The 57,671-nt window shown below is 36.8% G+C and carries 59 protein-coding genes and 1 riboswitch (2 of these 60 cut by a window edge); of the genes, 24 read left to right on the top strand and 35 right to left on the bottom strand.

Annotated elements, in window-relative coordinates; translation table 11 throughout:
- From rpoC to AC3FI7_RS13300, 14 genes are all read left to right on the top strand, one after another.
- Positions 1-4,213, top strand: partial view of a DNA-directed RNA polymerase subunit beta' gene (rpoC, locus tag AC3FI7_RS13365; protein WP_142723732.1) — the 3' portion only. 53 nt of this gene lie to the left of the window's left edge; only the last 4,213 of its 4,266 coding nucleotides appear in the window; its start codon lies off the left edge, out of view; its stop codon occupies positions 4,211-4,213.
- Between the two features lie 87 nt (positions 4,214-4,300).
- The gene (locus AC3FI7_RS13360; protein ID WP_002976436.1) at positions 4,301-4,606 is read left to right on the top strand and encodes a DUF3467 domain-containing protein; all 306 of its coding nucleotides are present in this window, start codon (positions 4,301-4,303) and stop codon (positions 4,604-4,606) included.
- Positions 4,607-4,861: 255 nt separating this feature from the next.
- Positions 4,862-7,699 carry a T9SS type A sorting domain-containing protein gene (locus AC3FI7_RS13355; RefSeq protein WP_491460307.1) on the top strand — a complete coding sequence of 946 codons (2,838 nt, stop codon included), beginning with the start codon at positions 4,862-4,864 and terminating at the stop codon, positions 7,697-7,699.
- Between the two features lie 3 nt (positions 7,700-7,702).
- Complete coding sequence (locus AC3FI7_RS13350) at positions 7,703-8,173, top strand: hypothetical protein (RefSeq protein WP_491460306.1); 471 nt, start codon at positions 7,703-7,705, stop codon at positions 8,171-8,173.
- A gap of 15 nt (positions 8,174-8,188) precedes the next feature.
- Entirely contained in the window at positions 8,189-8,740 is a 552-nt protein-coding gene (locus tag AC3FI7_RS13345) for a hypothetical protein (RefSeq protein WP_491460305.1), read from the top strand.
- Positions 8,741-8,777: 37 nt separating this feature from the next.
- Positions 8,778-10,961, top strand: coding sequence for a TonB-dependent receptor (locus AC3FI7_RS13340; RefSeq protein ID WP_491460304.1), 2,184 nt, complete (start codon positions 8,778-8,780; stop codon positions 10,959-10,961).
- Positions 10,962-11,165: 204 nt separating this feature from the next.
- A complete protein-coding gene (locus tag AC3FI7_RS13335; protein ID WP_142723737.1) occupies positions 11,166-11,816 on the top strand; it encodes a Crp/Fnr family transcriptional regulator in 651 nt (216 codons plus the stop codon).
- A gap of 125 nt (positions 11,817-11,941) precedes the next feature.
- Positions 11,942-12,784, top strand: coding sequence for a DUF5777 family beta-barrel protein (locus AC3FI7_RS13330; protein WP_142723738.1), 843 nt, complete (start codon positions 11,942-11,944; stop codon positions 12,782-12,784).
- A 1-nt stretch (position 12,785) separates the two neighbouring features.
- The gene (locus tag AC3FI7_RS13325) at positions 12,786-13,133 is read left to right on the top strand and encodes a hypothetical protein (protein WP_228451216.1); all 348 of its coding nucleotides are present in this window, start codon (positions 12,786-12,788) and stop codon (positions 13,131-13,133) included.
- Between the two features lie 11 nt (positions 13,134-13,144).
- Positions 13,145-13,690 carry a YceI family protein gene (locus AC3FI7_RS13320; RefSeq protein ID WP_142723740.1) on the top strand — a complete coding sequence of 182 codons (546 nt, stop codon included), beginning with the start codon at positions 13,145-13,147 and terminating at the stop codon, positions 13,688-13,690.
- Complete coding sequence (locus tag AC3FI7_RS13315; protein ID WP_343659887.1) at positions 13,687-14,211, top strand: ankyrin repeat domain-containing protein; 525 nt, start codon at positions 13,687-13,689, stop codon at positions 14,209-14,211. Before AC3FI7_RS13320 ends, AC3FI7_RS13315 begins: the two co-directional genes overlap by 4 nt.
- Position 14,212: 1 nt before the next feature.
- Positions 14,213-14,959: a DOMON domain-containing protein gene (locus tag AC3FI7_RS13310; RefSeq protein ID WP_142723742.1), complete on the top strand. Its 747-nt coding sequence runs from the start codon at positions 14,213-14,215 to the stop codon at positions 14,957-14,959.
- 176 nt (positions 14,960-15,135) lie between these two features.
- Positions 15,136-15,984 (top strand): GNAT family N-acetyltransferase, encoded by an 849-nt coding sequence (locus AC3FI7_RS13305; RefSeq protein WP_491460303.1) that lies wholly within the window; start codon positions 15,136-15,138, stop codon positions 15,982-15,984.
- Between the two features lie 104 nt (positions 15,985-16,088).
- A complete protein-coding gene (locus AC3FI7_RS13300; RefSeq protein ID WP_491460302.1) occupies positions 16,089-17,372 on the top strand; it encodes an alkaline phosphatase family protein in 1,284 nt (427 codons plus the stop codon).
- Between the two features lie 106 nt (positions 17,373-17,478).
- Here AC3FI7_RS13300 and AC3FI7_RS13295 read toward each other — a convergent pair whose 3' ends face one another.
- Positions 17,479-18,357, bottom strand: a complete 879-nt coding sequence (locus tag AC3FI7_RS13295) for an NAD(P)H-binding protein (protein ID WP_491460301.1) — start codon at positions 18,355-18,357, stop codon at positions 17,479-17,481.
- A gap of 83 nt (positions 18,358-18,440) precedes the next feature.
- Here AC3FI7_RS13295 and AC3FI7_RS13290 point away from each other — a divergent pair, with 83 nt between their 5' ends.
- Positions 18,441-18,869 carry a winged helix-turn-helix transcriptional regulator gene (locus AC3FI7_RS13290; protein ID WP_142723746.1) on the top strand — a complete coding sequence of 143 codons (429 nt, stop codon included), beginning with the start codon at positions 18,441-18,443 and terminating at the stop codon, positions 18,867-18,869.
- Positions 18,870-18,920: 51 nt separating this feature from the next.
- Here the strand turns inward: AC3FI7_RS13290 and AC3FI7_RS13285 are convergent, their stop codons facing one another.
- A complete protein-coding gene (locus AC3FI7_RS13285; RefSeq protein WP_142723747.1) occupies positions 18,921-19,976 on the bottom strand; it encodes an NAD(P)-dependent alcohol dehydrogenase in 1,056 nt (351 codons plus the stop codon).
- 26 nt (positions 19,977-20,002) lie between these two features.
- Positions 20,003-20,407 (bottom strand): cupin domain-containing protein, encoded by a 405-nt coding sequence (locus AC3FI7_RS13280; RefSeq protein WP_142723748.1) that lies wholly within the window; start codon positions 20,405-20,407, stop codon positions 20,003-20,005.
- A gap of 131 nt (positions 20,408-20,538) precedes the next feature.
- Between AC3FI7_RS13280 and AC3FI7_RS13275 the strand changes: the two genes are divergently transcribed.
- From AC3FI7_RS13275 to AC3FI7_RS13265, 3 genes are all read left to right on the top strand, one after another.
- Complete coding sequence (locus tag AC3FI7_RS13275) at positions 20,539-21,441, top strand: helix-turn-helix domain-containing protein (RefSeq protein ID WP_142723749.1); 903 nt, start codon at positions 20,539-20,541, stop codon at positions 21,439-21,441.
- Positions 21,442-21,643: 202 nt separating this feature from the next.
- Positions 21,644-22,987, top strand: a complete 1,344-nt coding sequence (locus tag AC3FI7_RS13270; protein WP_491460300.1) for a carboxylesterase family protein — start codon at positions 21,644-21,646, stop codon at positions 22,985-22,987.
- 97 nt (positions 22,988-23,084) lie between these two features.
- On the top strand, positions 23,085-23,252 hold the full coding sequence (locus AC3FI7_RS13265; protein WP_172617027.1) for a hypothetical protein: 168 nt from the start codon (positions 23,085-23,087) through the stop codon (positions 23,250-23,252).
- 54 nt (positions 23,253-23,306) lie between these two features.
- Here AC3FI7_RS13265 and AC3FI7_RS13260 read toward each other — a convergent pair whose 3' ends face one another.
- The 6 genes from AC3FI7_RS13260 to lpxK all read right to left on the bottom strand — a co-directional run bounded on the left by AC3FI7_RS13260 (position 23,307) and on the right by lpxK (position 29,086).
- The gene (locus AC3FI7_RS13260; RefSeq protein ID WP_491460299.1) at positions 23,307-24,779 is read right to left on the bottom strand and encodes an alpha-amylase; all 1,473 of its coding nucleotides are present in this window, start codon (positions 24,777-24,779) and stop codon (positions 23,307-23,309) included.
- A gap of 50 nt (positions 24,780-24,829) precedes the next feature.
- Complete coding sequence (gene dinB, locus AC3FI7_RS13255) at positions 24,830-25,921, bottom strand: DNA polymerase IV (RefSeq protein WP_142723752.1); 1,092 nt, start codon at positions 25,919-25,921, stop codon at positions 24,830-24,832.
- Positions 25,922-26,081: 160 nt separating this feature from the next.
- Positions 26,082-26,537, bottom strand: a complete 456-nt coding sequence (locus AC3FI7_RS13250) for a GNAT family N-acetyltransferase (protein WP_491462096.1) — start codon at positions 26,535-26,537, stop codon at positions 26,082-26,084.
- Between the two features lie 82 nt (positions 26,538-26,619).
- On the bottom strand, positions 26,620-27,135 hold the full coding sequence (locus AC3FI7_RS13245) for a TlpA family protein disulfide reductase (RefSeq protein WP_142723754.1): 516 nt from the start codon (positions 27,133-27,135) through the stop codon (positions 26,620-26,622).
- Between the two features lie 126 nt (positions 27,136-27,261).
- Positions 27,262-28,077 carry a purine-nucleoside phosphorylase gene (locus tag AC3FI7_RS13240; RefSeq protein ID WP_142723755.1) on the bottom strand — a complete coding sequence of 272 codons (816 nt, stop codon included), beginning with the start codon at positions 28,075-28,077 and terminating at the stop codon, positions 27,262-27,264.
- Positions 28,061-29,086, bottom strand: coding sequence for a tetraacyldisaccharide 4'-kinase (gene lpxK, locus AC3FI7_RS13235; protein ID WP_142723756.1), 1,026 nt, complete (start codon positions 29,084-29,086; stop codon positions 28,061-28,063). Before lpxK ends, AC3FI7_RS13240 begins: the two co-directional genes overlap by 17 nt.
- 109 nt (positions 29,087-29,195) lie before the next feature.
- Here lpxK and truA point away from each other — a divergent pair, with 109 nt between their 5' ends.
- The 4 genes from truA to AC3FI7_RS13215 all read left to right on the top strand — a co-directional run bounded on the left by truA (position 29,196) and on the right by AC3FI7_RS13215 (position 33,697).
- A complete protein-coding gene (gene truA, locus AC3FI7_RS13230; protein WP_142723757.1) occupies positions 29,196-29,930 on the top strand; it encodes a tRNA pseudouridine(38-40) synthase TruA in 735 nt (244 codons plus the stop codon).
- A 434-nt stretch (positions 29,931-30,364) separates the two neighbouring features.
- On the top strand, positions 30,365-30,952 hold the full coding sequence (locus AC3FI7_RS13225; RefSeq protein WP_291899952.1) for a Crp/Fnr family transcriptional regulator: 588 nt from the start codon (positions 30,365-30,367) through the stop codon (positions 30,950-30,952).
- Positions 30,953-31,037: 85 nt separating this feature from the next.
- Complete coding sequence (locus AC3FI7_RS13220; protein ID WP_142723759.1) at positions 31,038-31,808, top strand: alpha/beta hydrolase; 771 nt, start codon at positions 31,038-31,040, stop codon at positions 31,806-31,808.
- A gap of 131 nt (positions 31,809-31,939) precedes the next feature.
- Complete coding sequence (locus tag AC3FI7_RS13215) at positions 31,940-33,697, top strand: ABC transporter ATP-binding protein (protein WP_142723760.1); 1,758 nt, start codon at positions 31,940-31,942, stop codon at positions 33,695-33,697.
- A 118-nt stretch (positions 33,698-33,815) separates the two neighbouring features.
- Here the strand turns inward: AC3FI7_RS13215 and AC3FI7_RS13210 are convergent, their stop codons facing one another.
- From AC3FI7_RS13210 to AC3FI7_RS13190, 5 genes are all read right to left on the bottom strand, one after another.
- Entirely contained in the window at positions 33,816-34,430 is a 615-nt protein-coding gene (locus tag AC3FI7_RS13210; protein ID WP_142723761.1) for a class I SAM-dependent methyltransferase, read from the bottom strand.
- Complete coding sequence (locus AC3FI7_RS13205) at positions 34,427-35,020, bottom strand: hypothetical protein (protein ID WP_142723762.1); 594 nt, start codon at positions 35,018-35,020, stop codon at positions 34,427-34,429. The genes AC3FI7_RS13210 and AC3FI7_RS13205 overlap by 4 nt, the downstream gene beginning before the upstream one ends.
- Positions 35,010-35,480, bottom strand: coding sequence for an RNA polymerase sigma factor (locus AC3FI7_RS13200; protein ID WP_491460298.1), 471 nt, complete (start codon positions 35,478-35,480; stop codon positions 35,010-35,012). The genes AC3FI7_RS13205 and AC3FI7_RS13200 overlap by 11 nt, the downstream gene beginning before the upstream one ends.
- On the bottom strand, positions 35,480-36,331 hold the full coding sequence (locus AC3FI7_RS13195) for an alpha/beta fold hydrolase (RefSeq protein WP_343659865.1): 852 nt from the start codon (positions 36,329-36,331) through the stop codon (positions 35,480-35,482). Before AC3FI7_RS13195 ends, AC3FI7_RS13200 begins: the two co-directional genes overlap by 1 nt.
- Positions 36,332-36,490: 159 nt before the next feature.
- A complete protein-coding gene (locus tag AC3FI7_RS13190; RefSeq protein WP_491460297.1) occupies positions 36,491-37,165 on the bottom strand; it encodes a DUF4919 domain-containing protein in 675 nt (224 codons plus the stop codon).
- A gap of 219 nt (positions 37,166-37,384) precedes the next feature.
- On the opposite strand from AC3FI7_RS13190, the gene AC3FI7_RS13185 reads away from it, so the two are divergent.
- A complete protein-coding gene (locus AC3FI7_RS13185; protein ID WP_047435309.1) occupies positions 37,385-37,600 on the top strand; it encodes a hypothetical protein in 216 nt (71 codons plus the stop codon).
- Positions 37,601-37,656: 56 nt separating this feature from the next.
- On the opposite strand, the gene AC3FI7_RS13180 is transcribed toward AC3FI7_RS13185, so the two are convergent.
- Positions 37,657-38,949, bottom strand: coding sequence for an MFS transporter (locus tag AC3FI7_RS13180; protein ID WP_142723766.1), 1,293 nt, complete (start codon positions 38,947-38,949; stop codon positions 37,657-37,659).
- A gap of 107 nt (positions 38,950-39,056) precedes the next feature.
- The gene (locus AC3FI7_RS13175) at positions 39,057-39,809 is read right to left on the bottom strand and encodes a DUF3575 domain-containing protein (RefSeq protein ID WP_142723767.1); all 753 of its coding nucleotides are present in this window, start codon (positions 39,807-39,809) and stop codon (positions 39,057-39,059) included.
- 168 nt (positions 39,810-39,977) lie between these two features.
- Here AC3FI7_RS13175 and AC3FI7_RS13170 point away from each other — a divergent pair, with 168 nt between their 5' ends.
- Positions 39,978-42,059, top strand: a complete 2,082-nt coding sequence (locus tag AC3FI7_RS13170) for a TonB-dependent receptor domain-containing protein (protein ID WP_491460296.1) — start codon at positions 39,978-39,980, stop codon at positions 42,057-42,059.
- 61 nt (positions 42,060-42,120) lie between these two features.
- On the opposite strand, the gene AC3FI7_RS13165 is transcribed toward AC3FI7_RS13170, so the two are convergent.
- From AC3FI7_RS13165 to AC3FI7_RS13075, 19 genes are all read right to left on the bottom strand, one after another.
- Positions 42,121-43,119: a T9SS type A sorting domain-containing protein gene (locus AC3FI7_RS13165; protein ID WP_142723769.1), complete on the bottom strand. Its 999-nt coding sequence runs from the start codon at positions 43,117-43,119 to the stop codon at positions 42,121-42,123.
- Positions 43,120-43,254: 135 nt separating this feature from the next.
- Positions 43,255-43,902 (bottom strand): 3,4-dihydroxy-2-butanone-4-phosphate synthase, encoded by a 648-nt coding sequence (gene ribB, locus AC3FI7_RS13160; protein WP_343659860.1) that lies wholly within the window; start codon positions 43,900-43,902, stop codon positions 43,255-43,257.
- A gap of 92 nt (positions 43,903-43,994) precedes the next feature.
- A riboswitch (FMN riboswitch) is annotated at positions 43,995-44,120 on the bottom strand.
- Positions 44,121-44,416: 296 nt separating this feature from the next.
- Positions 44,417-44,773, bottom strand: a complete 357-nt coding sequence (locus tag AC3FI7_RS13155) for a hypothetical protein (RefSeq protein ID WP_491460295.1) — start codon at positions 44,771-44,773, stop codon at positions 44,417-44,419.
- 6 nt (positions 44,774-44,779) lie between these two features.
- Positions 44,780-45,133 carry a DUF2200 domain-containing protein gene (locus tag AC3FI7_RS13150; protein WP_491460294.1) on the bottom strand — a complete coding sequence of 118 codons (354 nt, stop codon included), beginning with the start codon at positions 45,131-45,133 and terminating at the stop codon, positions 44,780-44,782.
- 53 nt (positions 45,134-45,186) lie between these two features.
- The gene (locus AC3FI7_RS13145) at positions 45,187-45,942 is read right to left on the bottom strand and encodes an SMI1/KNR4 family protein (RefSeq protein WP_491460293.1); all 756 of its coding nucleotides are present in this window, start codon (positions 45,940-45,942) and stop codon (positions 45,187-45,189) included.
- A gap of 5 nt (positions 45,943-45,947) precedes the next feature.
- Complete coding sequence (locus tag AC3FI7_RS13140; RefSeq protein ID WP_343659853.1) at positions 45,948-46,724, bottom strand: alpha/beta fold hydrolase; 777 nt, start codon at positions 46,722-46,724, stop codon at positions 45,948-45,950.
- A gap of 184 nt (positions 46,725-46,908) precedes the next feature.
- Positions 46,909-47,742 carry a hypothetical protein gene (locus AC3FI7_RS13135; protein ID WP_491460292.1) on the bottom strand — a complete coding sequence of 278 codons (834 nt, stop codon included), beginning with the start codon at positions 47,740-47,742 and terminating at the stop codon, positions 46,909-46,911.
- 558 nt (positions 47,743-48,300) lie between these two features.
- Entirely contained in the window at positions 48,301-49,452 is a 1,152-nt protein-coding gene (locus tag AC3FI7_RS13130) for an alpha/beta hydrolase-fold protein (protein ID WP_491460291.1), read from the bottom strand.
- A gap of 73 nt (positions 49,453-49,525) precedes the next feature.
- Positions 49,526-50,029, bottom strand: coding sequence for a DinB family protein (locus AC3FI7_RS13125; protein WP_142723776.1), 504 nt, complete (start codon positions 50,027-50,029; stop codon positions 49,526-49,528).
- Positions 50,030-50,061: 32 nt separating this feature from the next.
- Positions 50,062-50,445, bottom strand: a complete 384-nt coding sequence (locus AC3FI7_RS13120; protein ID WP_491460290.1) for a 5-carboxymethyl-2-hydroxymuconate Delta-isomerase — start codon at positions 50,443-50,445, stop codon at positions 50,062-50,064.
- Between the two features lie 130 nt (positions 50,446-50,575).
- Positions 50,576-52,186 carry a serine hydrolase gene (locus AC3FI7_RS13115; protein ID WP_491460289.1) on the bottom strand — a complete coding sequence of 537 codons (1,611 nt, stop codon included), beginning with the start codon at positions 52,184-52,186 and terminating at the stop codon, positions 50,576-50,578.
- 516 nt (positions 52,187-52,702) lie between these two features.
- On the bottom strand, positions 52,703-53,209 hold the full coding sequence (locus AC3FI7_RS13110; protein WP_491460288.1) for a hypothetical protein: 507 nt from the start codon (positions 53,207-53,209) through the stop codon (positions 52,703-52,705).
- Positions 53,193-53,738 carry a hypothetical protein gene (locus tag AC3FI7_RS13105; protein ID WP_491460287.1) on the bottom strand — a complete coding sequence of 182 codons (546 nt, stop codon included), beginning with the start codon at positions 53,736-53,738 and terminating at the stop codon, positions 53,193-53,195. Before AC3FI7_RS13105 ends, AC3FI7_RS13110 begins: the two co-directional genes overlap by 17 nt.
- A 2-nt stretch (positions 53,739-53,740) precedes the next feature.
- A complete protein-coding gene (locus AC3FI7_RS13100; RefSeq protein ID WP_491460286.1) occupies positions 53,741-54,532 on the bottom strand; it encodes a hypothetical protein in 792 nt (263 codons plus the stop codon).
- Between the two features lie 21 nt (positions 54,533-54,553).
- Positions 54,554-54,928, bottom strand: coding sequence for a VOC family protein (locus tag AC3FI7_RS13095; RefSeq protein WP_491460285.1), 375 nt, complete (start codon positions 54,926-54,928; stop codon positions 54,554-54,556).
- A gap of 18 nt (positions 54,929-54,946) precedes the next feature.
- On the bottom strand, positions 54,947-55,486 hold the full coding sequence (locus tag AC3FI7_RS13090; protein ID WP_491460284.1) for a dihydrofolate reductase family protein: 540 nt from the start codon (positions 55,484-55,486) through the stop codon (positions 54,947-54,949).
- A gap of 94 nt (positions 55,487-55,580) precedes the next feature.
- Positions 55,581-56,336 carry a phosphodiester glycosidase family protein gene (locus AC3FI7_RS13085; RefSeq protein ID WP_491460283.1) on the bottom strand — a complete coding sequence of 252 codons (756 nt, stop codon included), beginning with the start codon at positions 56,334-56,336 and terminating at the stop codon, positions 55,581-55,583.
- 420 nt (positions 56,337-56,756) lie between these two features.
- Entirely contained in the window at positions 56,757-57,299 is a 543-nt protein-coding gene (locus AC3FI7_RS13080) for a hypothetical protein (RefSeq protein WP_491460282.1), read from the bottom strand.
- Positions 57,300-57,410: 111 nt separating this feature from the next.
- Positions 57,411-57,671, bottom strand: the 3' portion of a protein-coding gene (locus AC3FI7_RS13075) for a hypothetical protein (RefSeq protein ID WP_491460281.1). Its footprint extends 231 nt past the window's final position; 261 of the gene's 492 nt are visible here — the last part of the coding sequence; its start codon lies beyond the right edge, outside the window; the stop codon is at positions 57,411-57,413.

Raw genomic sequence — 57,671 nt, 5'->3', positions numbered from 1 at the left:
ATCACCGGAGTCTATTTTGCAAGACTCAAGAGGGGAGGTTTTAAAGCCGGAAACTATTAACTACAGAACTCACAAGCCTGAAAGAGACGGGTTATTCTGTGAGAAAATATTTGGTCCTGTAAAGGATTACGAATGTGCTTGTGGTAAATACAAGAGAATTCGTTACAAAGGGATCGTTTGTGACCGTTGTGGAGTAGAAGTTACTGAGAAAAAAGTAAGAAGAGAGAGAATCGGGCACATCAACCTTGTAGTTCCAATTGCACACATCTGGTATTTCCGTTCATTACCAAACAAAATCGGATACCTTTTAGGGATTCCTTCTAAGAAATTAGATATGATCATCTACTACGAAAGATATGTAGTGATCCAGCAGGGTATTGCTAAGAAATTAGACGGTTCTGATTTTGAAAATATGGAATTCCTTACAGAAGAAGAGTACCTTGATATCATGGAAACTCTTCCTGTAGAAAACCAGTATCTTGATGATTCTGATCCAAACAAATTCATCGCCAGAATGGGGGCTGAAGCTGTTGAAGATCTGTTAAAAAGAATTGATCTTGATGCATTGTCTTTCGACCTGAGACACAAAGCTCACAACGAAGGTTCAAAACAAAGAAGAACTGAAGCTCTTAAGAGATTGAACGTTGTAGAAGCATTGAGAGGCGCTAATACAAGAATGATCAACAGACCGGAGTGGATGATTATGCGTGTACTTCCTGTTATTCCACCAGAACTAAGACCATTGGTTCCATTGGATGGAGGGCGTTTCGCAACTTCTGACCTGAACGACCTTTACAGAAGAGTTATCATCAGAAATAACCGTTTGAAGAGATTATTGGAGATCAAAGCTCCTGAAGTAATCTTGAGAAACGAGAAGCGTATGCTTCAGGAATCAGTAGATTCATTGTTCGATAACACAAGAAAATCTTCTGCCGTAAAATCTGAATCAAACAGACCATTGAAATCACTTTCTGATTCATTGAAAGGTAAGCAAGGTCGTTTCCGTCAGAACCTACTAGGGAAAAGGGTTGACTACTCAGCACGTTCGGTAATTGTTGTAGGTCCAAACTTACAGCTTCACGAGTGTGGTATTCCTAAAGATATGGCAGCTGAGCTTTACAAACCATTTATCATTAGAAAACTTATTGAAAGAGGTATTGTAAAAACAGTAAAATCTGCTAAGAGAATTATCGACAGAAAAGAACCGGTAGTTTATGATATCCTTGAAAACGTGATGAAAGGTCACCCGGTACTATTGAACAGGGCACCTACTCTTCACAGGCTGGGTATTCAGGCTTTCCAACCTAAGATGATCGAAGGTAAGGCAATCCAGCTACACCCGTTAGTAACTACGGCCTTCAACGCCGATTTCGATGGTGACCAGATGGCGGTACACTTACCGTTAGGACCAGAAGCGATCCTTGAAGCACAGTTATTGATGTTAGGTTCTCAAAACATCCTGAACCCTGCAAACGGTTCTCCAATTACAGTACCGTCTCAGGACATGGTTCTTGGTCTTTATTTCATGACTAAAGAATTAAGTTCTACTGAGACTATGAAAGTAAAAGGAGAAGGACTTGCATTCTATTCTCCTGAAGAAGCGGAAATTGCTTACGCTGAAGGTAGAGTATCTTTAAATGCTAAGGTAAGATGTAGACTGCCAATTAAAGAAGACGGACAAATCGTAACAAGACTGATCGAAACTTCTGTAGGTAGAATCCTATTCAACCAGATTGTACCTAAACAGGTAGGATATATCAATGAACTTCTTACCAAGAAATCATTGAGAAACGTAATCGGTAAGATCCTTGCTGATACAGATTTCCCTACAACGGTGAAGTTCCTGGATGCAATGAAAGACTTAGGATATTCAAACGCATTCAAAGGAGGTCTTTCTTTCTCACTTGGGGATATCGTTGTTCCTGTTGAGAAAAAGCAGATGATTGCACAATCAATTGAAGCTGTAGACGAAATTAGAGCTAACTATAACATGGGTCTGATTACCGATACAGAACGTTATAATCAGGTAATCGATGTTTGGACAAATACCAACGCCGGATTAACTGAAATGATCATGAGCAGAATGAAAACTGACCAAGGTGGTTTCAACTCTGTATATATGATGCTTGACTCTGGAGCGAGGGGTTCTAAAGAACAGATCCGTCAGTTATCAGGGATGAGAGGTTTGATGGCAAAACCGCAGAAAGCCGGTTCTACCGGAGCGGAGATCATCGAAAACCCGATCCTTGCCAACTTTAAGGAAGGTCTTTCGATTCTAGAGTACTTTATCTCTACCCACGGTGCTCGTAAAGGTCTTGCGGATACCGCTCTTAAGACAGCCGATGCCGGTTACTTAACGAGAAGACTGGTAGACGTTGCACAGGACGTTATCGTTACAGAAGATGACTGTGGAACACTAAGAGGTACAGAAGTTACTGCACTTAAGAAAAATGACGAGATTGTTGAAAGAATCTCTGAAAGAATCTTAGGTAGAGTATCTCTTCATAATATCTATGATCCAGAAACAGATGAGCTTATTGCAAGTGCTGATCAGGTGATCATTGAAGAATTAGCGAAGAAAATCGAAGAAGCAGGTCTGGAAGCTGTGGAAGTTCGTTCTCCGTTAACTTGTGAGGCTAAGAAAGGTATCTGTGCAAAATGTTACGGTAGAAACTTAGCAACAGGTAAAGTAATTCATATGGGTGAAGCGGTAGGTGTAATTGCAGCACAGTCGATTGGGGAACCAGGTACTCAGCTTACGTTGAGAACTTTCCACCAGGGAGGTACTGCAGGAAACGTATCAGAAAACCCATCTATCGTTGCAAGAAGAGATGGTATCGTTGAAATGGATGAAGTAAGAACAATTACTTCTGAAGATGAAAACGGTAATACTGCTGAAGTTGTGGTTTCACGTTCAACAGAATTCAGATTAGTTGCTGACAATGAGTCAAGAACTCCATTGATGGTGGCTAACGTACCTTACGGATCTATATTATCTGTAAAACCAGGTGATAAAGTGAAGAAAGGAGATGTGATCTGTAGATGGGATCCATATAACGCGGTTATCATTGCTGAAACTTCAGGTAAGGTAGAATACGAGGATATTATCCAGGGTATTTCATTCCAGCTTGAAATTGACGAACAGACAGGATTTGAAGAGAAAGTAATCTCTGAATCCAGAAATAAGAAAGCCGTACCTACCTTAAAAGTGGTAGACTCTAAAGGAGTTGAGCAAAAAGCATACAACTTACCGGTAGGAGCCCACTTGATGGTTAATGATGGTGAGAAAATTAAGGCGGGTAAAGTCTTGATCAAAATCCCAAGAAAATCTGCAAAAGCAGGGGATATCACCGGAGGTCTTCCGAGAGTTACCGAATTATTCGAAGCGAGAAACCCTTCAAACCCAGCGGTGGTTACTGAAATCGACGGGGTAGTTTCTTACGGAAAAATCAAGAGAGGTAACCGTGAACTTATTGTTGAGGCTAAAACGGGAGAAAGAAAAATTTACTTAGTAAAACTTTCCAACCAGATTCTTGTTCAGGAGAATGACTTCGTAAGAGCAGGTTCTCCGCTTTCTGACGGTTCTATCACACCGGAAGATATCTTAAGAATTAAAGGTCCAACAGCCGTTCAGGAATATCTGGTAAATGAGATTCAGGAAGTTTACCGTCTACAAGGAGTGAAAATCGACGATAAACACTTCGAAATTATCGTAAGACAGATGATGACGAAAGTATCTATCGTAGATGGAGGTGATACTCAGTTCCTTGAAGGAGCTCTTGAGCACAAGTATGATTTCTTGGAAGAAAACAACAGAGTATTCGGTCTTAAAGTAGTAGTAGATGCTGGTGATTCTAAAGAATTCAAACCAGGTCAGATGATTACGGCAAGAGAATTAAGAGATGAAAACTCTAAGTTGAAGCGTGAAGATTTAGCATTGGTAGAAGTAAGAGAAGCTCTTCCTGCTACAGCTACTCCTGTACTGCAAGGTATTACAAGAGCGGCACTTCAGACGAAGTCATTCATGTCGGCAGCATCATTCCAGGAAACAACTAAAGTTCTTAACGAAGCAGCAGTTGCTGGTAAGATAGACGATCTTAACGGTCTTAAAGAAAATGTAATTGTAGGACACAGAATTCCTGCAGGTACAGGTCTTAAAGAGTATCAGAACGTTATTGTAGGTTCGAAGAAAGAATTCGAAGACCTTAACTAAAATTAATGATTTGAAATTTGGGATTTGAAATTATTTTTATATTTTCACAATCTCAAATTTCGAATTTTAAAAACATAATTTATAACAATGGACAACAATCAAAATCCACAAGACGGAAACATCAACATCGAATTAAACGAAATGGTAGCTGCTGGTATCTATGCTAATCTGGCTTTAGTAAACCACTCTCCATCTGAATTTGTAGTAGACTTTATTCAGTTGATGCCAGGTGTTCAGCAGGCGAAAGTAAGATCAAGAGTAATTCTTGCTCCTCTTCACGCTAAGAGAGTATTAAATGCTCTTCAACAGAACATCGCTAACTACGAGCAGCAGTTCGGAGAAATCAAAGAAGTTGAGCCTTTCGTATTAGGAGGGAACAACGTACAAGCGTAAGATTTCTTTTACAATAAAATAAAAAATGCCCTGGTTCTGCCGGGGCATTTTTTTATTCACAAACAATTCACTCATTCGTTCCTTTTTTTATTTTTTTTCATATTTCACAATTTTATTTTGAAAATATGTCAATTAAATATGAATAATTTAATTTGTGATATTTTTGTTAATTCTCATTATAAATTATTGATAATTGATCTAAATTAATTAAAAAATATCATATTGCTTGATTAAATTTGTAAAAAATTGAATGGAATGAAACTTTACCCTATTGCGGCAGTCTTACTCTGTATGAATGTGTATGCACAAAAGCAGAATACACTTAAGGACAGTCAGAAACACCTGCAGGAGCTGTATGCTAAATATGAGAAAGATCTTAAAAAAGCTCATAAAAATGCAAAAGCGGCAGGAATACCTCCTAATTTATACAATGAGGAGGATTATAAGAGAACAATGGATCCTGTTACAGGGAGAACCAATTTCGAAGGGCTTGTAAAAGTAAATCAGGATATCGTAACAGGTAAATATAAGGCTAAGACCCAGATGTCTTTTATTTCCAGCCATAATGCTTCTTCTGCGGCCAGCAAAATAATCAATGAACCCTGGATTGAAAGGGGACCTTACAGTGTAGGAGGAAGAACAAGAGCAATCATGTACGATCCGAATGACCCTACGGGCAAGAGAGTTTTTGCGGGGAGTGTTTCAGGAGGACTTTGGGTAAACCAGGATCCTTCTGTATCAACTAATGAGTGGCAGCCATTAAGTACATTCTGGGCAAATACTTCCGTTTCAAGTATTACTTATGATCCAAACAACCCACAAGTTTTCTATGTAGGAACAGGAGAAGCTCCAACTGCTGATGCAGTAGGATCGGGAATATGGAAATCAACGGATGCTGGTGTAACATGGACCCAGATTTTCACCATTCCGGTTACTTATTCTTCATCCGGAGTAAGAAACGGTAACTTTTATATTAATGATATCAAAGTAAGAAATAATAATGGAGTTTCTGAAGTCTATGCAGGAGTAAGCGGTTCGTACGTTGGGATTTCCTTTAATGACGGATGGCAGGGGCTAAGCCAGGCTGGGCTGTATAAATCTACAGACGGAGGTACAACATTTACGAAAAATAACAGCTTGCTTGCTCTGAATACCACTACAGGTACTACCAGTACCACCGGATATTCCATTCAGCAGATAGAAATAGGAGCAGATAATGCAGTATGGGTTTCAACCAGATCTTCAAGATTTTCAAATATAGATTCTGGAGGCAGAATTTTCAAATCCACAGATGGAAATACCTTCAACCAGGTCTATAATGTTGGAAGCAGTGGTTCGAGAGTTAACTTTACTCTTTCCAGAACAGATGCCAATAAAATATATGCATTCATGCAGGGGGCATCTTCTTCAGAGCCGATCAGAATTGCAAAATCTACGGATGGCGGAACAACATGGCAGGCAACAAATGATGCTGCACCTGTTTTAGCACTTCCTACAGCAACGGATACCAGTATTCCTGCGAATGATTTTACAAGAGGACAGTCATTTTATGACCTGATTATTGCAACAGATCCTTTAGATGACAATACCCTGTATATTGGTGGTATCGATCTGTATAAATCTGTCAATGGCGGAGCGAACTGGACGCAGATCTCAAAGTGGTCCAATAACAATAATATGGCGGCTTTACAGGTCTCTCAGGTACACGCTGATCAACACGAAATCGTTTTCAATCCTTATAATAATTATGCGACAGGACAAATGATGTTTGGAAATGACGGAGGAATTTATTATGCTGCCAACAAAGCAAATATCGGTGCTGTTGGTGGTCTTTCTGCAAGAAATACCCGATATAATGTAACGCAGTTTTATTCTGCTATGCTGAATCCGACAAAAACGCCAGCTGATGAAGAATTATTGGCAGGTGCACAGGATAATGGCTCATGGTGGCTGTATGGAGCACCACAGGCTAATAATTTTCTGACTTCCCAATCTGCTACAGGGGGTGACGGAATGTATACTGAATATGATGATCAGGATAATTATGAAATTGCAAGTTATGTATACAATAGCCATTATTTATTAACGAACAATACGTATTATCTGATAAGCAGTGCCAACAGAAATGCCGGACATTTTGTAAACGAAATTGCTTTGGACAGAAACAACGATGTCTTCTATTCTTACCGTTCAGGACTTACGCTTTTCAGAACTAGTGGGTTATCTGCAACGGCAACATCTTTTACCAATAATGTGGTTACTGTAGGAACTGCACAATCCGGAGAGCAGATTTCATGGATGAAAGTATCCCCCTATACTACAGCATCTACAACACTTTTTGTAGGAACCAATCTTGGGAGAATCTTTAAAGTAACAAATGCCAATACCACAGCATATACGGCCACTTTGCTAACATCACCAGTAACAGGAACTGTTTCTGACATAGAATTTGGAGCCAGCGAAAATGAAATTATTGTAACCTTCTCGAATTATAACCTTACCAGTGTTTTCTATTCTACAGATGGCGGAACAACATGGCAGAACAAAGAAGGAAATCTTCCTGACATGCCGGTAAGAACGGTACTCAGAAATCCGGACAATTCAAATGAAGTGCTGGTAGGAACAGAAATGGGAGTTTGGGGAACCACCAATTTCCTTGCGACAACACCTGAATGGGCATCAGTAACAGGGAATATAGGAAATGTAAGAATTACCAATTTAGATTACAGACCTGCTACCAAAACAGTATTGGTTTCCACTTACGGCAGAGGTGCATGGACAACTCAGAATACAGTAACTCCTTTGTCAACAACGGAAACCAAATCCAAAAAGAATATGAATATTATATATCCGAATCCTTCAAAAGGGATTTCCCATTTGAGATTTGATACTGCCAAATACAGCAGTGTGGATATAAGCATTGTGGATGGCTCAGGAAGATTGGTATACAGTAAGAAAAATGTGAAGTCTGATGAAGAGTTCGGCCAAAAACTTGTACCTGGAAATTATATTTTGAAAGCCGAGTCTAAAGGTGAAATCGTATATAGTGGTAACTTCCTGGTATTAGGACGTACAGGTGGTGATGATGATTAGAAAATGAATAATCAATCGTATTTAATATTATTTTGGATGCTGGCTTCCTGCGGGATGCCGGTATCCTCTTTATATCAGGATAAGACAGTATCCGTTATCTCTGCTGAAAAAAAAGAATGGATAGGAGGAAGAGCCGGAGTAAAGGGAGTCATATATACTGTTAAACTGAAGAAAAAAAATAAAAGCAGCAGCATCACGGTTAAATCCTTAAAAGCAGAAGGAAATACAATTCCGTTTGTACAAAATAATATAGACAGTATAATAATAATAAGTGGCAATCTTCCCCATGAAAATGATGATATAAAGACTGCTGATCAAATGCCGGCAGGAGCTCCCATAGATAATCCTGTTCCTCAAAAATTAAATCCAAAAGATAATTGGATAGAGTATACTGTAAAAGGATCACAGATATTGCATAGAATAGGTTTTCAAAAATTTGTATCTGTAGAGTCATCTGAAGAGCCTGCGCCATAAAATCTATTTCATTCTTTGAACAAAAAACTACTTTTTATCTTTCTCTGTATTCCGGTTATCATATTATTCAGCAATGTGATGTATTCTGTTATTTCCCACGTAAAGAGCGCGCTTTATGAAAAGACCCAATGCAGTATTGCCCACAGTAGTTTCAGAAAATCAGAAACGGTCTGTTTTACGGAAAAAGATCTCACGGAAGCAGAATGGAAAGAAGATAAAGAATTTACGCTTCATGGTTTTTCCTATGATATCATTAAAGTAAGCACTGTCAATGGGAAGAAATATTTTTTCTGCTATATTGATAAAAAAGATATTATCATCAATTCTTTATTAGACTTTTCGAAAAAATTCACTTTTAAAAAAACATGTTTAAAACTGCAGATTGATCTTCCCAGACACAATAAAGGTCTGTTTAAGACACCAGGCTCCACCGCTATTCTTGAAAAAAAAGAATTCCGTTTTTTTTCAAATCAGTTTTTAGAAACAATTTCTTTACACTATAACCAACTGGAAAACACGCATTATTTAACCATTATTATTCCTCCACCGGAGACTGCCTTATGCTAAAGTGAAAATATAATATTAATGGTAATCAATTTAAATAATGAAAAAATATATATGCATAGCAGCTTTGTTAGGCTGTACTGTTGCAAATGCTCAGCAGACACAGGAAGGATCAATTGATGAGGTCAATATCCTTGGACGAAAAAAAATTAAACAGGAACGTGCAGAATTCAAAAGACATGCACAGTCAGTAGAAACTCTTTCAGAAGAAGATCTTAACAGAAATAATCCTGCAGCTATAGATCAGACTTTATCCACAATGCCAGGGCTTCAGGTAGATAAACGGACTAATTTCGGAGGACAGAGACTCGTACTGAGAGGGTACGGAAATGATCAGAAATTTAATAATTGGGGTGTAAAAGCATACTGGAATAATATGCCTTTAACAAATGCTGAAGGGATCACCGTTCTGGATGATGTTGATTTTGCTTATGTAACCAATGTTGAGGTAGTCAAAGGTCCGGCAGCAACAATGTATGGAGGTGGAGTAGGCGGAGCAGTACGTTTCTACACGCGTCCGGATTTTACAAAAGGAGCATCGGTGTCAGAAAATGCAATGTTTGGTGCTTTCAAAACTTTTCAGTCAAGGACACAACTGAACGTTGCGGATGAAAACTATTCAATAAGCGCTGCATACGGACATCTTGAAACAGAGGGATACCGTCCAAACGGAGGAGGTTTAAAAAACTTTTTCAATGTAAACGGTACGGTGAAATTAAGCAAAAAAGACCAGCTGAGCTTCTTTGCCAGTCAGGCTTACTCCTATGAACATACTTCAGGACAGATTTCTTACGCTGATTATTATGCGGGTATCGACAACGGAAATGCAGCCTATATCAGTAAAAATGCCGGCACAAAAATAAAATCGACAAGAGTAGGACTCAGTAATTCGGTAAATCTTACTTCAAACTTTAGAAACTATACGACCTTATTTTACTATAATGCAAATACAGAAAGCGTTTCAGCAGGGGCATACGGAGTTACAAGTTCTCCAAATGTAGGGCTGCGCTCTACTTTTACTTTAAAGAATGAATTTAAAGATTTTGAAAACCGCTTAGATTTCGGAGCAGAGATACAGAATTCTGTTTCCACAACTTCCAGCTATCGCTTCGATGGGTCTAATCCATCACAACCATTACTGACCACAGGAATGTCCGGGGCATCTTATTTCAAGTATAATAATAACCAATCTACCTATTTTGTTATTGATTATCTTACATATAAACCCTGGGGACTTACGTTGCTGGCAGGAATAAGCGGTAACAGAACCAACTATGACAGGAAAGACCTTTTTGCATTGCCAGGGTTAATTGCCGGACGTAAAGATCAATCTTTCAACAAGAAATATGATATGGCATATACTCCACACTTTGCTTTACAGAAGGAATGGAAACACCAGATCTTTAACCTAAGCTATAGTGAAGGTTATAATTCTCCTACCGCAGTTTCTTCATTTATAACAGCGACCAATACGGTGAATGATGACTTAAAGCCGGAACGTGCAAGAATGTTGGATTTTAGTGTGCATGGTCTTTTACTCAATACCAGGCTGGATTACCGTATTTCAGTATTCAGAATCGACTATTCTGATAAACTTACACAGTTACTTTTACCGGGTAATACCAGTGGACAAACATATTGGGGCAATACCGGAAGCCAGAAAAATAGTGGACTTGAGTTTAGTGTAGGGTATCAATACAGAGCAGAAGATTCTTTTATTGAAAGAATCGTTCCCTTTATAAATCTTTCTTATTACGATACAAAATATAAAGATTTTTCAATCTATGATCCTAAATATCAAGACCCTGTTACAGGAAAGACTGTAGGAAAACTAATGGTATACGACCATAAAACAGTAGTAGGAGTTCCGAGGAATAAATACGCTGTAGGTTTGGATATTTTTACCAAACCAGGATTTTATCTTGTGAATACCTATAACTATCTCGGAAATGTTTATTCTGATTTTAACAATGCGAATTTGGTAAAGGGCTTTGGATTGCTTAATTCAAAATTAGGATTTAAAAAGTCATTCAATAAACTGGATCTGGATCTATATGTAATGGGCAATAATCTTACCAGCCAGACCAATTATACTTTTTTATTCTTAGGAAATAATATCAATGATTCAGATAAAGGAAGTAATTATACCGTTCCTACAGATCTCAATTCGGGTCCTGGAAAAGCTTATTTCTTTTACGGCCTCAATGTAAAATACAGATTCTAGAATATATTTTATATTCATAAACAGCTTTTATACAGCTCAATAAAAATGCCACAGTTCTTTACTGTGGTTTTTTTATATTGAATCATAAAATCATCCATAAAATACATATTGAATTGGTCTAATTGTTAATTTTCTTTAATAAAATAAAAAAATATACTATCGATATAGCAATTTTATATCTTTGTTTTAGAAAAAGTAGAGCATATGATTGATAGGTCTTTTGTCGTAAATAAATTTGGCTTCTTAGGTGCCGATTTTTTAGCTGAAATGGAAAAGCATGCTGTTATGATTGACATAAAAGCAAAAACGGAAATTATAAGGGAAGGACAGAAAAATAAGTTTGTGCCTTTTCTTATAAAAGGCTCCATCAGAGTTTTCACGCTTAATGATGGGAGAGAGCTTATCTATTATTATATTAAACCAAAAGACAGCTGTCTGATGACATTTTCTTCCATTCTTACGGATTATGTCAGCCGGGTATATGCTGTTGCGGAAGAAGATTCCAAAGCAATCCTGATTCCTGTATCAGTAATACATGAATGGCTGGTCAAATTTCCGGAAATCAATAAAGTTTTTTACCATGAATATGACCGCAGGTTCTCTGAGGTCATGAATATGGTCAATGATGCAGTTTTCCACAGACTTGACAAAAGGGTTCTGAATTATATTAAACAGCAGATTTTATCCACAGGAAACAATCCTATTAAAATAACACACCGTGAAATTGCAAACAGTTTAGGCACTTCCAGGGAAGTCGTGAGCCGTGTGATGAAAAAAATTGAAAATGAAGGGGATATTTTACAAACGAAGGCCGGGATAAAAGTGCTTGTAAATGAAAATGTTAGATCAGACTAATTAAAATTGTTCGAAAAGATTATATCTGTTATTGATAAAAACAATTCAGTCGGTGACTTTTATCACCTGATTTTGAATTGAGAACTCAATAAGTTTGTCATACCGTAATTTAATTCAAATTGTATATGACAAAAACTCTCTTATTTTTGTTGGTATTTTCTTCAGGTCTTACCTTTGCGCAGGAAGATCTGCTGAAAGATATTGACACCGTAAAGACCAATACAGAAACTTCACAACCCGCCTTCAAAGCTCTTCAGATTGCCACCGGACAGTCCACAAAACTGGCAGCTAAAAAAGAATGGTATATTGTGGTTGCCCATAGATTTGGAGATATAAGTGCAGGATTCAAAGACTTTTTTGGTCTGGATCATGCCTCAACCAAGCTGGGTGTTATCTACGGGATTTCAGATGCTGTTTCAGTCAGCCTGTCCAGAGAAACGAATATGAAAACGTTTGAAGGAGCAGTAAAATACAGGCTGGTAAGACAAAATGAAAATTTCCCGGTTGATATTGTGGGGTATAATGTAATGGCAGCCAATACGGAGCTGAAGAAAGATACTTATCCACTCCTGAAATTCAGCGACAGGCTTTCCTATCTTACCCAAGCATTGATTTCAAGAAGATTCAATGATAAGCTTTCCTTACAGCTTACCCCATCCTTTGTTCATAAAAACCTTTACGAACCTAATATTGAAAACAAAAATCAGTTTTTGGCAGGTTTGGGAGGACGCTATAAAGTTTCAAAAAGAGTTTCTGTAAATGCAGAATACTTTGTGAATTTCGATGATCACAGTTTTTATAAAAACCCATTATCATTAGGGGTAGATATAGAAACCGGAGGACATGTGTTCCAGCTTTTACTGACAAATTCCCAGATTAATTCTGACATCGGATATCTTACCAATGCCACAGGGGCATGGGGAAAGGGACATATTTTCTTTGGGTTTAATCTTTATAGAGTTTTTTAATATGAAAAAGCTAACATCCTTATTGATATTGTCGTCAGCAGTTATAATGACGGCTTGCGACAGCAGAACATATGAAGAAATTTCTGTTAATACACCTATTACAGCAACTGTAAAATATACAGCAGATGTAAAACCCATTGTGGATAACAGCTGTATAGGCTGTCATTCCGCAGGGAGTTTTAAACCTTTGGTTACCTATGACCAGGTAAAAAACAATATAGACGGAATTCTGGACCGCATCCAAAGGCCGAATGGAGATCCCGGTAAAATGCCGCAGGGAGGATCGTTATCTGCAGCCCAGATCAACATTTTTATCAAGTGGAAAGCGGACGGATTAAATGAAAATTAAAAAAAATTGATATGAAAAAATTAGCATTATTAAGCATATTACTGCTTTCTGCAGGGTATGTTTCAGCACAAAAATACAGTTCTAAAACAGGAAAGGTAACTTTTGAGGCTTCAGTACCCCTGTTTGATGATATTTTCGCTCAGGATGACAATAATATTGTGATTCTGAATGCAGATAATGGTGAAATGGCATCAGTCTCAACTGTAAAAAACTTCCATTTTAAAACCAAATTAATGGAAGAGCATTTCAACGAGAGTTATGCTGAATCTGCAAAATACCCTAAAACAACTTTCAAAGGTAAAATTGTCAATTTTGATAAGACAAAGCTTTCCGCAAGTCCACAGAAATATACAGTTCAGGGTACTCTTAATTTCCATGGAGTGGATAAAGCAGTTACCTCAGCAGCCACATTATACGCCAAAGATGGAAAAATATATATGCAGGGTGCTTTTGCAGCAAGACCGGCAGATTATAAAGTGACCATTCCTAAAATGGTTACCAAAAAAGTTGCTGAAAATGTAAATATTGAATACAACTACGTAATGGTAAAACAATGAGAAGTATAATTCTGATCGTAGGATTGCTGCTGAGCTCATTGCTGTATGCCCAGGAAAAAGCAAAATCAATATTTGATATTGCCAGAAGCGGAACTGTAGCTGAAGTACAGGAACTGATGAAGCAGAATCCGGATGTTATTAATCAGGTTAATGAAGGGGGATTTTCGCCCCTTATTTTAGCCTGCTACAGAGGAAATGTAAACGTTGCCGATTTTCTGATCGACAATGTAAAAGATGTAAATTATAAAAGCCGTGAAGGAACAGCTCTGGCTGGTCTTGCGATAAAATATAATAAGGAACTGGTAGAGCATCTCTTAAAGAAAAAGGCTGACCCTAATATTGCAGATGCCACCGGATATACTCCTTTATTCTGGGCCGTAAAATTCGGAAATAAAGAGCTGATAGAACAGCTGCTTAGATATAAAGCAGATAAAACAAAGAAAGATTCAATGGGAATGACACCCTTTGAATATGCATTACAAACCAATAATAAGGAAATTATTAATCTTTTAAAAAATTGATATGAAAAAAACTTTACTAGCGCTTAGCGTATTGATGGCCAATTTTGCATTGGCACAGTTTTCATCCGGAACGGTAAATTTACCGGCAACTTCCATGACGGTGAAATTAGATACAACACCTTCAGGGGTAACCATTACAGTAACTGGTGACAGTAATTCTATGTTAGGAATTGGATTTGGAACTGTGGGGATGGCTTCAGGATCAGACGGATTTATTTACAACTCGTCAGCTAACAGAGATTATACATTTGTCGGAATGACGACTCCTAATGCTGATGCAGCCCAGGATTGGACACAGACTTCCAATACCGTATCCGGATCTACAAGAACTGTAGTGGCGACAAGATCACTTTCAGGAGGGGCTGGAGATTTTGCCATTGCCAATGCTGCAGGGACTATTAATATCTTCTATTCCCGTAAAAGTGGCGGAACTTCCTTAGGATATCATGATGCAGGGAGAGGATACGCAACGCTGACGATGACTGCAGCTTCTTTATCAACCAATGAAATTGCGGCCAACAGCAAAAAGGTAAATTTTTATCCGAACCCTGCTAAAGCAACAGTAAGTTTCAAAAACTTTGATAAAATAAAATCTGTTGATATTTACGAAGCAACCGGCAGAAAGGTAAAATCACTAAAGCCTGAAAGCGAAAGTATCAGTGTTGAAGATTTGAGATCAGGAAGTTATTATGTTGAAATCCTGCTTAAAGATGGAACTACATCTTACGAAAAACTGATTAAAGAATAATTTTTCAGAAAAAACACACCTAAATATTTTAAAACGGATACCTCTGAGATTTCAGGGGTATCATTTTTTTCACAAAGTACCGGTTTCAGGGGGATTGCTTTAAAATTCATATATTTGTGTATATCCGGATTGTTAACAAAAAAGACAGCTTCTCAGCCATATAACTTTTACAGCCAATGGAATTTAAAACTTTAGCCAATATCACAACAGATGAACTTTTATCAGTGTTCAATCATTCATTTTCAGATTATGTTATTCCTTTTCACTTAACGAAAGAGGTGCTTGTCTCAAAAATTGCAGCAGAAAAATTAGACATGAATTTATCCGCCGGAGCATTCGAAGAGGGAAAACTCGTTGGCTTTATCCTTCAGTCTGAAAAAGTTGAAAATGGTGAAAAGATGATCTACAATGGTGGAACGGGAGTTGTTCCGGAAAGCAGAGGAAAAGGACTGGTGAGAAAAATGTATGATTTTATAATTCCCATTTTACAGGAAAGGAATGCCAATACATTGCTGCTTGAAGTCATTGAAGGAAATAATAAGGCGATCAGAGCTTATGAAAATTTAGGTTTTACCATTGCCCGGAGACTGCTTTGTTTTAGAGGAAGTATTCAACAGGGAAAAGAAAATGCTGAAGTTGCCATAAGTGAACTGAAAGATTATCCTTGGGAGGTGCTATGCGCTTTCTGGGATATTGAGCCTTCGTGGCAGGGATCTGCTTTCGTATTGGACCCAATGCCGGAAAACTATATTACCTTAGGGGCTTACGATGGAGAGAAACTGGTGGGGTATATTATTTATGGCCCTGTAGCAAAAAAAGTGTATCAGTTTGCTGTAGATAAGAATTACAGAAACCGCGGGATTGGCACAAAACTTTTTAATGCGATCAGAGAAAAAAATGATGGACAGGCTATAGCCATAAATAATGTAGATGATTCCTCAGTAAGCACCGGTAAATTCCTTCGCGAAAAAATAGGGCTGGACAATTGGCTGACACAATTTGAAATGAAAAGGGCAATTGAATGAACTTAATTTTGATTCAAAAAAAATAACAGGTTTTAATATACTTTTAATCTCCTAAACTTTTCAGGCAGAAGTATAGAATGTAACTTTGCGGAAAATTTAAAACAATGAAGCGAGGAATCCATTTTTTACTGTTGCTGATTTCTTTTACGACGTTTGCACAACAGGTGAATATTGATACTGCCCAGGTAGTCATCCCAGGAAGGCAAAACAGTACCGAGGCACAGTCAAAGCCTTATGTGATTATGATATCTACGGACGGCTTCCGTTATGATTATGCCCGGAAGTATAATGCTGAAAACCTATTGAATTTAGCTAATGGTGGTGTAAAAGCAGAAGCAATGATTCCAAGCTATCCAAGTATAACATTTCCTAACCATTGGAGTTTAATTACAGGACTTTATCCTTCTCATCATGGTTTGATTGATAATTTTTTCTATGATTATAAGAGAAAAGAAGGATATGCCTTGAGTAGTAAGAAAAATGCTGAAGACGGAAGCTGGTATGGGGGAATTCCGCTTTGGGGACTTGCTGAAAAACAGGGAATGGTATCAGCCTCTTTAATGTGGGTAGGATCTGCCAGTGATGCAGGAGGAATAAGGCCAACTTATTATTACCCATACCACGAAAAATTCACACCTTCTGAAAAAGTTGAAAAAGTGGTTAACTGGCTGAAATTGCCAGAAGATAAAAGACCTCATTTTATTTCATTGTATTTCCCTGAAGTGGATGGAAGCGGGCATCATTACGGTCCGGATACCAAAGAAACAGAAAATGCCGTTCATCTGATTGATCAGGCAGTAGGAGATCTAGTGCAGAAAGTAAACGGATTGGGCTTAAAGAATGTCAACTTTGTTTTTGTTTCTGATCACGGAATGATTAAAGTAGACGGTGGTACTCCTTTGGAAATTCCGACTATTCTTTTTGATAAAAACAGATTCGATTTCTACAATTCCCAGACTTTGTTAAGAGTTTACGTTAAAAATCAGGATGAGGTAAAAAAAGTTTATCAAGAACTTAAAGCCAATAAAACAGATGATTACGAAGTATATCTTGATAAAAAACTTCCCAGATACCTGCATTTTGCGACCAGAGACGATCAATATAACAGAATAGGACAGATTCTTCTGATTCCTAAAGCACCAAAAATTTTCCTGGAAAAGGGCAAGAAATCATCCGTTGGAAAGCATGGCTACGACCCTAAAGTAGTACCGGAAATGAAGGCTACTTTTTTTGCTTGGGGACCGGAATTTAAAAATAATCTTGTGATCAGTGAATTTGCCAACGTCAATGTTTATCCTTTGGTAGCTGAAGTTTTAGGGCTGAAAATAGATCAGCCTATTGATGGAAAACTGAAAGTTTTAAAAGGAATTCTGAAAAAAAAGAAATAATCCCGGGATTTAAAATAGGATGATTAAAATAAGTTTCGGCGCACCTTTGGTGCGCCGAAACTTATTTTAACTGCAGTCTGGGACTTTTGTTTCAATATAAAAGAAATTAAAACCTGGAAGAAAACTCTTCAGCAAACTCTTCTAGCTTAACACTGCCTGTAACAGGAGAGCCATGATCAATAAAATCTTTCTGAACAACACCGGTTCTTATTCCCCTGCCCATTTCAACATAAAGCTTCGCTATATCTTCCGGCAATCCGGCCTGAAGCATTCCGTTTAAAGAATCTTCATCAGAGAATGCTACCCATGGAAGATCTGGTTTGCCTACTGATGTTCCTAAGACCTTTGCAAAATCTGAGGCTTTTCTTATATCACTCACAATATAACGGATATTGTTGATATGTTCTGCTTTTACCAGTTCTTCAGCCGCTGCCTTGGCAATATCATTCGGATGTACGACTGGTATTTCTACACTTTCAGGATAATTCCCTCCAATGATTCCCGCATTTTGAATTAATGGAATGTCGTTGAAAAAATTATTATAAAAATAGCCGGCTCTCAGAAAAGTAAAAGAGGTATTTTTTACTTCATTATAGAGCTTTTCAATATTGTGGAGTCCTGCGATAGGACCGTTTTCGACAGGCGATTCAGCCCCAACACTGCTTAGCATTACGGCTCTTTTTACCTGGGTGTTTTTTAAGGCTTCAGCATAATTTTTCCCGACATCCGTTGTGTTTTCCACAATCCTATCCGGACTGATAGCAGGAGGGGTCATAACAAAAACAGCGTCCGCTCCTTCAAATGTTTGTGTTAAAAACTGAACGTCTGTGACAGATCCTATGGCTGGGGTAGCACCCATAGATTCAATATCCTGCTTTCTTGCATTGCTGCTGCTTATGACTGTGATAGTATGCCCGTCGGCAATTAATTGCTGGGCTAATGGCTTAGCTACATTTCCTAATGATCCTGTGATTACTATTTTCATAGGTAAAATATTTTTTTATTTCTGAGAACAAAGTTATATTTGTACTTACTTTTATACAAGTACTTACCCTAAAGTATGTAATTATGACAGCCATCAAAGAAAGCTCCACCATTCAGGAGAATAAAAAGACAGTGCAGGACTGTCCTGTAATGTATGTTATGGAAAGAATTGGCGGATTCTGGAAACCGATTATCCTGTTCAATCTTTCCACAGGGGAAAAAAGATACAGTGAATTGAAAAAAGCAATTCCTGCCGTAACAGAAAAAATGCTGATCCAACACTTGAAACAGCTTGAAGCGGACGGCTTAATTATCAGGACAGCAAAGCCTGTAGTGCCTCCCCATGTGACCTATAAATTGAGTGAGGCTGGTAATGAGCTTGCTCCCGTTATTGATGCCATGGCTGCATGGGCCTTTCACGATATGGAAAGAAATCATAATCAATGTGCTGAAGGAAACAGATATATAACAAATCAGAATCAGAATGCTTTTAGCCAGAATCTAAAAAAATAAAAACAGGCGCCTCAAGTGAAGCGCCTGTTCTGTTACTATTTTACAGAAGAATTATAAAGACTGCATGTCAATGACGAAACGGTATTTTACATCACTTTTCAGCATTCTTTCATATGCATTGTTGATATCCTGCATTTTAATCAGTTCAATATCAGAGACAATATTGTGTTTTCCGCAGAAATCTAACAGTTCCTGCGTTTCTGCAATACCTCCGATCAAAGACCCTGCTACAGAACGGCGTTGGAAGATCATAGGTCTTGTACTTACTTCAGTTTCCTGGAATTCACCTACGAATCCTACAAGCACAAGCGTTCCGTTCAGAGAAAGGGTCTGCATGTAAGGATTGATGTCGTGCTCATAAGGAACCGTATCAATGATAAGATCAAATTTACCTTTTACAGCATCCATCTGCGAATCATCTGTAGAGATCACTACATGGTCTGCTCCAAGCTGTTTGGCATCATCCGTTTTTCCCGGAGTTCTTGAGAATAAAGTAACTTCTGCTCCTAAGCCTTTTGCCAATTTAATAGCCATATGGCCTAAACCCCCCAATCCTACAACGGCCACTTTTGAACCCGGACCTGCATTCCAGTGTCTTAACGGAGACCAAGTAGTGATTCCGGCGCATAGAAGTGGAGCTACTGCCGCCAAATCTAAATTTTCAGGAACACTTAAAACAAAATGTTCATCAACGACTACTTTCTGGGAATATCCTCCAAAAGTATGGCCGCCAAGGTGTTTATCTTTTCCATTATAAGTCCCTGTGAATCCATTTTGGCAATATTGTTCCAAATCGTGCTGGCAGCTGTCGCAATGTCCGCATGAATCTACCATACAGCCTACAGCGGCAAGATCGCCTACCTTAAATTTAGAAACTTCGCTTCCTACTTTTGTGATTCTTCCTACGATTTCATGTCCCGGAACTACAGGATACAAAGAGCCGCCCCAGTCGTTTCTTGCGGTATGAAGGTCAGAGTGGCATACCCCGCAGTATAGGATTTCAATTTCTACATCCTTTGTGGTTACCTCTCTTCTTTCAATATTCATTTCTTTCAGATCTGCTGTGGTAGACTCTGCACCATAAGCTTTTACTGTGATTGTACTCATTTTTTTTATATTTAGTTTATTTAGGATTATACATTATTATATTCTTCATCCGTGACAGGCTCCAGCCATTCTACAATCCCGTTTTGAGTATTAGGATTAATGGCAATATGGGTTAAACCACTATCAGGAGCGGCTCCATGCCAGTGTATAACATCAGAAGGAATACTGACAATATCTCCAGGGTTTAAAATCTGTACAGGCTTTCCTTTTTCCTGATAATATCCTTTTCCTGCCGTTACGATTAAAATCTGTCCGCCCTGGTGTGAATGCCAGTTATTTCTGCTTCCAGGTTCGAAAATCACATTCCCGATTTGGCAGTTCAGGTTGTCTTCATTGGGTTTCAGAATATGAACCCATGCTGTTCCTCCGGAGAAATAATCTGAAGGAGCCTTTTCCCCTTTCGGAAAAATGTTGGTATTAAAAGTTTCCATAACGGAACAAAAATCGAAACTTTTCCATAAACAAAACTTATACAGATTACCGAATTACTTACCAATTTTACATACATCATTTAAGTTACGAATGAAAATGGTAATTTTGGGTGGTAATAAAAATGTACTTCATGGAAAATCAGGAGGTTGAAATCTATAATACGGTCTCGGAATACAACAAAATGGCAAATCATGAGACCTTACATCCGTTGGTCAGTATCATTGATTTTTCCAAATCAGATCCTATATGCCAATATAAAAGAAAATTTGGGTTTTATACCGTTTTTCTGAAAGATGTCATGTGTGGAGACATGCAGTATGGAAAACACAGTTATGATTATCAGGAAGGCACATTGGTTTTCATTGCTCCGGGGCAGACCTATGGAATTTATAATAAAGATAGGTTTGTTCAGCCTGCAGGCTTTGCCTTGATTTTTCATCCTGATTTAATAAAAGGAACCAACTTAGGGAAGAATATGAAAGACTATTCTTTTTTTTCTTATGATGTACACGAAGCCTTGCACCTCTCAGAAAAGGAAAGAGAAATTATACTGGACTGCTTTAAAAATATTAAGCTGGAACTGGAGCAGGCAATTGACAAGCACAGCAAATCTTTAATTGTTAATAATATTGAACTGTTCCTGAACTACTGTATGCGTTTTTATGACCGTCAGTTTATTACCAGAGATCATATTAACCAGGGGGTAATCGGAAAATTTGAAAATTTAGTTGATGATTACTTGAAATCTGAAAATCCTAAGAACATTGGTTTTCCCATGGTCAATTATTTTGCAGAAAAACTGAATCTGTCTGCCAATTATTTCGGAGATCTGATAAAAAAAGAACTGGGGATTTCTGCTCAGGAATTTATCCACAATAAACTCATTGATATAGCTAAAGAACAAATTCTGGATCAGGCAAAAACAATCAGTGAAATCTCCTATGATTTAGGGTTCAGATATCCGCAGCATTTTACAAGGCTGTTCAAAACCAAAGTTGGTATTTCTCCGAGTGAATATAAAACCCTGAACTAGTTTTTTAACCCGAATAACTCAGATTTTTTCACAGATCAAACAATAAAAATAAGTGAATATTAGTGTCTGCATTTGTGAAATTTGTGTTTAGATTTTTTCAACACTAATAGTCCTAATTTTTTCACGAATGACACAATGATGGTTTTTGAAGTTAGTGTTTAAATAATTAAATTTAAAGAGAAAAGTTTTCACAGTTGTAAAGATGACACCTAATCAGCAAAATACCATTATTTTCAAGACCCGTTTCGGAAATATTTTAGCCTTAAAAGAAGAAGGGATTATCAGAGCCAGAAGCATCCGTTATGCCCATTCTGAAAGATTTAAAAGACCTGTTGCAGTAGAATCTTCTTTATCATCGATAATTATTTCTCCTGAAAAAACTCCGGTTTGCCCGCAGGCCCTAAGTCCGCTTGTAGAAAAGATGATCGGCGCTACACCTGTTGAAAGTTTTGAACCTGATGAATCTACGCAATACCTTTCCATAACCCGGCCCGGGATTGTTTCTGAAAATGAAAAACTGCCTGTCGTAGTCTGGATTCACGGGGGCTCTCATGAAATAGGCTGTGGTGATCTTGCCACTGCTGACCCTGCCGAATGGGTAAAAGAACAGCACATTATCGTTGTTACGGTTTCATACCGTCTGGGACTTTTCGGCTTTCTTGGGGGCAATGAGAAAAGGCCTGCTAATCTTGGGCTGTTAGATATCATTGAAGCTTTGAAATGGATAAAAAAATATATTGGGGATTTTGGAGGTAATGAAAACAATATTACTCTTCTGGGACAGTCTTCAGGCGGTGATGCTATTGCCCATTTAATGATCTCAGAAGGAGTTGAAAATCTGTTTCATCGGGTGATTATCCAGAGTGCTCCTCTGGGGTTACGTCATAAAAGGCAGAAAATGTCAGCAGAGTTTCTGAAAAAAACAGAAATACTGAAAGATGAAACCGATGTTTTAAAAATGATGGATGAATATAAGGCGTTGGTACCATCTGTCATGAAATACGGTTTGAAAGCAGCAATGCCATTTGGAACCCAATATGGATTCTTTCCTTTGTGCAAAGAGGAAGAATCGGTGGAAATGTGGAAAAATAATGCCCAGAAATTTGATGTCCTGATTGGTTTGAATAATGATGAAACTGCATTCTATCTCAAAACCTCCGAGGCTTTAAATAAATATTTTGGAAAAGGACTTGGATTAAAACTTATGGATAAGACTGTTGAAAAGACTACAGAATTTATCTATGGAGCTCCGGCAAAGCAGTTTGCACAGAATCTGGCTGATGCCGGCGGAAATGTTTATCTCTTCAGAATTCATTCAAAATTAAAAGATAATCATATCGGTGCTCCTCACTGTATTGATCTTCCCTTAATTTTTGGCAATGAAGCCGCCTGGAAATCTTCAGAATTGCTGAAAAATATTCCCTGGAACCGTATTCATGAGCATGGCAAAAAATTAAGAGCTCTCTGGGCAGAATTTGCCAGAAACGGAAAAATATCTGATACTTCTGAAAGACCAGAAATTCTTGAACTCCGGAAAGTGTACTGATTTATATGTATTTAATTCATTGATTTATGATGAATTTTTATTCATAATTGTGATTTTTAATGTATATTTAATAACTAAACCATAAAAAATAATAATTATGAAAACAAGCAAAGATTTCAAAGTAAGAAAACTGAACCGTAAGGAATTAAAGAGTTTAAAAGCCGGAGATATCAACAGAGGCAGAGTATGCTGTACTTCCAACGAAGACGGAGAATGCTGTGAATGGGCTAAAGATGTTTGGTACTGTCAATATATCTATTGCTAAAATATACCCTTGTCAAGGTTTGGAGCCTTGACAAGGGTTTCTGGTAAATTAGTATCACTCAGGAATCCAAACACTCACATTTCCCGCCGGAACAGGAAAATCTCCCCATCCGTTCTCATCAATGGTTACTTTTTCTTTAAACCGTTTCAGGAGGTCTTTGAATTTTTTTCCGACATAAAGCTTCCCGACTTCCATCGGTTTATTATACGCATCTTTATTGCTCAGAACTACCGCACAGCCTTTATGTGCATCATCTCCGGTACGGACCCATCCAAGGCAGTTGGCGTCTTCAAAGTAATCATGCTGCTCACCGTATGCATGATCTTTTCTTGCTTTTAATAATTCTTCGATACCGTCTACTTTCGGCATGAATATCTCCTGGTCATGACCACCCGAGTCTTTATCGATATAATGGGCACCATACAAATCAGGATAAAATACACATGGATAACCGTCTTTTCTTAATAATATCAAAGCATAGGCAAGAGGCTTAAACCATGAGTCTACAGGGGCTTCAAGGTCCTGCAGAGGCTGGGTATCATGATTGGCTACCAAGCTTACAGAATGCATGGGATCTGCCTGAGTAAGAGTTCCGTCAAAAATTTTTCTCAGGTCATAAGAGCTTCCTTCTTTCGAAGCATTATGGAAATTATTCTGAAGTGAACTGTCAAAAAGACTCATGCAGCCTTCGGTCACTTCAATATATTTCTGGAGCAGATGTAGATAGCCGGGAGCCCAGTATTCTCCGACAGCGAAAATATTTTTTCCGGAATTGGAGCGGAGCAAAGTAAGCCACTCTTTATAGAAATCGAAAGAAATATGCTTTAATGCATCCAGTCTTACCCCGTCAAAATCTGTCTGGTCAAAATACCATTTTGCCCAATTGTTGAGTTCTTCCCGTACAAAAGGATTCCGGTGTTCGATGTCATTATACATCAGATAATCGTAATTTCCTTTTTCATCATGTATCATTTCCTCCCAGTCATCTCCGTATTCAGACTGTATTTTATAAATATGGGATTCCATACCTTCAGCATAATCTACACCACTGAAACAGGTGAAATTCCATTCAAAATCAGAATATTTTTTTCTTCTCCCCGGAAAGGTAAACTTGGTATAAGACTCAATTTCGATAACATCAGAAATCACTTTTTCTCTGTTTTCTTCATCTACTTTTACCACTTTGAATTTTTCCAGTTCGTCACCGCCTGCCTTATGCCCAAGAACAATGTCTACGATGACTTGTATATTATTCTTTTTTAAGGCTTTAATAGCTTTGGTGTAATCGTTTTTGGTTCCGTATTTTGTAGGAATACTTCCTTTTTGGTCGAATTCTCCAAGATCATACAGATCATAGGCATCATATCCGATAGAGTATCCTCCATTTGTGCCTTTATATGCTGGGGGAAGCCATACTGATGTAATTCCCAGTTTTGCTAAATATCTGGCCTGTGTTTCGGCTTCTTTCCACAACTTTCCGTCTCCTTCAGAATACCAGTGGAAAAACTGAATCATGGTTGGGTTCATAAATTTGCTGATTTGATTGATACAAGTTAGCAAAAAAATATGACCTGCCTCTATTCGAATTCTTCAAACGGGATTTTTAGTTGAACGGAAACCTGCTTTTTTTCTTCTGTATTGAGGTGGGAGAGGGAGAGTCCTAATAAGCGTACAGCCTTATCGAAAGGACGAAGTTCCCATAGTCTTTTCCCGGTATTAAAATACTGTTCCGGAGATGAAAAATAGTCTTCCTTTGTGATACTTCTTGTGAAAAGAGAGAAGTCTTTGTACTTTATTTTTAAGGTTAAAGTCCTTCCAAGAATATTATTTTTCTGTAATCTCTGATGGAGTTCCTGCCCGAGACTTTCCAGTTTTTCATTGATTTGCTGTTCATCCAGCAGGTCTTCAAAAAATGTTCTTTCCACAGCCACACTTTTCTGAATCCTGTGAGGTTTTACTTCGGAAGTATGAATTCCCCGTACTACATTATAATAATGTTTCCCTGATTTTCCGAAAATTTTCACCAGCTCTTCCAGCGATCTTTTTTTTAAATCTTTTCCTTTATAAATCCCTAAACTAAACATTTTGTTGGCGGTAACCTTTCCAACCCCGTAAAATTTTTCCACAGGCAACTCCTCCAGAAAATGCTCCATTTTATCCGGGTGGATTGTTTTCTGCCCATTGGGTTTATTGATATCAGAAGCTACTTTAGCCAGAAACTTATTGACCGAAATTCCTGCAGAAGCTGTGAGTCCGGTCTGTTCAAAAATTTTCTGACGGATTTCTTTGGCGATGAGGTTGGCAGACTCCATTCCCTTTTTATTTTCGGTGACATCCAGATAAGCCTCATCCAGTGACAGGGGTTCTACAAGATCGGTATATTCATAGAAAATTTCCCGGATCTTTTTGGAGATTTCTTTATATCTGGCAAAACGGGGAGGAACAAAGATAAGCTGTGGGCATTTTTCTTTGGCTGTCTTACTGGGCATGGCAGAACGGACACCATATTTTCTTGCTTCATAGCTTGCGGCAGCGACAACACCACGATGCTGTCCTCCTACGGCTATAGGCTTGCCTTTCAATGTAGGATTATCATGCTGCTCTACAGAAGCATAGAATGCATCCATATCCACATGAATAATTTTACGAAGAGGCAAAGAAAAATCCATATACAAAGATATGGATTCCTTTATTGACGGTAAATTTTTTATAGTGTTGAAGTTTGAAGCCGGGAGAGAGACGTTAATGAGCATGAAAATTAATTAAAAAAGCATAGATTATTTCCAGGGCATAAACTACTTCCATCTCCCGTCTTTCTGCTTCCAGCTTTTACGGTTTCAGTCTCATGGTAAGAAGGTGAGATTCAAAACCTGATTTTTCATAAGCTTTTACAGCAGATTCATTCTGAGCATACACATCCAGCCTTACTTCATTCATTCCTCTGGATTTTGACCAGGAAATAAGTTCATCGGTAATCACTTTATTGATTCCTTTTCCTCGGTATTCCGGCTTTACATACATAAAACCTAAATAGGCATATTCTTTAAACTGATAGTAGTCTTTCTCCGCTTTTTTAATCAGAGCATATCCTGATGCAATGATCTCATTATTTTCTTCGGCAACAATTACTGTTGCGTCCTGAGACTGTATCAGATGTTTTAAATCATAATAATGGATTTCTCCTTCAATCAATGTACTGTTAAAAGGCCTTTCAGCAGTAACAATTCCCTGTTCGAATTCTAAAAGAATTTTTAAATCCTGTTCTGTAGCTTCTCTTGTGATCATGGTGTATATATAAATAAAATTTAAAACCCATTGAAAGTTGATCATTTTCAATGAGTTTTTATGTTTTTGAAGTTAATGATAACTATTTTAAAAGCTTGTCGATGGTTTGTTGAAGTTCAGGATCTTCAGGTGATATGGCATAATATTTTGCAATAGAAGATTTCTGATCAATGACCATATATCTTGGGATCCAGTTAAGATCCACATCATTATTAAAATCATTTTTCCATCCTGAAGCGAACCAGTAATTTTCTTTGTGTTTCATATCAAACTTTTCAAGGCTTTTTTCAAATCCTTCTTTTGAACGGTCCAATGACAGAAAAACAAAATCAATATTCTTATTACGCTCTTCCAGTTCTTTAGCTTTTGGGAGCGCATTTAAACAATCTCTGCACCATCCTGCCCAGAAATCAATGACTAAAACTTTCCCTTTATGCTGATCAAGAATCTGCTGAATAGTCACGCTTTTTCCCTCTTCATCTTCCAGTTTCTGCTGTAAGGCTTTTTTTGAAAATCCTGTTTTAAGAACAGCAGGGACTTTTTGAGAATAGCTTATCCCAAAAATCCCAATCATAAAAATTAATATCAACTTTTTCATCTCGTACAATTTCATTTGTACAAATCTAAACAATGAATGGCAATCTGAGATTGATTTCTTTGGAATTAGGAAAAATTTATAATATTGATGGACTCTATGAGGGAGGATGGGAGTATTGGCAGATTTTTACTGATAGTTTTTAATCAAACCTTTGACAACGGTAATTACATTCGGCATTGCTTTGTCAGCAGCATTCAACACCTCTTCGTGGGAAACGGCAAAGGCAATATCCGGTCCGCCAAGGTCTGTGATCACCGAAATGCAGAATACATCCATTCCCATATGCCTGGCCACAATAACTTCAGGAACAGTGCTCATTCCTACCATATCCCCGCCAATGGCTTTGATCATTCCATATTCGGCAGGAGTTTCAAAGGTTGGGCCCTGGAGAGCAACGTAAACCCCCTGATGGACTTTGATATGATGATCTATTGCAGCCTGTTCTGCTGTGGCAATCATTTTTTTGTTATACGGTTCGCTCATATCCACAAAACGTGGTCCTAGCTCATCGGTATTTTTTCCACGAAGCGGATGTTCGGGCATCATATTGATGTGGTCTTTCAGAATCACGATATCGGCAACACCGTACGCAGGGTTTACACCGCCACAGGCATTGGAAAGAATAAGATTTTGGATTCCCAGTAAATGAAAAACTCTTACAGGGAAGGTCACAGTGTCCATTGAATGCCCTTCATAATAATGGAAACGGCCACTCATCATCAGAACTTTTTTTCCTTCCAGTTTTCCGTAAACCAGCTTTCCGGTATGCCCTGCTACTGTAGTTTGCGGAAAATGAGGGATGTCTTTGTACTCTAAAACATGGATCGGCTCTATTTCATGCTGTAATTTTCCCAGCCCGGATCCTAAAACAACCGCAAAATCAGGCGTTTCCTGAATAATATTTTTAATAAAATCTGCAGTTTCTTTAATTTTTTCTAACATAATCCAAGATGATTTGATTGAATTCTTCTTTCTTATCAATGAGTACATTGATAGGCCAGTAGTAAACAATTTCTCTAAGATAGTCAAAAGTTTTCAGACGTACATAATCTTTCTCGGTGGTTAATATCAGCTTGTATTCCCCTAATTTTTTATATTCCGCAAGGATTTTTTTAATATCATCATCCGTGAAATTGTGATGATCTCTGAATTTTAGATGTTTTACCCTTTTTGAGAATTTTGCCAGATGCTCCAGAAGCGGTTTTGGGTTGGCAATTCCGGTGATCAGTAAAATATCATAATAATTCAGGTTGTTGTCAGGAAGTACTTTATCTTTTCCGTATACATTTTCGTCATAACCGATGGATGAAAAGAAGACTTTCTGCCCGTATGAAGGTCTTATTCGTGAGATATAATACCTTTTTGTTTCCTCGGTAAGCTCATCGGGACACTTGCTGACCATAATAATGTCTGCCCGTTTATAGCCGGATCTCGATTCTCTCAGGTCGCCTGCGGGAAGCAGATAATCTTTGAAGAACGGATCATTGAAATCAGTCATCAGAATATTGAAACCTGCTTTGATGGCTCTGTGCTGCATGGCATCATCCAACACCAGAACTTCCAGATCCATATCGCTGATCACTTTTTTGGCACCGGGAACGCGATCTTCTGAAACAGCGATAACAAAACGGTTTTTAAAGCGCTCAAAAAGCTGCATCGCTTCATCACCTACCATTTTGTAGTTGCTGTCATAATTGGTTACTTCATAGCCTTTTGTCAGCCTTCCATAGCCTCGTGAAAGCACACCGGTTCTGTAATGCTTGGATAAAAACTGGGCAAGATACATCACCATGGGTGACTTTCCACTTCCGCCCACAGAAAGATTCCCGACATTGATTATCGGTGTCTTGAATTTTGTCGACTTAAAAATTCCCAGATCATACATTGTGTTTCGGATACCCGTTACCAAATGATAACCAAGGGAAAAAGGATAAAGGTACCATCTTTTCATACGTTTGCAAAAATAGGAATTTTCATAAGCATTTGGTGCAATATTCTCAAAGACTTTTCAACAAATATTTCGTTAAATTAAAGTATTTTTGTGGAGTTATTAGAATACATTGAGATACTTTATTGAATTTTCTTACAACGGAAAGAACTATTTCGGCTATCAGATACAGCCGGATGCTATTTCTGTACAGGAAGAACTGGAAAAGGCGCTGTCCACCATTTTGCGCGAAGAAATTAAAACTACAGGGGCAGGGAGAACAGATACAGGAGTTCATGCCAAAAAAATATTTGCCCATTTTGATACGGAAAAAGAATTGGATGATCAGCTTCCGCGAAGGCTGAACAGTTTTCTGCCTCCTGATATTTCCATTAAAAGAATTTTTCCTGTACAAGATGATTTCCATGCCCGTTTTGATGCAACGTACAGAACCTATGAATACTATATCTCATTGGAAAAAAATCCATTCACGCAGGAATCTGCCTGGCAGCACTGGAAAAGACCTTTGGATGTGGTCGCCATGAATGAAGCATGCAAGATTCTTTTCGAATATGAGGATTTTACCAGTTTTGCAAAATTAAAAACCGACAACAAAACCAATATCTGCAAAATCTACAAAGCAGAATGGGAGCAAAACGGAACAGAACTGAAATTTACCGTTTCAGCCAACCGTTTTCTAAGAAATATGGTTCGTGCTATTGTCGGAACTATGGTAGAAATAGGAACGGGTAAACTGAAACCGGAAGATCTCCGTAAGGTGATTGAAGACAAAAACCGGAACGCTGCAGGAACTTCAGCTCCGGGGCACGGATTGTATCTGGTGGATGTAGGCTACGATTTTAAATAAAAACTAAAACAAAATAATAATCATATTATCAATTTTTATTCTTATCTGTGCCTATAGATATTACACACAGTTAGTCGAAAGGTCTGGATAAACAAAATGGTATTACCATGTTCTGGCAATTGGTATTTATCCGGGAACTCAGATCGTTTTAGGTCTTTGCTATGGTGTTTATTTAAGCTTAACAGATCCTGAATCTTTAGATAATGTAAATTACACAGGGTTTTTCCGGAGTGAATATTTTAGGCTCGTTCATCTCTATTGCATCAGTTTGGGGAATTGATAGGCTCCTTGAAAACAAATTCATAAAAGAAAGACCGGCAAAAACTATCGAAATTGAAGTGATAAGGGAAGACCTTTGATCAATAAGATTTCTCTTTTTAGTATCGGAAATTAAGATTATTTTTAGATAATATAAGGGTACTAAAAAAATAACCATGACAGAAATTGATAAACTAGCCTTTGCCTTACATCATTTTGCCGGACTTTCAGAAGAAGATTTCAGACTGTCTGAAAATTTCTGGCTGCCAAAAGAATATAGAAAAGGAGATTTTTATAATCTTCAGGGAAATGTATGTTCCTATTTAGGATTTATTGTCGATGGAGTTTTTCGTTCTTATGTCATCAATGGAGATACGGGTGAAGAAAAGAATGTTTTTCTTTATTCTGCCAATGGATTTGTAGTTCCTTTTAAAAGTTTTCTCAATCAGATCCCATGTGATTATTTTACTCAGGCCCTTACGGATGCTTCTATTATTTTTATCCGGCACGCAGATCTTATTTCTCTCTACCAGCAGTCGCATCAATGGGAAAAATTTGGGAGACTTCTGGCGCAGGCAGCATTTAACGTGACCATGACAAGGGTAGAAGGGTTTTTATTAAAGTCTCCGGAAGAACGTTATCTGGATCTGATGAAAGAGCATCCTGATATTTTCAGTAATGTTCCGCTGTATCATATTTCTTCTTATCTGGGAATTCAGGGACCTTCTCTGAGCAGGATAAGAAAAAGAATTTCAGGTAAATAGTACGATTTTAACCTGGGTTAAAGTTTTCGTCATTTTATCTGCAGAAATTTGTTTCATCAATTTAACAAAACAAAAAGTGAAAATTATGAAAACAAAAACGATCGTATTCATTCATGGGTTATTTGTGAATAATACAAGCTGGAAAGAATGGAAAACTTATTTTGAAGCTCAGGGATATACCGTACATACTCCCTCAAATCCAGGACATGAAGGGGATCCTGTACACTTGAAAAATAACATTCCCGGCGAATTAAGACATGTCGGCTTTGACGATACTGTGGACAATCTTGTGAAACTGATTGACAGTCTTCCTGAAAAGCCTATTGTTATCGGACATTCTTTTGGAGGGCTTATGGTCCAAAAGCTGATCGATATGGGGAAGGCAGCAGCTGGCATAAGTATTGACGGTGCTCCTCCGAAAAATATTATGGCGCCTTTTTCTACTGTTAAAATCGTTTGGCCAGTGGTGAATTTCTTCAAAGGAAACAGTCCATATATGGGAACAAAAGAATGGTATCACAAGGCCTTTTTCAATAATTATTCAAAAGAAGAAAGTGACAGGCTTTACACGACGGTAGCAGTTCCTGAAAGCAGAAAATTGGCAAAAGATCCTTTGTTTAAAGCTTCTGCAAAATTAGATTTAAAGAAACCCCATCAACCGCTGCTGTTCATAGCGGGATCTAATGATCATATTTTTCCGGCAGCATTTTCAAAGAAAATAGCGGGGGCTTATAAAGATACTGGCAGCATTGTGGATTTTAAAGAGTTTGCAGGCAGGAGTCATTTTATATGTGGAGAAAAAAACTGGGAAGAGGTAGCAGAATATGTTTTGAGCTGGATACAAAAGAATGCTTAATATATTCATTCTGTAAATGGTAGATATCTTAAATTTTCTATGACGATTTGCAAAAGTTGTAAAGGCAGTCCGGTTATAAAGTCTTATTTTTGCATAGAATTTTATTTTAATTCTTTCTTTCGATTCGTACAATGAAAAAACAAGATACCTGGGGAATTATAAAAAGGCTGTTCTTTATCGGAATGAAATTTCGTTCTTGGTTTATCCTTACCCTTATCATTTCCATATTCCTTTCGATTGTTTCCACTTACAGGCCTTATCTTACCATGCAGGTGGTGGATAATGATATTACAAAACTTCATGATAAGGCTTTAATGATGAAGCATATCTATATCCTTGTTGGATTGGTGTTTGCTGAAACGATTTTGAACTTTTTCCTGGTTTATTTTTCCAATTTTATCTCGCAGAATGTGATCAGAGATATCAGAGAGCGTTTATATGCGAAACTGATTTATTTCAAGACTGCATTTTTTGATAAAACCCCAATTGGGCAGCTGGTGACCCGTGCGGTAGGCGATGTGGAAACAATTGCTACTGTTTATACAGATGGATTCCTGATGGTGTTTGGAGATATCCTGAGAATTCTGTTTGTATTGGTCATGATGTTCAATACCAATGTTCACCTGAGTTATATTACACTGGCCATTTTACCTTTGATGGTAGTCATTACAAGATTCTTCCAGAAAAGACTGAAAAAAGCTTTTGGGGATGAGAGAAACTGGACTGCCAATCAGAATTCTTTTGTTCAGGAAAGGCTTGCCGGGATGCCGATTATCCAGGTATTCAACAGACAGGAAGCTGAATTTAAGAAATTTGATGATATCAATATTACCCTTAAGGGAGCATTGCTGAGAACTGTATTTATTTTCTCTCTTTTCTTCCCGGTAGTGGAACTGATTTCTTCATTATTTATAGGATTTATTCTTTTCTATGGGGGATATATTACCATCAGCGCCGGGGTAGTGATTGCATTTATCCAGTATATTTCCATGCTGATCCGTCCTTTGAGACAGATTGCAGACCGTTTCAATAATATCCAGCGAGGAATTGTAGGAGCAGAAAGAGTGCTGGGGTTAATGGATGAAGAAAACGCAATGCCAAATACCGGAACGGTGAAGAAAGATCACTTTGCCGGAAAAATTGAATTCCAGAAAGTACACTTTGCATATGATGAAAAGCAGGAAGTACTTAAGGGAATTGATTTTAAAGTAAACCCGGGAGAAACCGTAGCAATTGTGGGTGCAACAGGTGCCGGAAAATCTACCATTATCAGTCTGATCACCAGATTGTATGATATCAATTCAGGAAATATCCTGATCGATGATGTGGATTTAAAAGATTATGAATTGTATAATCTGAGAAGCCATATCGGCGTAGTGCTGCAGGATGTGTTCCTTTTCCACGGAAGTATCTTTGAAAATCTTGCTTTTGGTGATGACAGGATAACATTGGATAAAATTAAAGCCGGAGCCAGAGAAATTGAAGTGGATCAGTTTATTGAACAGCTTCCTGGGGGATATGATTATGTAGTGAGCGAGAGAGGTTCATCCATTTCTTTGGGGCAGAGGCAGCTGCTGTCTTTCCTGAGAGCTTATTTATCAGATCCGAAAATTTTGATCCTGGATGAAGCAACTTCTTCCATTGATCATGAGAGTGAAAAGCTGATTCAGAGAGCAACAGAAAAAATTACTAAAAACAGGACATCCATTATTATTGCCCACAGACTTTCAACCATTGAAAAGGCGGATAAGATCATTGTGATGGAGCATGGTAAAATTGTGGAAGAAGGCAAGCATCTTGAGCTTCTGGATAAGAACGGTTATTATGCTACTCTTTACAAAGCCCAGCTTCGTCATGAAGTGGAAATGGAGGAAGAAAAAGAATCGTAATCCATCAGAAATTATAATAAACAAAAAAGAGAGTCATTATGATTCTCTTTTTTCGGTCTAACCTTTTGCGACTTGTAAATTTATACAGTTTTTTATTTAAAATATCAGCTTTGATCTATCAATGCTTTTTAAAACTGCAGAATACAAAATTCTGAACTGTTTCAAAAGGAGTAATATGATCTTCTGTAATACACTTTATTTTTGTAAAACCAGCTTTGAATTTTTCAGCTAATGACTCTTCATCATACTGTTGAATATCCAGTCCGCTGCATTTGGTGGGACCGTTTTTAGAAAAAGTTCCGATAATCATAAAGTTATTTACATTCTTTTCTGCAATATCAATATATTTTGAAACCTGTTCCGGTTTTGTAAGAAAATGAAAGGCAGCTCTGTCATGCCAGATGTCATAGGTCTCTGCAGGTTCGAAAGCTGTAATATCTGTTGCAATCCATTTTACTTTGTTAGCAGCATCTCCCAATCTTTCCTTTGCTTTTTCCAATGCTTTGGCAGAAATATCCAGTACTGTAATGTTTTTGTAGCCTTCTTCAAGAAGAAAATCAACAAGGTTGCTGTCGCCGCCTCCGATATCGATAATGCTGGCATCTTTCCCCAATCCCGAAGATGTAATAAAATCAAGTGATGTCTGAGGTTTTTTCTGTGTCCAGCTTACCTGATCCGGATTTTTGGTTTCATATACGTTTTCCCAGTGGCTTTTGTTGTCGGAAGATATCATGATTCTTTTAATTGATTATTGATCTCTTCAAATTTATTAATTAATTCGTCAATTTTTCCCTGCTGTTTTTTGATGGTTCGCGGTCTCAGATAAAACCAGTTGAAAGCAATCCAGGCTGAGGTTACGGTATAGGTCAGAATTCCGGCGCCAAGAGTCATTCTTGATGTGTATTCATACATATAAAAGCATATTCCGAGAAACAGCATGATAAAATATATGTTGAGGATGGTGGTCTGCATAAACTTCTGCTTATTTTTTACCACATACAAACTTTGGAGATATTCGTTATTTGATTGAGTCTGATCAATTTTGTAGAATACCATAAACATTTTGTTGTAGGCAAGCAGGAAAATAACCATTCCCAAGACTACAAGTACAATTCCGATTTTTGTTGTGATCATTTCAGGCTGGTAACGGTACCAGATGAAAAGAATCAATAAGGAAGTAGCAATTAATCCAATATTAGCAAAGACCAGTCTGCGCAGGTTCTGATTTCTGAATTTTTTCAGTTTACCGAGAAGCTCTTCCATATTGGGTTTGTTGGAAGTCTGCTGCTTCCATATATTTTTGAAATCGATATTAGTATCCATTTTCTTTAAACTTTTGTGTTAATTTTTCTTTTATTCTGTGAATCTTTACCCGGATATTGGATTCTGAAAGTCCTACGATATGGGCTATTTCAGCCTGTCTTACCTCTTCCAGTTCCAGTGAAATGATGATCCTGTCCGTTTCCGGCAACTCAGAAATATACTGGTAGAGCATCTGTATCTGAGGCTCCATGGATTCCTGCTTTTTCTCTTCCAGATTTACCGGTAAATCTGCTTTGGCAAATTTCTTTTCCTTTTCAATCTGTCGCAGGCAATTATTGGAAGCAATTCTAAAGATCCATGTTCCTACGCTGGATTCATTCCTGAATTTAGGAAGCTGCTGCCATACAATGATAAAGGTTTCCTGTGCAAGATCCTGTGCAAGTTCGGTGTCATTCACATATCCCATGCATAAACGGAATATCCTTTGCCAGTAGAGTTCGTATATCTCTTCAAAAACCATTATTTCGAAGATAAAAAGTTAGTAAGCTGGTTAAGATACCAATCCTTGTCATCATACATGATGAAATGCAATCCTTTTGAAGCATATTGCATATTGGCATTTTTTAGATCCTTGTACTGGCTTTCAATAGTCGGTTTAAGATTAACAAAAAAGGACTCCAGAAGAATAAGAGAAGGGCATTGAATGTTTTTTATTTTCTCTCTGAGATCGGTATTGTAAAAATCACAGTACATTTTTGCAAATGTCTTCCGATCAGATTTCATGCTCCATCCGATTACGGTTTCCTGCATAGAAGTATCCGCCAGCAGGCGTGGCATTGCCTGAGTCTGCATTTTTCGGAACTGTTCATCATTCATAGCTGTTAATTGGGTAATAGTAGAGGTGCAGTCATTATTTTCTTTTGAACTGAAATTGGGATCAGACATTGCTGCCAGACAGGGAAGAGTATCTACAATAACGATTTTACCTGCAAGTTCCGGATAGTCGGCTGCAATAGCCAACGCAAGGCCACCTCCCATACTGTGCCCGATAAGAATCGGTTTATCAATTTTATTATTTATGATATAAGCTGCGATTCCTTTTTCCCAGTCTTTAAAACTGGCCTCTGTCTGTGGTTTTGTTCCGGCAAAGCCGGCCATTGTCAAAGTATAACAAGTGAAGTTTTTTTCAAATTTTGCAGCTGTCTCATTCCAAACCTCTCCTGAAGAGGCAAACCCTGGAATAAAAATTAGGGACTGATTTCCTTTTCCGGTTTTCTTTACTTCAAAAGGATAAGATGTTTGCTGTCCAAATATATTGCACACCGCCAAAAAAAATAAGAGGATGATAAGAAGGAACGTGAATTTTTTCATGATTTCTAAAGTTTTAAGGTTTATTTGTCTTTTAGAGACAAACCTTCAGAAAATGTTACACTAAAATTTATTTTTTATGAAAAAAAATATTTTTTCTCCTCCAAAACCTTGTGTTCAGGACAAAATCACATGAAATTTATTGTATAAAAATGAAGGCTGTTAATCTAATATTCTTCCATAGAATCTACTGATATTAAAGTAGAACCCTGGGACTTTATATTTGCCTTTTTCAAACTCATGATAATCACATTTTCCTTCCAGGCTTTGTGATTGAGTTTCCATTTGAAACCTGTTCAGCAGCACGTATTCATCAGTCACAGAAATAACATGAAAGCCCGTCTCACATGTAAGCCCATCACCGGATGTAAGAATAGCGCTTAATAATCCATGAAAGTTTCCTGCAATCTTTTTCGCAGTGTTATCATCATTGTTGAGATGATACAAATAGGCCAGATAATTCATGGCACGAAGGTCCAGCGGATTTTCATCCAGTACATCACGGAAAAGCTGAATTCCCTTGGAAAGATCCTTTTGTGAAATACCTTCCCCACGATAATATTTGGCTGCTTCTTCAGCTTTCTTCCCCGTTTTATAAGGCTGATATTCTTTTTGAAAGGTATACCCGAAGTACAGATGCCGGTATTGATTGCCCGTAAGAAGCGTATCATTCTGTTTTAATCTTTTTAAAAGTTTAGGGTAATAGAATTCTGAATTTTTATCTTCAATATTTTTTTGAATGGCCGCATAATCCGGAGCCTTAAATTCCATTTTCTGAGCATGCAGGAAAGTAATCAATAGTAAAAAAAATAAAGAGAAAAAAGCTTTGGTATTCATAGATTGTATGGCATTTTTACGATTTTTCACAAGGTTAAAAATACGGAATATGTATCAATCGTATAATATTAAGTCACTATTTATAAAAAAAACAATAAAATATTGTCAAAGTGTTATTTTGTATCGATAAAATTACTAACTTTATTCAGAATTTGAGAGGTTACCCCTGATATTCAAAGGGGTAAAAGGAATTTTTAACTAAAAAAACCAAAAATATTAATGAGCAGTAGTATCCAAGATGAATTTAAAGTCTTCAAAGACGAATTAAGAAAGTTGAATATCGAAGTACAGAAAGTTGTAAAAGTAGGAAACGGCAGTATGGATTTTCATGAGGTTTTCTACAAATCGCCGAGGTATCAGGAGGTAAAAAGTATATACGTTCAGCGCCATAATCTGGACAGTATGATTGAAAAATTTAAACAGGCCTATCATTAAAATAGAAGTGCGCCGCAGAGAATCTGCGGCGTAACTTTTTTATAAAATCTAAAAATTCAGTCTCTATCCAATGTAGACTTCTTTTTAGTATCTTTCATTCCTATATAAACAACCAGAGAGAAAAGAATACATCCGGTAATGTACCAGTAAAAGTATTCTTCAGAACCAATCTTTTTGAACCAGAGCGCAATATATTCTGCTGTCCCTCCAAATACGGCAACCGTAATGGCATAAGGTAAGCCGACACCAAGCGCCCTGATCTCAGAAGGAAAAAGCTCGGCTTTTACCACGGCGTTGATAGAAGTATATCCGCTAACAATAATTAATGCAGTCATAATCAGGGAAAATGCTCCCCACATTGAAGTAGTATTGCTGAGCGCTGTAAGAAGCGGAACAGTACATAAAGTTCCCAGAATACCAAAACCCAAAAGAAGAGGTCTTCTTCCTATTTTATCAGATAATGCTCCGAATACAGGCTGAAGGCAGGCAAATATAAAGAGGGAAATAAATGAAATCAATGTAGATTCTTCCTTGGTAAGATGTACGGTATTGACCAGAAATTTCTGCATATAGGTTGTATAGGTATAAAATGCAAGTGTTCCTCCTAAAGTAAGACCTATTACAGTAAGAAGGGCTTTGGGATGTTTCAGGAGTTCTTTTACGGTCCCTTTTTTCTTTTCGCTCACTTCTTTTTTATTTTCAAAGGCTTCCGTTTCATGAAGATTAGCCCGAAGGTATAATGCAATAATGGAAAGCAGAGCCCCAATAGCAAAAGGAATTCGCCAGCCCCAATCTTCCAGCTGTGTTTCTGTAAGTACTAATTTTTGTAAAATAAGCTGTATCCCTAATGCGATAAGCTGTCCGCCGATCAGGGTGACATATTGAAAACTCGAGTAAAATCCTCTTCTGTCCTGTGTTGCCATTTCACTGAGATAGGTAGCCGAAACCCCGTATTCTCCACCTACACTCAGGCCCTGAAGCAATCTGGCCAGTAAAAGTATTAAAGGAGCCAAAATACCTATCGATTTATAGGTAGGGGTGAGAGCAATCAGCAAAGACCCAAAGGACATCAGTAGTACAGAAAAAGTCATTGCTTTTTTTCTTCCAATCTTATCAGCAATACTTCCGAACAGCCATCCACCGATAGGACGCATAAGAAAACCTACAGCAAATATCCCTGCAGTATTCATCAGTTGGGCATTAAGATCAGAATCCGGGAAAAAAGAATGTGAAAAATAGATGGCAAAGGCTGCATACGCATACCAGTCATACCATTCGACAAGATTTCCGATAGATCCGCCTATGATAGCCTTGATTCTTTGGCCGGTGGTAACAGAGGTTGATTTCATAGATAGTATAAATTCCAGAAAGTTCTTATAATGGGATCCAAGATACAAATTTCAGAAAAAAATAACCGTACTGATAAAGAACGGTTTAGATGTTAGGGTTGAATATGTTAAAACCTATATCCTATCGAAAGTCCGCTTCTGAACCCCGCCCAGGGGCCGTCTACTTTTATTCTCGCTCCGTTGGCATTGGTTTCTACAGTATATTTTACAAATGGAATATCGAGGTTTTCGATCTCCTTTTTTAATTGAGCCTGCATATCGGGAGTCAGTACATAATCTGAAGTCATTGTAAAATCCCCTTTTCCGCTTCCATAATGGGCGCCGGCAATCCAGAAGTCAAGCACAAGGTTCTGGCTTCTTGTTAAAAAGAACTGTACGCCTACCATCAGACCACCACTGTTTCCTTTGGTGTCTCCAAAACCTTTAAGAGGTATCTGATAGGTGATTCCATTAGGGCCATTGTAGTCATAATAAAAATCGAAAGTATTGGAAGTAACGCTTGAATAACGGTAATAAGGTGCAAAATAGAATCCTTTACCGTAACCTTTTCCTACATAAAATCTGGGTTCTATAGTAAAGTTCGTGGCTTTTACCCTGAGGTTCTGGAACCTTTTTTCGTCCTCGTCTTTCAGAAAGGAATTGATGAAAGGTACTTTTCCTTCAGGCATTGTTCCAAAACCTACATTCACTGAAAACCATTGGTTGATAGCCCGCTCATAAGACAGATTGATGTTTCTGAATGCATAGGCTGTAACATTGGTCTTGATGATATTCATTTTCTCTGCCGGGCTGTTTTGAATTTCCTGAGCTCCTAATGCGGAAAAAAAAGAGCATGGAATTAATATGAATAACTTTTTCATGACGCTATATTTTGTGATGTTAAAAAGTAATCAGCAAAAAACGGGCTGAATTTAACATAATAATTGGAATTTAAATGAAAATTTATGAAAAATTTTAAATATGTTGTATCTGTAAATGTAATAAACATCATGGATATGTTGTCCTAATGGTATAATTCATCTTCAGAAATGAAAAAAACTATATATACCATTTTCTTTCTTTGCGGAGCTTTTATATTTTCTCAGGAGAAGAAAAATGATACGGCTGGTGTAGTGGCTAAAGAGATTCAGGAAGTTATTTTAAAATCACAACGTAAAAAGCAGTTTGCTGATAAAGCAGTTTATACTTTTGATAAGGAGGCTCTGGAAAGAGCACGCTATGCAAAAGACCTGCTTCGCACCCTTCCGGAACTGCAGCTTGATCCGGTATCCAATACCATTACCAGCACAAAGGGAGGAACTACATTATTTCTTATCAACGGAATTGAGGCTACAGACATGCAGATCCGGAGTGTTGCTCCCAATGAGGTTCTGAAGGTGGAATATTATGATATTCCGCCGGCAAGATGGGCAACAAGAGCTGATACTGTCGTTAATATTCTGACAAAATCTGCAGAAACAGGATATGTTTTCGGGGCTGATGTTTCTGCTGCTTTGAATACGGGATTTGTGAATGGTTCTGCCTATGCCAGTTATACAAAAGGTAAAAATAATTTTGGTTTGGAGTATTCACTGAATCTGAGAGATTATAATGACAGAAGAGTAAACAGTGTTTATGATTATCAGCTCAATGAAAAACATTACCGTTCTGACGAAAACAGAACCGATCATTTCGGATATACTTTTCAGAATATTGCTTTGCGTTTCACCAGACTTGTTCCTGATGAATATGCATTTCAGGCCAAATTCAATATGGATATTTTCAGCAGGTTTTCAAAAGGAACAGGGCAGAGTGTCTTTACGGAAGATAACCTGAAAGAAGAACATGCTATGTTTAAAAATAATGGTTCAGATTATGTGATTCCTAAACTGGATCTTTATTATTCTAAAAAAATCAGTGAAAAAGATGAACTGAGTATCAATGCTGTTGGATCTCACTATACTACCCATACTTCGGAAACAGCGAGGGAATGGGTAACAGGGTCGGGATTTTCAGTATATGATAATGATATGGTTCTGGAGGCAAAGCAAACCAGCCTGGTGGGAGAGCTTGCCCATACTCATGATTTCAAGGCAGGAAAACTTTCATCAGGATATCGTATCTCACGGTCTTCTATTTCGAATGACCTGAATAATCTTGCCGGATATTCCCGATACAGTGTCACTTATCTGGAACAGTATTTTTACACTGAATTTGCAGGAAAGACAGATAAATTCAGCTACCGTATTGGAGCCGGGCTTACCAATATTCACAACAAAAGTGCAGAGAATACTTTTGATGAATGGACTTTTACTCCAAAAGTTATCCTGGCGTATCAGCTTAAAAACAGTCAGAATCTTCGTTTTACAACAAGTTATAACCCGGTAAGTCCCTGGAGCAATGCTTTGAGCAGTAATGTAGTGCAGCTGGCTCCAAATATTGTTCAGAGAGGAAATCCTTTTTTAGAATCTCAGCAGGTTTTTTCAAATAACCTTACGTATTCCTTTAATAATAAATATTTTGACTTTAACGCAGGTTTGTTTTACCGGTATATCAACAGGGTGATCAACCAGTATTACGTTCAGGATGAGATACTGGGAGGCTATGCGCTGACGTATGAAAATGGAAAAAACGGACAACGGTACGGAGTACAGCTTACAGGATCTTACAAACCATTCGGAAATAATCTGCTTGTCGTAAAAGCTGTGATCACGCCTACTTCTGAAACGGTACGGACAAGTACCGGTGCTTTGATTAAAAATGATTATTTGGGAAATTATTTTTCACTTTCTTCAGAGTATCAATCTTTTTCTGTTCAATATCAGTTTAATATTCCGGTATACAGCCTTAGCGGCGCTTTTCTGAATACCAATGAAAATCAGAATAATGTTTTTGTAAGCTATAAGCTTAAAAACTGGACATTTTCCACAGGAATGTACTGGATAGGAATGCCTTCGGAATATAAAACAAAAAGTTTACCTGAAAGTCTGGTAGATTATAAAGTTCATACTCAGATTATGAATAATAAATCCATGTTTGTATTGGGGCTGAGCTATGATTTCTCAAAAGGGAAAAAGACAGAAATCCAGCGAAAGCTTAATAATGAAACGGCTCCAGCCGCCACTTTTTAGATGCCAATTTGAATGTTAATAAGAAATCCCCGCTCATTTGTAGGAGCGGGGATTTCGTTTTTTATTTTTTGATGAATTTTGTATTCTTTGTATCTGTATTATTTTTTCCACTGATCTCAATAAAATAAGACGCTGGCGGAAGATCAGAGATCTGTACGTTTCCGGATTTTATATCTGAAGTTTTAACCAGTTTTCCATCCAGACTGTAAATATTTGCTTTGGAATAGTTATCCGTATTTCCTTTGAAACCTATAAAGTCCTGTGCAGGATTAGGATAAACTATCAGGTTTTCTTTTTTTACCGCATTGCTGGTTGCCAGAAATGTTTCGTTTAAGGCTAATGCGGTGGCTACTGTCTGGTTGATGCTCAACAATGGAATACTGATATTTCCACTTGTAGAGTTTAGCAGTGCATATCTGTGAGAAGCATCATAATAAGAATAGGCTGTATTGGTGACTGTTCCGATAGGGTTGGAGTAAGTCACATCAAAAGACGGATACAGATTGAAGTTTTGCGTGTACTTTACTCTAAGAACGTTGCTGTACGTTTGATTCCCTATAATCAGGGTTCCATAGGCATCAGCAATGGCATTCATTGTTCCGCTGAACAAGCCGTTAGCAGAAGAGGAAGAGAAAGTTCCTTTGGCTGTATCACTCTGCGCCGGTCCGTAAGTCAGCGGGTAGCTAATATAAGTACCATTATCCACACTAAAGTTTAAAGTAGCCTGTGTATTTACAATTCCTGTGATTTCAAGCTTAGTAGAGGATGCTTTATAATAAATGGTTGTGGCTCCGTCTATCATTTTAATCGTGGAACCTGGAAAAGTCGCTATTTCAGTAGAAGTAGGAACTGAATAGGTTGTTTGTGACGAAGTTCCCATGGTAAGGGCTCCGTTTGAAAATGTAACATTAGCTCCTGTTGCAGAGTTGTTAACGGTTCCGGTTACATGATTGTAATTCACAACATTCCCGGCAATAGGGTCATTGGCCGCTTTTGTAAGCGTGATCTGCGCAGAAAACATGGCAGACGCTCCTAATAAAAGGAGTAAAGATTTTTTCATAGTCAGAAATTTTTGTTAAAAATAATTAAAAAATAGTATTCAAATGTTAAATTATATCGTTTTTAATTAAATTTTTGAAAAAACCGCCTGTTGATCATATCAACAGGCGGCTCTGTGCGTTAAAAATGTGTAAGTCTAATTGCTCATTACCATTTTACGATATGCATAAATATCTTCTATAGTGACGACGCTCATTCCTTTTTTGATAGCAAAGTCTACAATTTCAGGAAGCCTTGCCATAGAGCCGTCTTCATTGGTCAGCTCACAAAGTACAGCATCATCACCCAGATTGGCCATTTTTACAAGATCTACACTGCCCTCGGTATGCCCACGTCTTTCAAAAACGCCTCCTTTTCTGGCGATCAGAGGAAAAACGTGACCGGGGCTTGCAATATGCTCTGCCTGAGCATCTGCTGACACTGCTGTTCTGATTGTTGTGACGCGGTCTTTGGCTGAAACGCCTGATTCCACACCTTCCCTGGCTTCAATGGAAATGGTGAATGCTGTTTGATTTTTTGAACTGTTGTTGTCCACCATCGGACGGAGGTTGAGGTGCCGGCTTTTTTCTTCGGAAATGCATAAGCAGACGATACCGCTGCATTCGCGGATCAGAAGTGCCATGTCCTGTTCTGTAATGGTGGAAGCGGGAAAGATGATATCGCCTTCGTTTTCACGGTTTTCATCATCTACTAATAGAATGCCTTTTCCCTGTTGTAATGTCTGAAGTGCTTTTTCTACACGTTCTCTGGAGGTTTCTCCGAATTGTTCTAATAATTTTTCCATGTTATTTTACTTTTAAAAGTTAAAATAGTCTTCGGTACATGGAAATGAAATACGGCACAACAAGAGTCCATAAGGAATCTTATTGGCCATCTCATTTTCTTCTCCCATCCAGACTTTAACTGTCGGTTCCGGAATTTCACCAGATCAGTCCTTTCAGAAGAAAGGAGTCGCGGACTGTAACCGCCGGTAGGGAATTGCACCCTGCCCCGAAGAAAACTTATCCTAAGTTTTGCTGTATGTTGTAATTTAAATTTTTATTTCATTGAATAGTATTTAACGCACAGACTGCTAATTTCGGGAAGTTTTTTGAATTGGAGAAAAGAATTGTTTAATTTTTGTCCGTTAAAAAGGATAGCTGAAATTCTTATATTGTCTGTCAAAGGAGTGTAGATCATGGTCATCGTTTTTTCTATTGAAGGTTCCTGTAGATAGATTAATCTCTCCCAGTCCGAAATAATACCTTTCGCTTTCATAAAGTCTTATATGATAATGTTTCACAATATCCATCATCCTGTCAGACTGATAAGACCTTGTTATTTTTTTTGTTTGACCAGAAGAAAGAATGATCTGAGTTTATTCCTCCTGTCTTTATCTGAGCATGTTCAAAATCAAGCTGGCTTAATATTTCTTCAAATTCACGAATGAAGTTTTGTAATTCCCTTGTATCGTCGATAAGCCATCTTTCTGTTCTTCCAAAAGAAATAAGAATATTGTCATAATAATAAGCTGGTTCCTGGGTGGCGCGGGAGAAAATTTCCGGATGAAAATAAAAATATTTCTGATCCCGCATTTTATTGTTAATGAAGTTTAGAAAACCGGTATAGTCCTCATCCAGCATGATAGCTCCGTAAAAATAATTCCATTCGTACATTGAAATTTAATTTTTTCTTTTAATTTTTTCCATCTTCTTTCCCTTTGCCAGCTCATCGATCAATTTATCCAGATACCGTATATTTCTCATGAGTTCATCTTTAATTTCTTCCACACGATATCCACAAATAAGGCCTTTAATTAATGAAACATTAGGATGTATCTGTGGGGCCTGATCAAAAAAAGTGATAAAATCGTTTCTTCTATCAATTTGTTCCTGCAGTCCCTTTTCATCGTAGCCTGTAAGCCAGCAGATAATTTCATTAACTTCTGATTTTGTACGTCCTTTTTTTTCTGCTTTTTGAACGTAATGCGGATAGACGCTGGAAAAAGCAGTTGTGAAAATTTTGGTGTTCTTCATGGGCATTGAGGTCATGAGGGTTTAAGATCTTAACTTTTGAACAACGGAAGTAATTATTCGTATTCTTTTAAATAGTTTACTGTTTTTTTCTCCACAAAATCATACCATGAAGAGCTTATTTTAATCATTTTAGGGATATTTTCATGAGCAAAAATATAGACATTCCGATTTTCAGGATTATAAAACAGCTGGTCTCCATCTCCATACAGCCAGAATTCTCCGATGAGCAGATATGGCTGGTCATCTATCATTTCATAACTTAATTCTTCAAAATTTATTTCTAAACCTTCAAATTTTAATGTTGAAATATTTTGATAGAAGACGGACAGCTCCTCAGGAAATTGTAGAGAGAGTTCTTTTTCTTTGTTGTGTATTGCCTCAGTTTTCACCCCATTTTTAATGCAATCGGAATCACTGTAAGATTTTGTCAGCTGCTTCAAAAACTTAGGGTAAATGGTTTTTAGATGTCCAAACTTATTTTCAACTGTTTTTCGAAGGTGTTGTTCTTTTTGTTTTTCCTGTTCACAGAAGTCGCTGAATTCTTTTTCCCATCCCTTTTTATAACGGTCAGACCATTGGGCATCTGCTTTTTGAGAGATAAGCCAGTCGTAAGCGCCCAGTTGTCCAATATATAAATTACGGACTCCGCTAAAGCTGTCTTTAGGCATTATACTGAGAAAAGTTCTTCTGCCACATATTTTTTCAATGTCTTCTGTATAGACTTTGAACCATTCCATCCATTCCTCAGCGTTGAGTTTTCCTTCCGAGAGATCAGCGAATATATTGATAATTTCCTGTCTTGATATCATACTTTTTAAACCAGTTTTTTCAGTTCATTTTCTAAAATTTTATTGAATTCTTCAGGTTTTTCCAGCATAGGATAATGCCCAACGCCTTTAATGGTTACATAATCATAGCTTTTCAAATATTTTCGGTTGTTTTCCAAATGGGTAGGGGAAGCATCAGAGTTGATCGCTATGACAGGCACTTGAATCTGTTTCGCCAATAAGTTGAAATCTGTTTTATATAAAGGACGGAGTGCATTGATTGCCAGTTCAGGTTCATTTTGAAGAAATTCACGCTGTATCCTTTCTTTTACAGCAGGTGGTGTTCCTTCTGCAAACAAAAATTGCGGCAGAAGGTTTTCCACAGTGTATTTGAAATTTTTTCTGTATTGGGAAAGTACTTCTTCAGTTTGTTCTTGAGTAAATGATTCGTCCAGGTTTTTCAATGTATCTATCAGAAGTAAAGCTTTTACTTTTGGAATTTTTAAAGAAGCTTCCAAAACATAAGCTCCTGACATTGAATGTCCCACAAGAACTATTTCCTGAGGATCAACCGCATCAGCGACTGCTTTAATGTCATCAGCATATCCGGCGCTTGTCCATTCCTGTCTGGAAGAATCTGATTTTCCATGTCCGGCAAGATCCATCAAAACAATATGATATTGGTTTTTGAAATATTCTTTCTGCTCTTCCCACCATTCGGTATTGCCTAGCCATCCATGGATGAAGATAAGAGTAGGGGTTCCATTTCCGGATTCTTTATAATAAATTTTTTGACCGTCTGACGAGAGTGCATATTTTTCCATTTCAACAGAAGTAAATTGGTGTGTTATATTTTAAGCCCAATTTACAAAAAGACTGTTAAACATCTATGATCTGAGTGGAAAAACAAGATTGTCTCAAAAAACAAAAAATCTGACTTTTGATGTTGACTGCATCGGATCTTCCATTTCTGATGTTGGAAGTACTTTTAAGACGTTCTCGATAAATTTATTTTTTATCTTTTGACCTCAGATTTACGATAATAATAGCATAAGGTGTTCCCAGGAGATCTTTTATTTCACATTTAAAGAAAATAAGGTCTTTTAAAAACCGTTGATGAGAAATCTCAATCCGGTATTCTATTCCTGTAGGCATGGCCTTGGTAGCAAAACCTTCCAGGTTGTCTATTTCATATGGGCCGGTGTTTTCCATGAAATTGAAAATCTCTCTTAATGTACAGTTCATAATAAAAACAGAAGGTACAATAGGATAATTTTCAAAATGACCTTTGCACTGATTAGGCGTAAAAGGATTGAGTAAAACAGTAAACTGATGTTCATTTTCTATTACAATAAGTCCCTCCGGAAGATTTTCATCATAGTATTCTATTGGCGTATTATTGTAATAATCTTTATAAAAAAGTTTAAATATATCTTTGGCGATAATATGATAATCAAGCTCGAAAGAGTAGAGTGCTTCTCCTGAATGATTATCTCTCATCAGAAGTGATGATTTGCCTTTTCTTTTGGATTCTAAAAAACTCTCACAGGTGATAGAGGCAGAATCAGATTTTTTATAAGAAAGCTGTCTTATTCTTACTTTTTCACCCATAAAATAAATCGGGTCTTTGGAGGTGGTATTTAAAAGTCTGTATAAATTACAGCTTCCTAATGATGATAATATTTTTATCAGTTTTGAAAAGTTTTCATTGCTGAAATTATAATTTGAAATTTGGGTCTCTATTCTGTTTCCATTGAAAACAGTGTTTTCAGGAATGGAAATATAAGGGTGGGTTTCTCCAAGATATGGAATGATGTTTTCTTTGATGTCGGTTGTTGTCATTTGAATGAGGGATTATTGGGTTAAATCTATTTTTCATTTGTGGATAACTTTTCATCATTTTGCTCACTGTGTTTATGTATAATATGTTTAAATAATGTGTTTATTTTTATTGTTAAATCAGCACAGATCATTGTTAATCACTATCAATCCTATATTATTTTTCTGTAAGTAATCTTTTAAATTATTGAATGTAATGATGTTGTGTTATTTATTTCTTTGTTTGGTGATTTGTTTTTTACTGCAATTTATAACAAATATTCATAATCAATTATGAATATTTGTTTACCATATTGTAAATTTTATATGGATAAGATCCCGTCGGAATTAAAAAATATGGATTAAGTTATCCACAGAACTTATCCACATATTTTTATATCGTGAAATATTCTATGGAAAACTATTTTCTTATTAAATAAATGGATTATAGATGATTATGGCTTTTGGTTTAGTGTCTTAAAAAACTTATCCATAGTTTATCCACAGCGAAGAATGAGGTGAGGAAAAGTTATCCACAATTTGTTATATTGTTATTTCATGAAAAAAGATGATTACAAAATCTTATTTTTCTGATAGAAGTTTTTCCAGCATTATTTTCCCATCAGCATTATCTGGATTTAATTGAAGTGACTTTTTATAATTTTTGATAGCCGATTTTTTATCTCCTTTTTTAAGGTATGCTTCCCCTAGGCTGTCATAAGCATTCCATGAATCTGGATGATTTTTTACATTTTGTTGAAATAAATCAATTGCAATATTGATATTTCCTGCACGAAGTTGTTTGTATGCACGATTATTAACGAAATCTTCTGTTGGAGGAATTGTATATCCAAATTCTTTTGAAAGAGCATCAAAACGTAGCTGGATTTCTTTTGGAGTCATTAATACTGTACTATAATTATCAAAAAACCAATTCTTATAAATAAATTTTAAACCGTCAAAAATGCTTTTATATGTTACTGAGAAATGATTTTCTTCTTTATAGTACTTAAAATCCCAATCAAAAGTTGTGGAAGAAAATTGTTTAAGTTGTTCTGTAATCAGATTAACCTTTTGGAGATCTTCATCTCCGATGGTGACAAACATTTTGCCTTTTAGATTTTTTTGTTGCAAGATTCTATTAAAATCAGCCATTATCAGAATATTTTCATCATGAATGGCTGGACTTATCAGAATCGTAGATTGGAATAAATCTGGTAGCGTATTTTTGGCATACAAAGCAAATTCACCCGCCAGCGAATGGCCCATCAAAATTCTATAAGGCTGAGTTTTAAAACGTAAATTTATTTGGGGAATCACTTCCTGATCAAGAAACTTCAAAAACCTTCCAGCACCATCAGTGACTGATATACTGGAAGGGTCTTCTTTTCCATTGACTGCATTATGACGGATATTTAAATCTTTTCCTCTGTTGACATTGACTATGGCTACAACGATTATTTTAGGAATTCTGTTCCGATCATAATCTGATAGATAGTCAGCCATTTGAGACACATATTTAAAATGAGCATCACCATCCAGTAAATATAGGACAGGATAAGTTTGTGAAGAGGAATATCCCTCTGGTAAATGAACCCATATACTTCTCGGTTGATTAAGGATTTTTGATTCGATCAGAAAGGCTGTATCTTGAAAAGCTGGAATTTTTTCAAGCTGGGAAAATGCGAAAAAGAAGCATAGAGAAAAAAATAAAAGAAAAGTTTTTTTCCACATAAGAGGATAAGTTATTAAAATTATAGATATTGTATCGTTCTTTCTGATATATTGCTTTCTCAAAATGTTTTTCCTATTTATGATCTTTATAAATGTTCCAGAAGTTAAAATCGGTCATGGGAGCATCTGTTATCCCGATATTTCTTCCCATCGTTACAATCTGTCCTCTGTGGTAAGTTCCATGAAGAATAGCATGCTGGATATACTCATATTTGGAAAAGTCACACTGGAACCATTGAGATTCTATTTTTACATTTTTAGACAGATCATCTTCGGATAGACTTTCCACGTAATCGACCAGTTTTTGGGAGTTGTTTTTGATGGCATTGAAAATATCTTCTTTGGTATGTACTGCAGCCGTTTTTTCAAAATCAAATTCATTGTTTTCAGCAATGTGGCTCCACCAGTATTCCTGGGTCTGCCAGATATGATGCAGCGTTTTTAAAATTGTAGGGAAGCTGGAAATAGTTTCCTGATTCAGCTGTTCATCGGACTTTGTGGACAACCAGTCAATGTATTTGTTGACTACCCAATTGTTGTATTGGGCACTTTTACTGACTAATGTTTTTAAGCTCATATTATTGATATTTAGTTGGTTTGAATGAGATGCTATAATCCAAAATGCCGGTCTTTATCGGTATTTTCAGGATGAATGAGTGCTTTGTTACTGTATGTTGCCGTTTCAAAATCACTGATGTTGACAGAAAGAAAAGAAATATCGGCAAGGAGTTCAGAAAGCCGGATGCAGATCTGTCTGGAAAGGTTAGCTTTTTGTTCTTTAGAGCGCCCTTCCATAATATACCCGAATACGTGCAGAAAACTTCTCTTATCGGTGCCCAGCCTGTAATACTGATACGGCTGAAGCCTTACTTTAATATCATTGGGGGCAAAAAGACCTGTTTCATCAGCCGCTTTATAAACAGTATCCATTAATTCGTCAGAGGATCTCTGCTGAAGAATATCCTGTGAACAATCTATAATAAAATGAGGCATCGATTATATTTTGTGGTTTGATTTTGTGTGAGATAAAAATAATAAAAATATCGATGGATATTCCAAATAAAAAACCGTTCTGAAAACAAAACGGTTTGAAAATGTGTATTTTTCGCTGTTAAATGCCGGTTTATAGGTCCAATTTTTTGATGCTGTATTGCGGCTTTACGATATTGGACATATCCAGAACAATATCATAGCTTCCATCTTCAGCGATAGGGAAATCATAGGCATCCATAGCCATACTTTTACCATCATTATTAAGTCCCCAGTTATAGCTCCAGTCATTATTATATCTGAATTTAAAACGACCTTTACTCAGTTTATAATTTTTCAGGAAATAAATATCCGGATTTTTGGGATCTGCCTGTAACGGGATATCTTTTCCGTCCCAGCCATTAGGGGTGGCGTCACCAACGATACCCCATGAAGAAATATTGGTGGTTCTTTTAACTGTTTTCTCGGTTCCGTCCCGGAAACGAATGACGGCAGTATCCAATTTTTCATTCTGATCCGGTTTATATGTAAAGGAAAATTTTTCATCCAGTTGAAATGTTGTATTGCTTACAGGCAGCAAAGAGCATCTTGAATAGCCGTCTTCTCTGAAAATGATCTGCCCGTCAACAACAGCTACATAGTAATTTGTGTTCCCGGAAGAATAGGTTCCCTCCATTTTTTTTAATGCCGTAAGGTTTACTTTTGCGGGAGTAGGAATGCTGTAAGGCTTATTATATAATATTTTTTCAATCTTAGGGATGATGAGATCTGTGTGTGACAATGCTGAATTGGATATCACGATGAGACAGATGTCATCTTCTAGAACCCTGTAATATCTGCTTCTGTATCCTGGTCCGCCACCATCGTGTCCTACTGTTTTTTTATCAAAAACAGATGAAACCTGAAACCCCAGCCCATACTGATCATTAAGATAAGGGGTAAAAGCTTTTTCTATGGTCTCTTTTTTCAGGATAGTGTAGTTTTTGAGCGCCTCATTGAATTTAAAAAGATCTTCCACCGTAGAATACATAGCTCCGGCACCAAAAGGATGGTCGGTTTTGAACCGTAATGCCTCATTTGATCTGTTATCAGACAGAAATTCATAACCAAATGCTTTGTTTTGATCTGTTACGTTATTGAAATTGAAACCTGTATGGTTCATCTTCAGAGGTTTCAGGATATTATTTTCTATAACCTGATCATAATTCAGACCGGTAACTTTTTTAATAATATAACTCAGAATATAGTATCCGGAATTGGAGTAATCCCATTTTTTACCCGGCGAAAAATTGAAAGGCTTAGCAGAAATATATTGTATAAATGTTTTTTCATCAACAGTGTTTTCTGAACCTGTTTCATTCGGGATACCTGAAGTGTGGGAAAGCAGATTTGCGAGTGTGATACTGTCTCCTTTGGGAAAATCAGGATAATACTTTGAGAGTCTGTCATTCAAAGATAATTTTCCCTGTTCTTCCAGCTGAAGAAGAATGGTGGCAGTGAACATTTTTGTAGTGGAGAAAATCCGGTAGAGGCTGTTATTGGTATTTTTCTCTTTTTTAGGAGCATTTCTGTAGCCATAGCTTTTTTCGAAAATGATTTTACCTTTTTCAGCAACCAGGACAGAACCGCTGAACAGACCAGCCTTGTCATAAGTCGTGAATAATTGTTCCAATTTTTTTGCTTTCTGTGAGAAAAGAGGAGTCGCCGCAAGTAATAAAAAGAGGCAGGTTATAATGGGTTTCATTTAATTTTTTTTCAATAAGACACTTTTAAGTGTGATAATATTACATGTGTTTCAAAAAATATTGTATTGATGGAAGGTTGGTGATGATTTATTTAATTTGAATTAATGTCTTAATACCTTGAATCATAATCATAGATGCTTTTCCTGTTTCGATAAAATATTTTACAATTTTTCCATGTTCCAGAATGATTTTTCCAAAAGTGAGTTTCTCCTCTCCGTCCCCTTAAAGTTTCCATACAATCCATTTTCGGCATGTATAATTAGACCGGATTCTAAAATTCCGTTTTCGGATGTGATCAGTTTCTGAGTTGTTAAAATGCTGTAATTTTCAGAGTAAATAATAGTAGAGCAGATCCACAATTCTTCTTCATTTAATTGGATTGGGATGTCAGAATATTCATCGAAAAAAGAGGAGTTGTTTTCATAAAACTTTGTCCATTGAAAAGCATCGTAGGGTTTAATAGTAGCTCTTTTTATTTTTGAGATACAGATACGGTGTTTTGACTGATCTTTTTTTCATTTAATCCGAATTTTTTTTATTTCATCTGCTATTTCACATGCTTTGGCTTCGGTGATCCAATCTACAATTCTAGTTTCAACGCCTTTTTGTATAAGAACAACAGAATAGGTTGAGCCACTCAGAGAAATGTGATAACGGACTCCAAATTTATATTTGTCTACTTGAAAATCTTTCACCTGAACCCGATCAATTTCTTCTTTCAGATAAGTTTTTTGTTTTGTAAACAGCTTGTTTTTATATTGGACTGTTATTTTTTCAGGAGCAATAATGAGTACTGTTTTTCCAAAGGTATTCCATAGCCAGATATACAGAAATAATATAAAAGATGCTGCAAAGGGAGTGGCAAATGAAATATAGTTTAAAATGAAAAAGAAACCTTCCGCCTGAATGCTTACAACAGGAATAATAACCAGAATTATAAAGAAAAGTACGAGTAAACCTATACCTAATATAATGGTCAATATCCAATTAGTTTTATTTTTTATTTTAATGATGACTGGCATAATCGGATCTCTTTATAGAAGGTTTTCTTTCATACAATTTTGTCTTAAAAAGTCCGAAATTGTTCATCCTGACCATTGATGAATCCAGTTCCCAGCTGGGAAGATTAGTAGAAAGCTGATCGGCTAACTTTATAATTCCTGGGGTTGCTTCATAATCGAATTCATAGGCTTTTTCATCGGTAATAATTTCCAGTCCGGATTGTCTGTCATTAAATGGTGAGGGAATACTGAATGAATATACTGACACAATTTGATCCCACTTTATGAACTCTGTACTATGATTTTGTTGAATGTAAAACCCATCAGTTGTGTATTGGAAAATGCCGTCATATTCATGTTGTTTATCCATTTGCTTTTCAAATGAGTCATAGTCTTTTTCTTCGGGAGAATAGAGCTTAGCTGTTGAAAATGCAAGAACAATAAAACAAATAAAAATAATGGCAAACGTAATTTTTTTATCGTCAAAAACAGGGTAGTTGTAAAAGGTCAGCACCAATACAATACAGGTAAATGCAATAATCTTTTTCATGCTTATATTTTTTCAAAGTATTTACCTTTGAACTGATAACGGATTTTTTTATCTGTAATTTTATAGTTATCAAGAATCAGCGGAATACTGATGACTTTCTTTTTAGGGTCGTATTGAATATCCAGGTTTTCCAGTTTTTTGGTACTGATTGAATTATTTGTATTAGAGGATGCTGAAAAATCCAATTCATAACTGAGCTCATTCTGGATTCCGGAAGTGGTTTTTATAAGTTTAGCATTACTGTTAAGTTTACCATTTTCAATGGAAAAAACTTTTATTCTATAATAATACAATGCTGAACTGTATACAGAAATGTTTTGAGCAAGATAATATTTTTTATGCTGCGATATGATATCATTAATCTGGTAATAATTGGACTCTGCATCTTTTTCCATATCGCTTTTTAAAATTTCACTCTGTACTTTTTGTCCGGATTCGTACTGAAAAACACTTCTGTAGAAACGCATCGTTCCTCCGGTTAGGGTATTCCATGAATAAATCCTGAATTTTCCGTCTTCTGAGGAACTTACAGATAACCCATTTTTTGTAAGTAATTTGAAATCATAATTCAAAGTCTGAGGATAGGATGATGTATAATGATGTAATAGTTTTTCAAATTTTTTATTGGCAGCGTAAAGAGAGTCATACGTGAGAAAATTTTTGCGGCTTGTATCATACCAGTATTGAATCCTCCGGAAAGAACGGTCCAGCTTTTTTTCAATTGTGGAAATGCTTTGACCGAATACCATACCAGAAGTTATTATAAAGAAAAAGATTCCTGATCGTTTTTTCATGGTTGTAAAAGAGGTTTAGTTTTATTTTTTACTTTTCAGTTGAAACACATTTCCTTCAGGGTCAGTTCCATCACACAACCAGAATGGATAATTGTCAAACGTTTTGATTTCCCTCATCTGAACATTTTTTGAAATCAGTTGATTTCTGGCGGACTCAATATCGGTATCAATGTCAAAAACGATCTTGGTATTGTTGTCAAAAAGATGTCCTGCTTCTATTTTCCCCAGGTACTGATCTCCGATTTTATGTAATCCAATCTGAGCACCTCCTGCATCAAGCAACACCCAGATCGGGTCTTCTTCAATCACTTTCAGATTAAAGTTTTCCACATAGAAATTTCTAAGCAGCTGGACGTTTTGTACATACAGAATGATAGCAGTAAGTCTGGCTTTCATGATCTTATCAATTTTAGTCTAGACTTCATAAATCAGCTGTACTACACCTGATCTGAAGACATTAGTTTTAACCAGTTTTAAATTTAATCTTTCTTTCAGATCTTCAAAAAGTGGTTTTCCCTGTCCCAAAGCAACGGGATGAACAGATATTCTGTAAGTATCAATAAGATTTTCCTGAATGAATGTTTTAATAAGACTTGCGCCACCATAGAGCCAGATGTCTTTCCCGCCCTGATTTTTTATTTCTGAAACTTTTTCAGCAATATCAGAATTGATAAAAACTGCATTTTCGTTTTCTCTGCTCTGACGGGAAAACACAAATTTATTTTTTGAATGCACTGCTTTCCAAAGTTTTTGTTCTTCTGCTCCTGCATTTTCTTCTGGCTGATAGTTTCCCCATGCATCATAGCTTATTCTCCCGTAAAAAATGGTATCTATCCCTGAAAGAAATCCATCAAAATCCATATCATCATCCATAATGCACCAATCGATTTCTCCATTGGGTCCTTCAATAAATCCGTCTAAGGTCGTGGCAAGGTCTAATATTACTTTTTTCATTTTAATAAGTGATTAGTTAGATATTGAATATTCTGAAATGACAGGAAAGATAGGGATATTTTATTTTTTTCATGACGGAGCTGGCAGGTATTTTTTATTCTGATGATTCTGTCACTCCTATCATAACCCCAAAATTACCATCTTTCTGAATCCAGTTTTTCTCTGGTAAATAAGTTCTTGAAACGTATCCGTCAAGATAAAGTGCTTCTTTACAGCCTAGGTTCTTGAAGTATTCTGCCAGATGATAAAAACTGATTTTTTTCTTAGACATTGCAAAAACGAGTTTTCCGTTTTCCAGAATGCCTACGCCATTCCGGATATTGAGATTTTTAGAATTTTTTTGAAAGATCGGATTGATTTTCCTGTTTATTATCAGCATGGGACCCGATTGTGTAGCAAACCTGATGTTTTTATTATGTTGGTATTGTTTAGTTTCTATAATACAGGCGCTATTGTTTTGGGTTAAATACAATACCCCATTGGGTTCCAAATAGAAATTGCCGGTACCTTGTAAGGTGTCTAAAGGTTTTAAGATTTTAAAATTTTCGATATAAAGGCCTTTAGGAGAGTTATCCGGTTCAAACATTCCACCGTTCATGGCGAATACTAATTTCTTATGTTGGATTTCAACATTATTTCTTAGCACATCTATACTTTTCATGATTTCTCCCTTATTATTTTTCCAGTACAGCTGTATATCTTGCTTTTCAGGATCTATCCGGAAGGTCACAAAACGATCGTCTTCCTTTATGTTTTCTTTACAGCTAAAGCAAAAGAGAAACAGGAGTGAGATAAAATAAAAGGTATTACGCTTTTTGATGTTGGAAAATGAAATACTGTTTTTAATCATGCTTTGGTTTTCATTGATGTCAATCTTTTACTGATTGAAAGAATTTTATACATGCAAAAATAGATATCCAAACTATACACCCAGTGAGAATAGTAATCAAATTAATATTGGTAAAAGAAAAATCTGAAGTTGGCCATTCCAATCCAAAGTAAGCAGAAGTCATGAAATAAATAATATGATACATCAGGATAGATGTTGTAAGGCTTATTTGATTTCTAATGTTGATAATTAAAACTAATATTGTTGAAACTCCTAAAGAGATGCCAGATACAACCATGACCCCAATGGGAAGCATAGCAACCTCTCCACTAGGTAATTGGAGGAGTTTTATATACTCAGCAGAAATTATGGTATTTAAAATTCCAATCAGCAGAAAGATTCCGATGTATAGTAAAGTTTTCAATTTGCTTTTTGATTGTTTTATAAATTAAATAATTCGGTAACCTTCTTATACAGATTGTTCAGATACTCATCCTGGGGAGAACAATTTCCATTGCTCATTTTAAGGAAACTATTTTTCTTAAGAGCATGAATAAATATTCCACTTCCGTCTGTACAGATGGAAGGAACATCATAATTGTTGTTGAGCCAGAAATGATTTTCAGATAGTAACTTCATGAATTGAACATATTCTTTTTGAGTTAAATGTTTCTGTGTAATAATTTTAAATTTTGAATCTATTTTTTCACCTGTTTTCTGATCATATTCACTTGTATATATTTTCTTTTTGATGAGAATATATTCGTTTCCAATTTTTTCTATTCTGAGTAAATAATTTTCTCGGAATGCAGACCATTTGAAAAACTGATATACCTCATTGTTTTTATTGAATGTTGAGTTGTTGATGCATTCCAGAGGTTTTTCTTTAAGTTCTTCAGACATATATTTGCATCGATCCTCATTATCCTGAGCAGCTAGAAGAATAAATGGAAAGACTAAAATTAGATTGATTATTTTTTTCATCAGTTAAGAGTTTTTTGTAAGTAGTAAAAACCATTCTTACAACGGACCGGGTTTAAATATATTATAAACATGAGTAGAATTAAAGCCTCTCAATTAATTTTTTTTGCAGGCTCAATTGCTGCGTTTTTTTGTAAAGCGTAGTGTCTGAATTGCTTTTAAAAGTTCTGTCTGGCTTTCTTTCTTCAGATTTGTTCCATATAAATTGAATCGGATTTTCCCTAAAGATCCAGTCTTTAAGCTATCGATATAAATACCTGTTATCCCTTTGCCAGCCTGTTTGGGCTCCAGAATTTTTGCCTTATACCCATCAATTTTTTTATAGGTTACTTTACTTTGGATAAAATCCTCCTGAGTCTCATTTGCATTGATGAT

Source organism: Chryseobacterium sp. TQ-BC-N36 (genome assembly GCF_058382295.1).
Note: the sequence above shows the minus strand (reverse complement) of the source record. Positions and strands in the feature narration are given on the sequence as shown.

Coding starts and splice junctions, on each gene's coding strand:
- AC3FI7_RS13360 (WP_002976436.1), top strand. CDS start 4,301: ATGGACAACAATCAAAATCCACAAGACGGAAACATCAACATCGAATTA.
- AC3FI7_RS13355 (WP_491460307.1), top strand. CDS start 4,862: ATGAAACTTTACCCTATTGCGGCAGTCTTACTCTGTATGAATGTGTAT.
- AC3FI7_RS13350 (WP_491460306.1), top strand. CDS start 7,703: ATGAATAATCAATCGTATTTAATATTATTTTGGATGCTGGCTTCCTGC.
- AC3FI7_RS13340 (WP_491460304.1), top strand. CDS start 8,778: ATGAAAAAATATATATGCATAGCAGCTTTGTTAGGCTGTACTGTTGCA.
- AC3FI7_RS13335 (WP_142723737.1), top strand. CDS start 11,166: ATGATTGATAGGTCTTTTGTCGTAAATAAATTTGGCTTCTTAGGTGCC.
- AC3FI7_RS13330 (WP_142723738.1), top strand. CDS start 11,942: ATGACAAAAACTCTCTTATTTTTGTTGGTATTTTCTTCAGGTCTTACC.
- AC3FI7_RS13325 (WP_228451216.1), top strand. CDS start 12,786: ATGAAAAAGCTAACATCCTTATTGATATTGTCGTCAGCAGTTATAATG.
- AC3FI7_RS13320 (WP_142723740.1), top strand. CDS start 13,145: ATGAAAAAATTAGCATTATTAAGCATATTACTGCTTTCTGCAGGGTAT.
- AC3FI7_RS13315 (WP_343659887.1), top strand. CDS start 13,687: ATGAGAAGTATAATTCTGATCGTAGGATTGCTGCTGAGCTCATTGCTG.
- AC3FI7_RS13310 (WP_142723742.1), top strand. CDS start 14,213: ATGAAAAAAACTTTACTAGCGCTTAGCGTATTGATGGCCAATTTTGCA.
- AC3FI7_RS13305 (WP_491460303.1), top strand. CDS start 15,136: ATGGAATTTAAAACTTTAGCCAATATCACAACAGATGAACTTTTATCA.
- AC3FI7_RS13300 (WP_491460302.1), top strand. CDS start 16,089: ATGAAGCGAGGAATCCATTTTTTACTGTTGCTGATTTCTTTTACGACG.
- AC3FI7_RS13295 (WP_491460301.1), bottom strand. CDS start 18,357: ATGAAAATAGTAATCACAGGATCATTAGGAAATGTAGCTAAGCCATTA.
- AC3FI7_RS13290 (WP_142723746.1), top strand. CDS start 18,441: ATGACAGCCATCAAAGAAAGCTCCACCATTCAGGAGAATAAAAAGACA.
- AC3FI7_RS13285 (WP_142723747.1), bottom strand. CDS start 19,976: ATGAGTACAATCACAGTAAAAGCTTATGGTGCAGAGTCTACCACAGCA.
- AC3FI7_RS13280 (WP_142723748.1), bottom strand. CDS start 20,407: ATGGAAACTTTTAATACCAACATTTTTCCGAAAGGGGAAAAGGCTCCT.
- AC3FI7_RS13275 (WP_142723749.1), top strand. CDS start 20,539: ATGGAAAATCAGGAGGTTGAAATCTATAATACGGTCTCGGAATACAAC.
- AC3FI7_RS13270 (WP_491460300.1), top strand. CDS start 21,644: ATGACACCTAATCAGCAAAATACCATTATTTTCAAGACCCGTTTCGGA.
- AC3FI7_RS13265 (WP_172617027.1), top strand. CDS start 23,085: ATGAAAACAAGCAAAGATTTCAAAGTAAGAAAACTGAACCGTAAGGAA.
- AC3FI7_RS13260 (WP_491460299.1), bottom strand. CDS start 24,779: ATGAACCCAACCATGATTCAGTTTTTCCACTGGTATTCTGAAGGAGAC.
- dinB (WP_142723752.1), bottom strand. CDS start 25,921: ATGGATTTTTCTTTGCCTCTTCGTAAAATTATTCATGTGGATATGGAT.
- AC3FI7_RS13250 (WP_491462096.1), bottom strand. CDS start 26,537: ATGATCACAAGAGAAGCTACAGAACAGGATTTAAAAATTCTTTTAGAA.
- AC3FI7_RS13245 (WP_142723754.1), bottom strand. CDS start 27,135: ATGAAAAAGTTGATATTAATTTTTATGATTGGGATTTTTGGGATAAGC.
- AC3FI7_RS13240 (WP_142723755.1), bottom strand. CDS start 28,077: ATGTTAGAAAAAATTAAAGAAACTGCAGATTTTATTAAAAATATTATT.
- lpxK (WP_142723756.1), bottom strand. CDS start 29,086: ATGAAAAGATGGTACCTTTATCCTTTTTCCCTTGGTTATCATTTGGTA.
- AC3FI7_RS13225 (WP_291899952.1), top strand. CDS start 30,365: ATGACAGAAATTGATAAACTAGCCTTTGCCTTACATCATTTTGCCGGA.
- AC3FI7_RS13220 (WP_142723759.1), top strand. CDS start 31,038: ATGAAAACAAAAACGATCGTATTCATTCATGGGTTATTTGTGAATAAT.
- AC3FI7_RS13215 (WP_142723760.1), top strand. CDS start 31,940: ATGAAAAAACAAGATACCTGGGGAATTATAAAAAGGCTGTTCTTTATC.
- AC3FI7_RS13210 (WP_142723761.1), bottom strand. CDS start 34,430: ATGATATCTTCCGACAACAAAAGCCACTGGGAAAACGTATATGAAACC.
- AC3FI7_RS13205 (WP_142723762.1), bottom strand. CDS start 35,020: ATGGATACTAATATCGATTTCAAAAATATATGGAAGCAGCAGACTTCC.
- AC3FI7_RS13200 (WP_491460298.1), bottom strand. CDS start 35,480: ATGGTTTTTGAAGAGATATACGAACTCTACTGGCAAAGGATATTCCGT.
- AC3FI7_RS13195 (WP_343659865.1), bottom strand. CDS start 36,331: ATGAAAAAATTCACGTTCCTTCTTATCATCCTCTTATTTTTTTTGGCG.
- AC3FI7_RS13190 (WP_491460297.1), bottom strand. CDS start 37,165: ATGAATACCAAAGCTTTTTTCTCTTTATTTTTTTTACTATTGATTACT.
- AC3FI7_RS13185 (WP_047435309.1), top strand. CDS start 37,385: ATGAGCAGTAGTATCCAAGATGAATTTAAAGTCTTCAAAGACGAATTA.
- AC3FI7_RS13180 (WP_142723766.1), bottom strand. CDS start 38,949: ATGAAATCAACCTCTGTTACCACCGGCCAAAGAATCAAGGCTATCATA.
- AC3FI7_RS13175 (WP_142723767.1), bottom strand. CDS start 39,809: ATGAAAAAGTTATTCATATTAATTCCATGCTCTTTTTTTTCCGCATTA.
- AC3FI7_RS13170 (WP_491460296.1), top strand. CDS start 39,978: ATGAAAAAAACTATATATACCATTTTCTTTCTTTGCGGAGCTTTTATA.
- AC3FI7_RS13165 (WP_142723769.1), bottom strand. CDS start 43,119: ATGAAAAAATCTTTACTCCTTTTATTAGGAGCGTCTGCCATGTTTTCT.
- ribB (WP_343659860.1), bottom strand. CDS start 43,902: ATGGAAAAATTATTAGAACAATTCGGAGAAACCTCCAGAGAACGTGTA.
- AC3FI7_RS13155 (WP_491460295.1), bottom strand. CDS start 44,773: ATGTACGAATGGAATTATTTTTACGGAGCTATCATGCTGGATGAGGAC.
- AC3FI7_RS13150 (WP_491460294.1), bottom strand. CDS start 45,133: ATGAAGAACACCAAAATTTTCACAACTGCTTTTTCCAGCGTCTATCCG.
- AC3FI7_RS13145 (WP_491460293.1), bottom strand. CDS start 45,942: ATGATATCAAGACAGGAAATTATCAATATATTCGCTGATCTCTCGGAA.
- AC3FI7_RS13140 (WP_343659853.1), bottom strand. CDS start 46,724: ATGGAAAAATATGCACTCTCGTCAGACGGTCAAAAAATTTATTATAAA.
- AC3FI7_RS13135 (WP_491460292.1), bottom strand. CDS start 47,742: ATGACAACAACCGACATCAAAGAAAACATCATTCCATATCTTGGAGAA.
- AC3FI7_RS13130 (WP_491460291.1), bottom strand. CDS start 49,452: ATGTGGAAAAAAACTTTTCTTTTATTTTTTTCTCTATGCTTCTTTTTC.
- AC3FI7_RS13125 (WP_142723776.1), bottom strand. CDS start 50,029: ATGAGCTTAAAAACATTAGTCAGTAAAAGTGCCCAATACAACAATTGG.
- AC3FI7_RS13120 (WP_491460290.1), bottom strand. CDS start 50,445: ATGCCTCATTTTATTATAGATTGTTCACAGGATATTCTTCAGCAGAGA.
- AC3FI7_RS13115 (WP_491460289.1), bottom strand. CDS start 52,186: ATGAAACCCATTATAACCTGCCTCTTTTTATTACTTGCGGCGACTCCT.
- AC3FI7_RS13110 (WP_491460288.1), bottom strand. CDS start 53,209: ATGCCAGTCATCATTAAAATAAAAAATAAAACTAATTGGATATTGACC.
- AC3FI7_RS13105 (WP_491460287.1), bottom strand. CDS start 53,738: ATGAAAAAGATTATTGCATTTACCTGTATTGTATTGGTGCTGACCTTT.
- AC3FI7_RS13100 (WP_491460286.1), bottom strand. CDS start 54,532: ATGAAAAAACGATCAGGAATCTTTTTCTTTATAATAACTTCTGGTATG.
- AC3FI7_RS13095 (WP_491460285.1), bottom strand. CDS start 54,928: ATGAAAGCCAGACTTACTGCTATCATTCTGTATGTACAAAACGTCCAG.
- AC3FI7_RS13090 (WP_491460284.1), bottom strand. CDS start 55,486: ATGAAAAAAGTAATATTAGACCTTGCCACGACCTTAGACGGATTTATT.
- AC3FI7_RS13085 (WP_491460283.1), bottom strand. CDS start 56,336: ATGATTAAAAACAGTATTTCATTTTCCAACATCAAAAAGCGTAATACC.
- AC3FI7_RS13080 (WP_491460282.1), bottom strand. CDS start 57,299: ATGAAAAAAATAATCAATCTAATTTTAGTCTTTCCATTTATTCTTCTA.